This is a genomic window from Escherichia sp. WS1265, from assembly GCF_046487585.1.
GTDB classification, from domain to species: domain Bacteria; phylum Pseudomonadota; class Gammaproteobacteria; order Enterobacterales; family Enterobacteriaceae; genus Escherichia; species Escherichia coli.
The window spans coordinates 1-57,671 of record NZ_JBJQJE010000014.1; the positions used below are offsets into that span (position 1 = coordinate 1).

At 51.7% G+C, this 57,671-nt stretch carries 50 protein-coding genes and 3 pseudogenes (1 of these 53 running past the window's edge); 21 read left to right on the forward strand and 32 right to left on the reverse strand.

The genetic code is table 11. The features are described 5' to 3' along the window. Positions 1 to 78: 78 nt before the first annotated feature. The 4 genes and pseudogenes from tnpB to ypaB all read right to left on the reverse strand — a co-directional run bounded on the left by tnpB (position 79) and on the right by ypaB (position 5,005). Positions 79 to 426, reverse strand: coding sequence for an IS66 family insertion sequence element accessory protein TnpB (tnpB, locus tag ACJHX3_RS14725; RefSeq protein ID WP_001774233.1), 348 nt, complete (start codon positions 424 to 426; stop codon positions 79 to 81). Further along, positions 423 to 827, reverse strand: coding sequence for an IS66-like element accessory protein TnpA (gene tnpA / locus ACJHX3_RS14730; RefSeq protein ID WP_000839179.1), 405 nt, complete (start codon positions 825 to 827; stop codon positions 423 to 425). The genes tnpB and tnpA overlap by 4 nt, the downstream gene beginning before the upstream one ends. 82 nt (positions 828 to 909) lie before the next feature. Next, positions 910 to 4,437, reverse strand: a pseudogene (gene yfaL, locus ACJHX3_RS14735) (AIDA-I family autotransporter adhesin YfaL/EhaC); the annotation flags it as partial. Between the two features lie 424 nt (positions 4,438 to 4,861). After that, positions 4,862 to 5,005, reverse strand: a complete 144-nt coding sequence (gene ypaB, locus ACJHX3_RS14740; protein ID WP_001300064.1) for a protein YpaB — start codon at positions 5,003 to 5,005, stop codon at positions 4,862 to 4,864. A 127-nt stretch (positions 5,006 to 5,132) separates the two neighbouring features. Between ypaB and nrdA the strand changes: the two genes are divergently transcribed. From nrdA to yfaE, 3 genes are all read left to right on the forward strand, one after another. Next, the gene (gene nrdA / locus ACJHX3_RS14745) at positions 5,133 to 7,418 is read left to right on the forward strand and encodes a class 1a ribonucleoside-diphosphate reductase subunit alpha (RefSeq protein ID WP_001075170.1); all 2,286 of its coding nucleotides are present in this window, start codon (positions 5,133 to 5,135) and stop codon (positions 7,416 to 7,418) included. A 145-nt stretch (positions 7,419 to 7,563) separates the two neighbouring features. Further along, on the forward strand, positions 7,564 to 8,694 hold the full coding sequence (nrdB, locus tag ACJHX3_RS14750; protein WP_000332037.1) for a class Ia ribonucleoside-diphosphate reductase subunit beta: 1,131 nt from the start codon (positions 7,564 to 7,566) through the stop codon (positions 8,692 to 8,694). After that, the gene (yfaE, locus tag ACJHX3_RS14755; RefSeq protein ID WP_000101256.1) at positions 8,694 to 8,948 is read left to right on the forward strand and encodes a ferredoxin-like diferric-tyrosyl radical cofactor maintenance protein YfaE; all 255 of its coding nucleotides are present in this window, start codon (positions 8,694 to 8,696) and stop codon (positions 8,946 to 8,948) included. The genes nrdB and yfaE overlap by 1 nt, the downstream gene beginning before the upstream one ends. Before the next feature lie 53 nt (positions 8,949 to 9,001). Here yfaE and inaA read toward each other — a convergent pair whose 3' ends face one another. Both inaA and ACJHX3_RS14765 read right to left on the reverse strand, forming a co-directional pair. After that, positions 9,002 to 9,652 carry a lipopolysaccharide kinase InaA gene (inaA, locus tag ACJHX3_RS14760; RefSeq protein WP_000301032.1) on the reverse strand — a complete coding sequence of 217 codons (651 nt, stop codon included), beginning with the start codon at positions 9,650 to 9,652 and terminating at the stop codon, positions 9,002 to 9,004. An 80-nt stretch (positions 9,653 to 9,732) separates the two neighbouring features. Then, positions 9,733 to 10,923: an MFS transporter gene (locus ACJHX3_RS14765; RefSeq protein WP_000660218.1), complete on the reverse strand. Its 1,191-nt coding sequence runs from the start codon at positions 10,921 to 10,923 to the stop codon at positions 9,733 to 9,735. Positions 10,924 to 11,074: 151 nt separating this feature from the next. On the opposite strand from ACJHX3_RS14765, the gene ACJHX3_RS14770 reads away from it, so the two are divergent. Further along, a complete protein-coding gene (locus ACJHX3_RS14770) occupies positions 11,075 to 11,974 on the forward strand; it encodes a LysR family transcriptional regulator (protein ID WP_042097481.1) in 900 nt (299 codons plus the stop codon). 19 nt (positions 11,975 to 11,993) lie between these two features. Here the strand turns inward: ACJHX3_RS14770 and glpQ are convergent, their stop codons facing one another. Continuing rightward, the gene (glpQ, locus tag ACJHX3_RS14775) at positions 11,994 to 13,070 is read right to left on the reverse strand and encodes a glycerophosphodiester phosphodiesterase (RefSeq protein ID WP_001559485.1); all 1,077 of its coding nucleotides are present in this window, start codon (positions 13,068 to 13,070) and stop codon (positions 11,994 to 11,996) included. Between the two features lie 4 nt (positions 13,071 to 13,074). Then, a complete protein-coding gene (gene glpT / locus ACJHX3_RS14780; RefSeq protein WP_000948724.1) occupies positions 13,075 to 14,433 on the reverse strand; it encodes a glycerol-3-phosphate transporter in 1,359 nt (452 codons plus the stop codon). Between the two features lie 272 nt (positions 14,434 to 14,705). On the opposite strand from glpT, the gene glpA reads away from it, so the two are divergent. The 5 genes and pseudogenes from glpA to ACJHX3_RS14805 all read left to right on the forward strand — a co-directional run. Then, a complete protein-coding gene (glpA, locus tag ACJHX3_RS14785; RefSeq protein WP_000857257.1) occupies positions 14,706 to 16,334 on the forward strand; it encodes an anaerobic glycerol-3-phosphate dehydrogenase subunit A in 1,629 nt (542 codons plus the stop codon). Then, complete coding sequence (gene glpB / locus ACJHX3_RS14790) at positions 16,324 to 17,583, forward strand: glycerol-3-phosphate dehydrogenase subunit GlpB (RefSeq protein WP_042097483.1); 1,260 nt, start codon at positions 16,324 to 16,326, stop codon at positions 17,581 to 17,583. The genes glpA and glpB overlap by 11 nt, the downstream gene beginning before the upstream one ends. Further along, positions 17,580 to 18,770, forward strand: a complete 1,191-nt coding sequence (gene glpC / locus ACJHX3_RS14795; RefSeq protein ID WP_001000382.1) for an anaerobic glycerol-3-phosphate dehydrogenase subunit GlpC — start codon at positions 17,580 to 17,582, stop codon at positions 18,768 to 18,770. The genes glpB and glpC overlap by 4 nt, the downstream gene beginning before the upstream one ends. 193 nt (positions 18,771 to 18,963) lie before the next feature. Beyond that, a complete protein-coding gene (locus tag ACJHX3_RS14800; protein ID WP_094321886.1) occupies positions 18,964 to 19,923 on the forward strand; it encodes an ISNCY family transposase in 960 nt (319 codons plus the stop codon). After that, positions 19,924 to 20,109 (forward strand): annotated as a pseudogene (locus ACJHX3_RS14805) (hypothetical protein); the annotation flags it as partial. Positions 20,110 to 20,149: 40 nt separating this feature from the next. On the opposite strand, the gene yfaU reads toward ACJHX3_RS14805, so the two are convergent. The 6 genes from yfaU to ACJHX3_RS14835 all read right to left on the reverse strand — a co-directional run bounded on the left by yfaU (position 20,150) and on the right by ACJHX3_RS14835 (position 26,382). Then, the gene (gene yfaU / locus ACJHX3_RS14810; RefSeq protein ID WP_000992959.1) at positions 20,150 to 20,953 is read right to left on the reverse strand and encodes a 2-keto-3-deoxy-L-rhamnonate aldolase; all 804 of its coding nucleotides are present in this window, start codon (positions 20,951 to 20,953) and stop codon (positions 20,150 to 20,152) included. Between the two features lie 16 nt (positions 20,954 to 20,969). Then, the gene (locus tag ACJHX3_RS14815) at positions 20,970 to 22,259 is read right to left on the reverse strand and encodes an MFS transporter (RefSeq protein ID WP_024211741.1); all 1,290 of its coding nucleotides are present in this window, start codon (positions 22,257 to 22,259) and stop codon (positions 20,970 to 20,972) included. Between the two features lie 56 nt (positions 22,260 to 22,315). Beyond that, positions 22,316 to 23,521, reverse strand: coding sequence for an L-rhamnonate dehydratase (gene rhmD, locus ACJHX3_RS14820; RefSeq protein ID WP_094321893.1), 1,206 nt, complete (start codon positions 23,519 to 23,521; stop codon positions 22,316 to 22,318). 14 nt (positions 23,522 to 23,535) lie between these two features. Then, positions 23,536 to 24,318 carry an IclR family transcriptional regulator gene (locus tag ACJHX3_RS14825; protein ID WP_000894179.1) on the reverse strand — a complete coding sequence of 261 codons (783 nt, stop codon included), beginning with the start codon at positions 24,316 to 24,318 and terminating at the stop codon, positions 23,536 to 23,538. Positions 24,319 to 24,537: 219 nt separating this feature from the next. Next, positions 24,538 to 25,740: a nicotinamide mononucleotide deamidase-related protein YfaY gene (locus tag ACJHX3_RS14830; protein WP_001561725.1), complete on the reverse strand. Its 1,203-nt coding sequence runs from the start codon at positions 25,738 to 25,740 to the stop codon at positions 24,538 to 24,540. Between the two features lie 99 nt (positions 25,741 to 25,839). Next, positions 25,840 to 26,382: a YfaZ family outer membrane protein gene (locus ACJHX3_RS14835; protein ID WP_016244888.1), complete on the reverse strand. Its 543-nt coding sequence runs from the start codon at positions 26,380 to 26,382 to the stop codon at positions 25,840 to 25,842. Positions 26,383 to 26,660: 278 nt separating this feature from the next. Between ACJHX3_RS14835 and nudI the strand changes: the two are divergent. Further along, positions 26,661 to 27,086: pseudogene (gene nudI / locus ACJHX3_RS14840) on the forward strand (nucleoside triphosphatase NudI). A 38-nt stretch (positions 27,087 to 27,124) separates the two neighbouring features. On the opposite strand, the gene ais reads toward nudI, so the two are convergent. Continuing rightward, entirely contained in the window at positions 27,125 to 27,727 is a 603-nt protein-coding gene (ais, locus tag ACJHX3_RS14845; RefSeq protein WP_094308632.1) for a lipopolysaccharide core heptose(II)-phosphate phosphatase Ais, read from the reverse strand. Positions 27,728 to 28,034: 307 nt separating this feature from the next. Between ais and arnB the strand changes: the two genes are divergently transcribed. The 7 genes from arnB to arnF are packed head-to-tail and all read left to right on the forward strand — an operon-like array spanning position 28,035 to position 35,385. Further along, on the forward strand, positions 28,035 to 29,174 hold the full coding sequence (gene arnB, locus ACJHX3_RS14850) for a UDP-4-amino-4-deoxy-L-arabinose aminotransferase (protein ID WP_001469119.1): 1,140 nt from the start codon (positions 28,035 to 28,037) through the stop codon (positions 29,172 to 29,174). Between the two features lie 3 nt (positions 29,175 to 29,177). Further along, entirely contained in the window at positions 29,178 to 30,146 is a 969-nt protein-coding gene (gene arnC, locus ACJHX3_RS14855) for an undecaprenyl-phosphate 4-deoxy-4-formamido-L-arabinose transferase (RefSeq protein WP_000461657.1), read from the forward strand. Next, a complete protein-coding gene (gene arnA / locus ACJHX3_RS14860; protein WP_042097488.1) occupies positions 30,146 to 32,128 on the forward strand; it encodes a bifunctional UDP-4-amino-4-deoxy-L-arabinose formyltransferase/UDP-glucuronic acid oxidase ArnA in 1,983 nt (660 codons plus the stop codon). The genes arnC and arnA overlap by 1 nt, the downstream gene beginning before the upstream one ends. Beyond that, positions 32,125 to 33,015: a 4-deoxy-4-formamido-L-arabinose-phosphoundecaprenol deformylase gene (gene arnD, locus ACJHX3_RS14865; protein WP_001600224.1), complete on the forward strand. Its 891-nt coding sequence runs from the start codon at positions 32,125 to 32,127 to the stop codon at positions 33,013 to 33,015. The genes arnA and arnD overlap by 4 nt, the downstream gene beginning before the upstream one ends. Next, entirely contained in the window at positions 33,015 to 34,667 is a 1,653-nt protein-coding gene (gene arnT / locus ACJHX3_RS14870; protein ID WP_094308631.1) for a lipid IV(A) 4-amino-4-deoxy-L-arabinosyltransferase, read from the forward strand. The genes arnD and arnT overlap by 1 nt, the downstream gene beginning before the upstream one ends. After that, entirely contained in the window at positions 34,664 to 34,999 is a 336-nt protein-coding gene (gene arnE / locus ACJHX3_RS14875; protein WP_000638030.1) for a 4-amino-4-deoxy-L-arabinose-phosphoundecaprenol flippase subunit ArnE, read from the forward strand. The genes arnT and arnE overlap by 4 nt, the downstream gene beginning before the upstream one ends. Beyond that, positions 34,999 to 35,385 (forward strand): 4-amino-4-deoxy-L-arabinose-phosphoundecaprenol flippase subunit ArnF, encoded by a 387-nt coding sequence (arnF, locus tag ACJHX3_RS14880; protein ID WP_000523864.1) that lies wholly within the window; start codon positions 34,999 to 35,001, stop codon positions 35,383 to 35,385. The genes arnE and arnF overlap by 1 nt, the downstream gene beginning before the upstream one ends. On the opposite strand, the gene pmrD is transcribed toward arnF, so the two are convergent. From pmrD to ACJHX3_RS14925, 9 genes are all read right to left on the reverse strand, one after another. Then, entirely contained in the window at positions 35,379 to 35,645 is a 267-nt protein-coding gene (pmrD, locus tag ACJHX3_RS14885; RefSeq protein ID WP_042097491.1) for a signal transduction protein PmrD, read from the reverse strand. The genes arnF and pmrD overlap by 7 nt on opposite strands. Before the next feature lie 109 nt (positions 35,646 to 35,754). Further along, complete coding sequence (menE, locus tag ACJHX3_RS14890; protein WP_042097492.1) at positions 35,755 to 37,110, reverse strand: o-succinylbenzoate--CoA ligase; 1,356 nt, start codon at positions 37,108 to 37,110, stop codon at positions 35,755 to 35,757. Then, entirely contained in the window at positions 37,107 to 38,069 is a 963-nt protein-coding gene (menC, locus tag ACJHX3_RS14895; protein WP_001255636.1) for an o-succinylbenzoate synthase, read from the reverse strand. The genes menE and menC overlap by 4 nt, the downstream gene beginning before the upstream one ends. Next, entirely contained in the window at positions 38,069 to 38,926 is an 858-nt protein-coding gene (gene menB, locus ACJHX3_RS14900; RefSeq protein ID WP_000639996.1) for a 1,4-dihydroxy-2-naphthoyl-CoA synthase, read from the reverse strand. Before menB ends, menC begins: the two co-directional genes overlap by 1 nt. Before the next feature lie 14 nt (positions 38,927 to 38,940). After that, positions 38,941 to 39,699 carry a 2-succinyl-6-hydroxy-2,4-cyclohexadiene-1-carboxylate synthase gene (menH, locus tag ACJHX3_RS14905; RefSeq protein WP_042097751.1) on the reverse strand — a complete coding sequence of 253 codons (759 nt, stop codon included), beginning with the start codon at positions 39,697 to 39,699 and terminating at the stop codon, positions 38,941 to 38,943. Further along, positions 39,696 to 41,366 (reverse strand): 2-succinyl-5-enolpyruvyl-6-hydroxy-3-cyclohexene-1-carboxylic-acid synthase, encoded by a 1,671-nt coding sequence (gene menD, locus ACJHX3_RS14910; RefSeq protein WP_094308629.1) that lies wholly within the window; start codon positions 41,364 to 41,366, stop codon positions 39,696 to 39,698. Before menD ends, menH begins: the two co-directional genes overlap by 4 nt. An 88-nt stretch (positions 41,367 to 41,454) precedes the next feature. After that, positions 41,455 to 42,750: an isochorismate synthase MenF gene (menF, locus tag ACJHX3_RS14915; RefSeq protein WP_094308628.1), complete on the reverse strand. Its 1,296-nt coding sequence runs from the start codon at positions 42,748 to 42,750 to the stop codon at positions 41,455 to 41,457. Between the two features lie 78 nt (positions 42,751 to 42,828). After that, positions 42,829 to 43,134, reverse strand: a complete 306-nt coding sequence (gene elaB / locus ACJHX3_RS14920; RefSeq protein ID WP_000070621.1) for a stress response protein ElaB — start codon at positions 43,132 to 43,134, stop codon at positions 42,829 to 42,831. 54 nt (positions 43,135 to 43,188) lie between these two features. Continuing rightward, complete coding sequence (locus tag ACJHX3_RS14925; RefSeq protein ID WP_000574084.1) at positions 43,189 to 43,650, reverse strand: GNAT family N-acetyltransferase; 462 nt, start codon at positions 43,648 to 43,650, stop codon at positions 43,189 to 43,191. 64 nt (positions 43,651 to 43,714) lie between these two features. Here ACJHX3_RS14925 and rbn point away from each other — a divergent pair, with 64 nt between their 5' ends. The 4 genes from rbn (at position 43,715) to ACJHX3_RS14945 (ending at position 48,011) form a co-directional block, all read left to right on the forward strand. After that, entirely contained in the window at positions 43,715 to 44,632 is a 918-nt protein-coding gene (rbn, locus tag ACJHX3_RS14930) for a ribonuclease BN (RefSeq protein ID WP_001604679.1), read from the forward strand. Between the two features lie 187 nt (positions 44,633 to 44,819). Beyond that, the gene (locus tag ACJHX3_RS14935; protein ID WP_094321887.1) at positions 44,820 to 46,043 is read left to right on the forward strand and encodes an ElaD/SseL family deubiquitinase; all 1,224 of its coding nucleotides are present in this window, start codon (positions 44,820 to 44,822) and stop codon (positions 46,041 to 46,043) included. Positions 46,044 to 46,443: 400 nt separating this feature from the next. Continuing rightward, entirely contained in the window at positions 46,444 to 47,409 is a 966-nt protein-coding gene (locus ACJHX3_RS14940) for a M28 family metallopeptidase (protein WP_000188400.1), read from the forward strand. A gap of 98 nt (positions 47,410 to 47,507) precedes the next feature. Next, positions 47,508 to 48,011, forward strand: coding sequence for a YfbM family protein (locus tag ACJHX3_RS14945; RefSeq protein ID WP_000525377.1), 504 nt, complete (start codon positions 47,508 to 47,510; stop codon positions 48,009 to 48,011). A gap of 66 nt (positions 48,012 to 48,077) precedes the next feature. Here ACJHX3_RS14945 and nuoN read toward each other — a convergent pair whose 3' ends face one another. The 8 genes from nuoN to nuoG all read right to left on the reverse strand — a co-directional run. Further along, positions 48,078 to 49,535, reverse strand: coding sequence for an NADH-quinone oxidoreductase subunit NuoN (nuoN, locus tag ACJHX3_RS14950; RefSeq protein ID WP_000156701.1), 1,458 nt, complete (start codon positions 49,533 to 49,535; stop codon positions 48,078 to 48,080). Positions 49,536 to 49,541: 6 nt separating this feature from the next. Further along, on the reverse strand, positions 49,542 to 51,071 hold the full coding sequence (nuoM, locus tag ACJHX3_RS14955; RefSeq protein WP_000926441.1) for an NADH-quinone oxidoreductase subunit M: 1,530 nt from the start codon (positions 51,069 to 51,071) through the stop codon (positions 49,542 to 49,544). Between the two features lie 163 nt (positions 51,072 to 51,234). Further along, positions 51,235 to 53,076 carry an NADH-quinone oxidoreductase subunit L gene (gene nuoL / locus ACJHX3_RS14960; RefSeq protein WP_001056618.1) on the reverse strand — a complete coding sequence of 614 codons (1,842 nt, stop codon included), beginning with the start codon at positions 53,074 to 53,076 and terminating at the stop codon, positions 51,235 to 51,237. Next, positions 53,073 to 53,375, reverse strand: coding sequence for an NADH-quinone oxidoreductase subunit NuoK (gene nuoK, locus ACJHX3_RS14965; protein ID WP_000612644.1), 303 nt, complete (start codon positions 53,373 to 53,375; stop codon positions 53,073 to 53,075). Before nuoK ends, nuoL begins: the two co-directional genes overlap by 4 nt. Further along, positions 53,372 to 53,926, reverse strand: coding sequence for an NADH-quinone oxidoreductase subunit J (gene nuoJ / locus ACJHX3_RS14970; protein ID WP_000393511.1), 555 nt, complete (start codon positions 53,924 to 53,926; stop codon positions 53,372 to 53,374). Before nuoJ ends, nuoK begins: the two co-directional genes overlap by 4 nt. Before the next feature lie 11 nt (positions 53,927 to 53,937). After that, on the reverse strand, positions 53,938 to 54,480 hold the full coding sequence (nuoI, locus tag ACJHX3_RS14975) for an NADH-quinone oxidoreductase subunit NuoI (protein WP_000172749.1): 543 nt from the start codon (positions 54,478 to 54,480) through the stop codon (positions 53,938 to 53,940). Between the two features lie 14 nt (positions 54,481 to 54,494). Next, positions 54,495 to 55,472: an NADH-quinone oxidoreductase subunit NuoH gene (gene nuoH / locus ACJHX3_RS14980; protein ID WP_000118507.1), complete on the reverse strand. Its 978-nt coding sequence runs from the start codon at positions 55,470 to 55,472 to the stop codon at positions 54,495 to 54,497. Further along, positions 55,469 to 57,671 carry the 3' portion of an NADH-quinone oxidoreductase subunit NuoG gene (gene nuoG / locus ACJHX3_RS14985; RefSeq protein WP_042064099.1) on the reverse strand. Its footprint extends 524 nt past the window's final position, so 2,203 of the gene's 2,727 nt are visible here — the last part of the coding sequence; the start codon falls outside the window, past its right edge; the stop codon is at positions 55,469 to 55,471. The genes nuoH and nuoG overlap by 4 nt, the downstream gene beginning before the upstream one ends.

The window sequence follows — 57,671 nt, forward strand, 5'->3', positions numbered from 1 at the left end:
AAGATGTCGTCAGAAGAGATGTCGTTCATAAGCCCGTATTTTACCGGGCTTATTCTGTGACAACCAGGATAAAGAGATTTACAGCATGGTCAGGGAGGTCAGCAGCCGCTTGGGCTGTCGCCAGTCGATACCTTCCAGCAGCATCGCCAGCTGCGCCTGTGTAAGGAACACTTTGCCATCACGGGCTGACGGCCAGGCGAAGCGCCCACGCTCCAGCCGTTTGGTCAGCAGACACAGTCCATCGCCGGTAGACCAGAGGAGCTTTACCTGACTGCCATTACGCCCACGGAAGATAAAAACGTGACCTGACATCGGATCGTCTTTCAGCGTCGTCTGCACCTTTGCCGCCAGGCCGTTGAAGCCGTTTCTCATATCGGTGATGCCAGCGACCAGCCAGATCTTTGTCCCTGATGGTAATGGGATCAACGTTTGAGCTCCCGTATCAGCAGGTTCAGGATATTTTCGCTGATGGCACCATTCAGACGGAGTGATCCGTGTCGGAACGTCACTTCACAGCTGATATTGAGTGATTCAGGTGTCGCAGCAGCTACAGGTTGTGACCGGGGGGAGGTTGTAGGGACAACATCTTCGGCATCAAGTGTTATCGGGAGCAGCTCAGGCACGTTGTTTTCTGTTGTTGAAGGAGGACGTAGTTTTCCTTCGCGCCAGTACTGGCGCCACTTGAACAGCAAATTATCGTTGATCCCATGCTCACGAGCGAGTTGCGCTACGGAGATCTCTGGTCGATGCGAGAGTTCAACCATTTTGATTTTGAACTCAACGGGATAATTAGGGCTTTTTTTACGCACTGCGGTTAATGATTTCATGGATAGCGTCCACCATATTTGGTGTCCACTATTCTTTCAGGAATTTCAGGATCTGCCAGACGGTGCTGAGACGACGCTTACCATGAACAGCGGTACGCCATTCGCTGTGTAAACCCAGCCGCGTCTGAATATCATCGCCCTGCGATTGTGACACGCGCGCATGGTTAGCGGCTGTAAAATCATCCTGCTGCACGCCCTGATAAATCACCTGCGCCTGTGGTTCAATCACCACTCCATGCCCCGGTAACCACTGATACCCGGCTTCCAGCGAGGCGATAATCCCCGATGAGTGGTAATGATCCACGCCATCTTCATGTTCGGAAACATCATTGTTAAACCACGCGTATTGCAGCCAGCTATCCAGCCAGGCCCCCTGCTTCTGATTACCGTGCTGAAACCAGCTTGAGGTCAGACCAACGGCATAACCGTGGTTCTGGTTATCGGCGCGAGTTCCGGTCATATTCGAGCGGCTGTCGCCCTGGTTATCACTGTAGCCACCAACCGCCCCAAGCATCCACTCGCCATCCGTGCCCCAGCACCCGCTAAACAAGTCGCCGCTAAGCTGCACCGTAGAAGTGTCTTCATGCTGAGCCAGTTGCCCCGCTGCTGTGTAATGATAATCTCCGCCGATAACACGTAAATTCAGCGTCTGACCATCGCCACCAGCGTGATCGTGTCGCTCCATCACAAACGCCTGATTTGCCGCCCGCAGGTTATTAAAATATCCACCAACTTTGGCATTCAACACCGGCTGGTAGGCAGGCGTAGGGTCCGGGGCCGGGTCGGGTGTTGGATCAGGATCCGGCGTGGGATCAGGATCGGGAGTCGGGTCTGGATCAGGTGGCGATGGTGGCGTTACTTCTTGCGATCGCAGATACCAGTCGTTGTTATCTTCCACCAGCGTGTAGTCATATGCTCCCATATTGACGTAGCCGCTGCCTGCCAGACTGAATTGCGCATTGTTTTGAAACTGCGTTGGATTGGCTGCGAAATCAACCACTTTAATGCCTGTAGATGTCGGCTCACCAATACCCGTAATGGGATTAATTACCACGGTCGTGTTGCCAGCAGTATTACCGTTCAACACCAGTTGATCACTTGCCGAGTCATCGCCGTTTAATTCGCTATCGAGCAGTAGCGTACCACCGCCGGTATAATCACCGTTTACCGTCAGCGTGTCGCCAGCGACGCCATTTTGCAGGCTGACCGCACCGGACGTATTGGTCAGATTGCCATTAACTGTTACGTCGGAAAGATAAGTCAGGCTGTCAGTTTCAAGGTTGGTATTAAGCTCGCCTGTCAACGTCACGCCATCGGTGGCATTCACCAGCGTCCCATCGCCGTTAAACAGTGAGGCATTAAGGGCGACGGAAGTATCCTGCCCGGTCAGGCGCAAAACCGTACCATCGCTGATGTCGATAGTGCCGCTGGAAGTAGCATCAATTGACTGAATATCCTGATCCGCGCCAGTAACGAACGTTGACCCGTCACCGACCCACAGCGACGAAGCATAAGGAAGGATATCCGCAACATCGCCTTGCAGGGTGCCTTCTTCGACACGTACCGCTGACTGTGTTGTACCGCTGGCGGTCAGCTCCAGTGTACCCGCCCCCGTTTTAGTCAATGTGCTACCCTCATCCTGATGTTGCCCGCTGCTGTCAGACATCAGTGCGCCCCACTCGCTATCCATGCCTGTATCGATCATTACTTCACCATCGGCACGCATTTCAATATCCCGACCATGACCTGTCGTCTCTGAGCGGGTGTCAACGTCGGCGGTAATTTCCATCGCACTGCTTTGTTGATTATCGGTAAAGATCACCTGACGGTTTTCGTCAGTACTGCCAAGCTGCGAGTTGTCGCTCACCACCAGCGTACCGGAAGCGATTTGCGTGGTGCCCAGGTAACTATTATTGTTTGCCAGGCTAACCAGCCCGTCGCCCGCATCGATCACCACGTAGACGCCATCTTTCCCGTCGCCGCCGATATGCAAATTGTCGCCCCCTGCGAGATCCACCACATCCTGACTGCCGATAACCGTACCGCCGCTGCCGCTGACTGCAAGGCCATCGTTGTATGATGTGCCGCTCTGCCAGGTGGCGAAATCAGAGAGATCAAGCACGCCGCCGTTTAACACGATCGACTGCGGATCGTTCTGGAGAGCGGCAAGATCTACCGCGTCGCCTTCCAGTGAAAGCACCGCACCATCATCAACGACTATATCGCCGGTTAGCGCCATCGACTGTGCCCCTGCCAGCACGTAGCTGCCGTTTTGCGCAATGGTGAGCTGACCAGCACCTTCGATGGTGCCAGCAAAACTGCCCTGATTAACAGTAACGTTGCCACCAGCATCGATATTTAAAGTGCCATTCTGAAAGCCCGTCAATGCGTGCACAAAAGTTTGTTGGGTCGAGACAACGTTTAGCTCAGCCTGATTCTGATACTGATCAAGACTCCCTATCGTCAGACCGTAGCAGTCTTGCGGATCGTCCTGGCAATGAGTATCTCCGACATTCATCAGGGAGTTGCTGCGACCCAGGGTAACCTCACCGTTTTCTATCTGCATCTCGCCAGTAAAGTCATTGTTATCTGCATTAAGTACCAGATCGCCGGAACCTGTTTTGGTGATTACCCCGGTACCAGCAATAGAGTCAACAACTCCGTCATTCTCTGTATTGCCGATAACCAGCGTTTTTCCGTCGGCAATATCAAAGGTAACTTCACTTAAGCCGAGATACATAAAGCCGCCCGCCGCAGTGGAAGGACCATCCCCATAACCTGCCGCGCTATTGTTCTCATCGATTAACACGCCGCCGTTCTGGCTGTAGCTGTCATCAATCGAAATATCAATAAGATAGGGAGCCGTCACGCTATTGGTATAAATTGCCCCGCCATAACCTTCGGCAGTGTTATTTGTAAATGCGGTGTTATTTATTATTGTGAAACCTGACGGATGCGTGATATCGCTATTATTATCGGTGACATCGATTGCCCCTCCATCGCCATCACTGTAACTTGTTGATGTATATGCCTGGTTATTGTCAAAAATAACTTCATTTAAATAGACGTCATTGTTGATGGTATAAATTGCACCACCTTTGCCGTCATTAGCGATGTTATTGCGAAACACGGCGTTAGTGACACGTAAATCGACGACACCGGTATCGTTAGTACCAGAAGAATAGATTGCGCCACCATAGCCACCTGCAACGTTACCGGAAAAAATAACATTAGTAAGATTCAGCGTTGAGTTTTCTTTAGCAAATATTGCCCCGCCGTTATTATATTCTCCTGAGACAGTATCATTGGCAAACAGAGTCATTCCAGTTTCATTTTCTGGCGATAGAGAAAACTCCGCTCCTTGTTGCAAAAATACGGCCCCACCGCTGGCGTTATTGGTCATATCCGAAAAAACCAGCCATTGCCCATCGGCGATGCTCCAGTCCTGCGTAATGCCTGAAAGGCTTTGCCTGCTGGCGTGACAACTCGCTTTGATATCATATCCCTGACATGAATCAATGACCGCCGCGACACCGTTAGCAGAGAAAAGAGATGCAATCATTGACGGGAGTAAAGATAAATACTCCTTGCGTAGAAAAATAATCCGCATATTAATCTGACCATCATTTTCTATAAGACGGCATATTTAATCGCATTATACGATATGGGTTATTTTTCTTTTGTAAATTGTTCAACCCGGTGCAATGGCTATTTTGTTATTATTTCATGAATAATATCAGTGCGTCATAATTCAAGTTAATCACCTTAAGGGATATCAGTTATGTTTAAACTGAATTAAAGTAATGAATAATTTTCTTATAATATAAGGTAAATTAACAAAATGGCTTCGCATTTAACAACAACCGAAGAGAAAACAACCATTTCGATATCAACAATCGCTTACATTCGCTTATATATTGACCAGAACTGATACATCAGATTATGTGATGACTCGTGCTTAGATCAATTTTTGCAATCATTAGCCAAAAGATTAATAAACCATCTATATCAATTTATCTAACCTATTCTTCCGTTCAAGAAATCGCCGAACAGTTATTTTTAACAAATTTTTCTCTTCCCATTGACTTTCCCGGACACCTTGTCTGACCTAAGGTGCGCGAAAGCCACTTTTTCCTTCCTGAGTTATCCACAAAGTTATGCACTTGCAAGAGGGCCATTTTCACACTATCTTGCAGTGAATCCCAAACATACCCCCTATATATAGTGTTCTAAGCAGCTTCCCTCACTACAGGTAGTCTGCATGAAACTATTGCGGAAAGAATTCCAAAAACAGGTACGACATACATGAATCAGAATCTGCTGGTGACAAAGCGCGACGGTAGCACAGAGCGCATCAATCTCGACAAAATCCATCGCGTTCTGGATTGGGCGGCAGAAGGACTGCATAACGTTTCGATTTCCCAGGTCGAACTGCGCTCCCACATTCAGTTTTATGACGGTATCAAGACCTCTGACATCCACGAAACCATTATCAAGGCTGCCGCAGACCTGATCTCCCGTGATGCGCCGGATTATCAGTATCTCGCCGCGCGCCTGGCAATCTTCCACCTGCGTAAAAAAGCCTACGGCCAGTTTGAGCCGCCTGCGCTGTATGACCACGTGGTGAAAATGGTCGAGATGGGCAAATACGATAATCATCTGCTGGAAGACTACACGGAAGAAGAGTTCAAGCAGATGGACACGTTTATCGATCACGACCGTGATATGACCTTCTCTTATGCTGCCGTTAAGCAGCTGGAAGGCAAATATCTGGTGCAGAACCGTGTGACCGGCGAAATCTACGAAAGCGCCCAGTTCCTTTATATTCTGGTTGCCGCGTGCCTGTTCTCGAACTACCCGCGTGAAACGCGCCTGCAATACGTGAAGCGTTTTTACGACGCGGTTTCCACATTTAAAATTTCGCTGCCGACGCCAATCATGTCCGGCGTGCGTACCCCGACTCGTCAGTTCAGCTCCTGCGTACTGATCGAGTGCGGCGACAGCCTGGATTCCATTAACGCCACCTCCAGCGCGATTGTTAAATACGTTTCCCAGCGTGCCGGGATCGGCATCAATGCCGGGCGTATTCGTGCGCTGGGTAGCCCGATTCGCGGTGGCGAAGCGTTCCATACCGGTTGTATTCCGTTCTATAAGCATTTCCAGACAGCGGTGAAATCCTGCTCTCAGGGCGGTGTGCGTGGCGGTGCGGCTACGCTGTTCTACCCGATGTGGCATCTGGAAGTGGAAAGCCTGTTGGTTTTGAAAAACAACCGTGGGGTTGAAGGCAACCGCGTGCGTCATATGGACTACGGGGTACAAATCAACAAACTGATGTATACCCGTCTGCTGAAAGGTGAAGATATCACTCTGTTCAGCCCGTCCGACGTACCGGGGCTGTACGACGCGTTCTTCGCCGATCAGGAAGAGTTTGAACGCCTGTACACCAAATATGAGAAAGACGACAGCATCCGCAAGCAGCGTGTGAAAGCCGTTGAGCTGTTCTCGCTGATGATGCAGGAACGTGCGTCTACCGGTCGTATCTATATTCAGAACGTTGACCACTGCAATACCCATAGCCCGTTTGATCCGGCCATCGCGCCAGTGCGCCAGTCTAACCTGTGCCTGGAAATCGCCCTGCCGACCAAACCGCTGAATGATGTCAACGACGAGAACGGTGAAATCGCGCTGTGTACGCTGTCTGCTTTCAACCTGGGCGCAATTAATAGCCTGGATGAACTGGAAGAGCTGGCGATTCTGGCGGTACGCGCACTCGACGCGCTGCTGGACTATCAGGATTACCCGATCCCGGCCGCCAAACGTGGAGCGATGGGTCGTCGTACGCTGGGTATTGGTGTGATCAACTTCGCTTACTACCTGGCGAAGCACGGTAAACGCTACTCCGACGGCAGCGCCAACAACCTGACGCATAAAACCTTCGAAGCTATTCAGTATTACCTGCTGAAAGCCTCTAATGAGCTGGCGAAAGAGCAAGGCGCGTGCCCGTGGTTTAACGAAACCACTTACGCGAAAGGGATCCTGCCGATCGATACCTATAAGAAAGATCTGGATGCCATCGCTAATGAGCCGCTGCATTACGACTGGGAAGCACTGCGTGAGTCAATCAAAACGCACGGCCTGCGTAACTCCACGCTTTCTGCTCTGATGCCGTCCGAGACCTCTTCGCAGATCTCTAACGCCACTAACGGTATTGAACCGCCGCGTGGTTACGTCAGCATCAAAGCGTCGAAAGACGGTATTCTGCGCCAGGTGGTGCCGGACTACGAGCATCTGCACGACGCCTATGAACTGCTGTGGGAAATGCCGGGTAACGATGGCTACCTGCAACTGGTGGGTATCATGCAGAAATTTATCGATCAGTCGATCTCTGCTAACACCAACTACGATCCGTCACGCTTCCCGTCAGGAAAAGTGCCGATGCAGCAACTGCTGAAAGACCTGCTCACCGCCTACAAATTCGGGGTCAAAACGCTGTATTATCAGAACACCCGTGACGGTGCTGAAGACGCACAAGACGATCTGGTACCGTCAATCCAGGACGATGGCTGCGAAAGCGGCGCATGTAAGATCTGATATTGAGATGCCGGATGCGGCGTGAACGCCTTATCCGGCATACGGCTCGGTTTGTAGGCCTGATAAGACGCGCCAGCGTCGCATCAGGCACAGGATGCGGCGTAAAATGCCTTATCCGGCATTAAACTCCCAACAGGACACATTCATGGCATATACCACCTTTTCACAGACGAAAAATGATCAGCTCAAAGAACCGATGTTCTTTGGTCAGCCGGTCAACGTGGCTCGCTACGATCAGCAAAAATATGACATCTTCGAAAAGCTGATCGAAAAGCAGCTCTCTTTCTTCTGGCGTCCGGAAGAAGTTGACGTTTCTCGTGACCGTATCGATTACCAGGCACTGCCTGAACACGAAAAACACATCTTTATCAGCAACCTGAAATATCAGACGTTGCTGGACTCCATTCAGGGTCGCAGCCCGAACGTGGCACTGCTGCCGCTGATCTCGATCCCTGAACTGGAAACCTGGGTCGAAACCTGGGCATTCTCAGAAACCATTCACTCTCGTTCTTATACCCATATCATTCGTAATATCGTTAACGATCCGTCCGTTGTGTTTGATGATATCGTCACCAACGAGCAGATCCAGAAACGTGCGGAAGGGATCTCCAGTTATTACGATGAGCTGATCGAAATGACCAGCTACTGGCATCTGCTGGGCGAAGGTACCCACACCGTTAACGGTAAAACCGTAACCGTTAGCCTGCGCGAGCTGAAGAAAAAACTGTATCTCTGCCTGATGAGCGTTAACGCGCTGGAAGCGATCCGCTTCTACGTCAGCTTTGCTTGTTCCTTTGCCTTTGCAGAACGTGAGCTGATGGAAGGTAACGCCAAAATTATTCGCCTGATTGCCCGCGACGAAGCCCTGCACCTGACCGGTACTCAGCATATGCTGAATCTGCTGCGCAGCGGCGCGGATGATCCGGAGATGGCGGAAATTGCCGAAGAATGTAAGCAGGAATGCTATGACCTGTTTGTCCAGGCGGCACAGCAAGAGAAAGACTGGGCGGATTATCTGTTCCGTGACGGTTCGATGATTGGTCTGAATAAAGACATTCTCTGCCAGTACGTTGAATACATCACCAATATCCGCATGCAGGCAGTCGGTTTGGATCTGCCGTTCCAGACTCGCTCCAACCCGATCCCGTGGATCAATACCTGGCTGGTGTCTGATAACGTGCAGGTTGCTCCGCAGGAAGTGGAAGTCAGTTCTTATCTGGTCGGGCAGATTGACTCGGAAGTGGACACCGACGATTTGAGTAACTTCCAGCTCTGATGGCTCGCATTACCCTGCGCATCACTGGCACACAACTGCTGTGCCAGGATGAACACCCTTCCCTTCTGGCGGCGCTGGAATCCCACAATGTGGCGGTTGAGTACCAGTGCCGCGAAGGTTACTGCGGTTCCTGTCGCACGCGCCTTGTTGCAGGCCAGGTGGACTGGATTGCCGAACCGTTAGCCTTTATTCAGCCGGGGGAAATTTTGCCCTGTTGTTGCCGGGCAAAAGGCGATATTGAAATCGAGTTGTGATCGGGTACTAGCGCCAGATACGACGCTTACGCGTATTATCTGGCCTACAACGATTACATGGCGTAGTAATACGCTTTCACCTGCTCCCAGTCCGCTTTAGGGATCGGCTCCAGATATTTTTCCAGCTGGCGGAAGTCATGATTAATCGCTTTATCGCGACGCAAGCGGCGACGACTTTTCTCCAGATCAAGAAAACCAGCTTCTGCCTTACCTTCTGTTTTCACATAGATATGGCGAACATAGCAACAGCCATGCTGACGATTAACGCTATGCATTTTCTTAAACGCCAGCGCCACTGCTTTCAACATGGCTTGCCGTACTTCGTCAGAATAGGGCGTTACTGCATGCCGGGCATACCAGTCAGCAATGCTGATGAACCCCGCCATATCTTCAGTCACCAGCAAGGCGCGCCATTCCCCCTCAATTTTCACCGCTTCACCAAAAACAATCTTCGGCACGATGACACCAGCCCGTTCCAGTTCTTTAATTACCGCAACCTCACGGACAATCGTTGGTCGGCCGAACGGATAACGTACGGAATGAAACAGATGATGCGTCATGCGCTTTACATATAGCTTTTTGCCGTTGCGCTCGACGCATTGCACCCCGCTCATACCATTACGGCGATAGTTAGGCTCTTCAACCCAGTCGCCCTCTGTTGCCCACCAGTGATTAAATTCGTCGTGCTTTGCTGAAACTGCCATACCCTATCGCCTGTCATTTTTTATTTACGACAATGACTATAGGTGGTTACCTGCGAAAAATCTTAATGAAACGTGTCGTATTAATGAATTTCTTTTGCCACTACTAGCGCGACACCGCTTTTACCCTTCATTTGCAGCGCATAGACTCCACCAGCCACTACCACTAATAGTGCACCCAGCAGATAAATCATTCGGTAGCCAGTATGTGCAACCATCATCCCCATCACACAGGCTCCTAGCGCCAGGCCTGCATCCATCGCATTGAAGAAGAGGGAGTTTGCGACACCGATTTTATGCGGTTCCACTGAACTGATAATCTGCGTCTGAAAAACTGGCGTCACGGAACCATACCCGATACCAATCAATGCGCCAGAAACAACCATCATTATGCTTCCCTGGGTGTAGCCGAGAACCACCAGTCCTACCGTAAAGAACACAAGGCAAGGGTAAACCACATATTTCGGTCCTTTTTTGTCGCAGACATTGCCGGTAAAGGTACGGCAAATCATCAGGAAGATAGCGTAGCAAAGCAGGAAATTACTGGCTGCCGACATCAGGTTAAGTTCGCGTGCATAAAGCGCCAGAAAAGCAGAAACCCCGGCATACGAAAAGGTCATAAAAAAGGTGACCATCGCAAATGGCAACGCCGCGCGATCGAACATGGCGGCGAAGCCCATTTTCGGCGTTGAACCATCAGCATGGCTGATAACCGGCGGCACTGTCATAATCAGCGACAGAATAATCCCCACCGCTGCCACGCCGGTGCATAACCAGAAAGCCATATTAAAGGCCTCCCAGCGCGCCATATTCAGGCCAATCCACGGCCCGACCACCATTGCCAGCCCCATTGCCAGAGAGAAAAAACTGATGCCCTCCCCACGTCGGGAGGCCGGGATCAGCCGCGCGGAAATCGTTCCTTTTACCGTAGTGATAACCCCGAAGGTAATACCATGAAGCACCCGAATAAAAAGCAGTGATTCAATTGAGTGGCAAAAAGGATACAGCGCAGTGACCACCAAAAAGGCCAGAGAAGAGAGCCCCAGAATAGTTTTATTCGAATATTTACCTACCCATTGCCCGGCAAAGGGGCGAATAACAATGGCGGCAATTAAAAATAAAGTCACCAACAAACCTGCTTTATCAGGAGAGGCATGCAAGCGGTCTGAGATATAAATTGGCAACAATGTTAGTAAAACATAAAAGACGAAGAAAATAATAAAGCTGATGATGGTTATTGCCCAAAAATCCTTCGTCCATAACTTCTCTTTCATACCCTACCGCCTGTCAGGATGACGCACGCAGACAACACTCCCGTTACTGCGGTTGCGTCAAATTGTGATGTACTTTGCAGAACAGAAGTATAAATGGCGGCATGCTATTAGAGAAATTAATCGTTTTAATATTATTGATTAGCAAACTCTAATGACTCTTACCCAAATAAATTCTTTACTCGCCGTGCTGGATTACGGTGGCTTTACTGAAGCCAGCAAGCGATTGTTCATGACGCAGTCGGCGGTAAGTCAGGCAATTGCTGCCCTCGAACAAGAACTTGGCGTGAATATACTGTTACGCGATCGCCGTAAAGCTATACAACTGACCTCTGCAGGTCACCGCATTATGCATCATCTGCGCGCCATTAATCGGGAAGTTAACGCAGTAAAAGAGATAGCCGAGCAGGAAAAGCAGAACCCTCAAAGAACGCTGAGACTTGGTTGTTTCCCCAGCGTCTGCGCCTGTATCTTACCGGCTGTGATTCGCTACTTTGAAATTCATCATCCGAATATAAAAATTATTCCTTTTGAGGAAAATAGCACAGCGATTATTGATTCCCTTCAGAATGAATCCATTGATGCCGGTTTTGTTCATTTTCCGGTGAGCGGAATGTACTCCGTGCCCATTTATCAGGATAAATTCACCGTAGTGTTACCGCCCAACCATGCTCTGGCAAAAAACAGCACTATTACAGTGGAAGAGTTAATGGGTGAACCATTAATTATTAGTAAAGGACGCTATGAATTAAGCATTATGGCACTATTTAAAGAAAAGAATATTACCCCACAGATAAAATATGAATTTAATCACCCGGATACAGCGATCAGTTTTATTCGACAGGGATTAGGCATCGCCTTATTACCAGAGTTAACGCTGAAAACCATTGCAGATGAATTGTGTTCCGTTCCTCTCGAACCAACCTTCTATCGACAGATTTCGTTGCTGGCTAAAGAAAAGCCGGTAGAAGGCACCCCAATGTTTTTACTACAAATGTGCACAGAACAATTAGTGGAGAGTGGAAAATTTGATATGAGACAGGATGGCGCATGAACGCCATCCTGCAGTAGCATTACTCTTTATTTAGGAATTTTACTGCCTTATCAGGGAAATCAGTAAACAGCCCATTTACACCCGCTTTGTTATACAGAGCATCATATAACTGATTCACATCAGTAGTGTATTCAGGCAGCTTATCTGACCGCACGGTGTAAGGATGTACTACCAGTTTATTCTGCTGAGCATCTTGCACCATGCCAGTGAGTTTGATATTACCTGGCTGCGATGTCTCCTCAATCAACATATGATAATCCGGACCAATACCATCAGCATATTCCGCCACCTGTTTCATGGCCCCCGGCTTAAACATCCAGTCGTAGTTGTAATTAACCCAGCTTCCGTCCGGTTGTTTCTGCTGAGTTTCGTTCCAGTCGGTATAGGCAATCAGCTGTACCAGATTGAGGTCCATGCCCATTTTAGGTTCCAGCTCATTCTTAATACGCTTCAGTTCATCGGCATCAAAACATTGCAAATAAACTTTGTCGTCCTTATCGGTGTAACCATATTTCTTCAGCACTTCCAGCGTTTTTGCCGCAATATCCTTCCCTTCCTGATGATGGAACCATGGCGCTTTAATTTCTGGATAGATACCGATATTTTTCCCGGTAGAGTGATTTAACCCCTGAACAAATTCAATCTCTTCTTCGAAAGTGTGTACCCGGAAGTCAGATTTACCCATCGGGAAACGCCCCGGATAAGTCTGTACTTTCTTACCGTTTTCAATATCGAAACCTTCGGTAAATTTCAGTGACTTAATTTCATCGAGCGTGAAATCTATCGCGTAGTAACGACCGTCTTTGCGCGCCCGATCCGGGAAACGATCGGCAACATCAGTAACACGATCGAGATAATGGTCATGCAGGACAACCAGATGGTCGTCTTTGGTCATCACCAAATCTTGTTCCAGATAATCCGCTCCCTGCGCATACGCCATCGCTTTTGCTGGCAGCGTATGCTCCGGCAAATATCCACTGGCACCGCGATGGGCGATGACTATTTTTTCGTTGCTATCCGCCGCCATTGCACTGCTTCCCATGATCATTCCACTCATCATGATCGCCATGCTAAGGTTTTTTAGCGTCAATTTCATGCCATTAGCCTCCGTTGCGTTTTTGCAGTAATTCCTGATGGCGACGTTTTTCGCCAATCATCACAACAATCAACAAGATAACCGCGAGAATGCTGCCGCCAATCATTACCATAAAGCCGCCATCCCAGCCGAAGAAGTCCACGGTGTAGCCAACAATCGCGCTCGCCGCCACCGAACCGCCCAGGTAACCAAACAGCCCGGTAAAGCCCGCTGCCGTACCTGCCGCTTTTTTCGGTGCCAGTTCCAGCGCATGCAGACCGATCAGCATCACAGGGCCGTAGATCAGGAAGCCGATAACAATCATACAAATCATATCTACGGTTGGGTTACCTGCCGGGTTCATCCAGTAAACGATAGTCGCGATGGTCACCAGTGTCATAAAGAAAACGCCGGTGGCCCCACGGTTGCCACGGAAGACTTTATCCGACATCCAGCCGCACAGCAGGGTGCCCGGAATGCCCGCATACTCATAGAAGAAGTAGGCCCAGGAGGATTTATCCAGCGCGAAGTGTTTCACCTCTTTCAGATAAGTCGGTGACCAGTCGAGGATGCCGTAACGCAGCAGATAAACGAACACGTTGGCGATGGCGATATACCACAGCAGTTTGTTCGGCAGCACGTACTGCATGAAGATTTGCTTCGCCGTCAGCTCCTGTTCCGCTTTTTCGTTATAGTCGTCCGGATAATCATTTTTGTACTCTTCGATCGGCGGCAGGCCACAAGATTGCGGGGTATCGCGCATCATCGCAAAGGCGAACAGTGCCACCAGAATGGCGCAGAAAGCGGGCATATAGAGCGCCGCGTGCCAGTCATTGAACCAGGCCATCCCCAGCAGGAACAGCAGCGGCGGAATACCACCACCGACGTTGTGTGCACAGTTCCACACTGACACAATGCCGCCACGTTCTTTCTGCGACCACCAGTGCACCATAGTACGACCACACGGCGGCCACCCCATCCCCTGGAACCAACCGCAGAGGAACAACAGTACAAACATCACCGCGATGCTCGACGTCGCCCACGGCACAAAGCCCATAAACAACATCACTGCCGCCGCCAGAATCAAACCTGCGGGCAGGAAAACGCGCGGATTCGAGCGATCCGACACCGAGCCCATGATGAATTTCGAAAATCCATAAGCAATCGAGATCCCCGAAAGGGCAAAACCTAAATCACCGCGTGAGAAGCCCTGCTCGACCAGATAAGGCATAGCGAGTGCAAAGTTCTTACGAACCAAATAGTAAGCAGCATAACCAAAGAATATCCCCAGGAAAATTTGCCAGCGCAATCGACGATAAGTCGGATCGATCTCCGCGGCAGGTAAGCGCGCTTTGTGTGGCGCTGGTTTAAAAATACTCAACATTGATAGCCTCCGTGGCCCGTGGTCTTATTTATGATTAACAGCCTGATTCAGTGGGAGAACCTGCCGTTTCTTGAGTTGCCGCGATGTTAAGAAAACATTCATAAATTAAATGTGAATTACCGCACACATTATTAAATGCGATGGGTTAAATGTTCATAATGACGCATGAAATCACGTTTCACTTTCGAATTATGAGCGAATATGCGCGAAATCAAACAATTCATGTTTTTACTATGGCTAAATGGTAAAAAACGAACTTCAGAGGGATAACAATGAAAACTCGCGACTCGCAATCAAGTGACGTGATTATCATTGGCGGCGGCGCAACGGGAGCCGGGATTGCCCGCGACTGTGCCCTGCGCGGGCTGCGCGTGATTTTGGTTGAGCGCCACGACATCGCAACCGGTGCCACCGGGCGTAACCACGGCCTGCTGCACAGCGGTGCGCGCTATGCGGTAACCGATGCGGAATCGGCCCGCGAATGTATTAGTGAAAACCAGATCCTGAAACGCATTGCACGTCACTGCGTTGAACCGACCAACGGCCTGTTTATCACCCTGCCGGAAGATGACCTCTCCTTCCAGGCCACTTTTATCCGCGCCTGCGAAGAAGCAGGGATCAGCGCAGAAGCTATAGACCCGCAGCAAGCGCGCATTATCGAACCTGCCGTTAACCCGGCACTGATTGGCGCGGTGAAAGTTCCGGATGGCACCGTTGATCCATTTCGTCTGACCGCAGCAAACATGCTGGATGCCAAAGAACACGGTGCCGTTATCCTTACCGCTCATGAAGTCACGGGGCTGATTCGTGAAGGTGCGACGGTGTGCGGCGTTCGTGTACGTAACCATCTCACCGGCGAAACTCAGGCCCTTCATGCGCCTGTCGTGGTTAATGCCGCTGGGATCTGGGGGCAACACATTGCCGAATATGCCGATCTCCGCATTCGCATGTTCCCGGCGAAAGGATCGCTGCTGATCATGGATCACCGCATTAATCAGCATGTGATCAACCGCTGCCGCAAACCTTCCGACGCCGATATTCTGGTGCCTGGCGATACCATTTCGCTGATTGGCACCACCTCTTTACGTATTGATTACAACGAGATTGACGATAATCGAGTGACGGCAGAAGAAGTGGATATTCTGCTGCGTGAAGGGGAAAAACTGGCCCCCGTGATGGCGAAAACGCGCATTTTGCGGGCCTACTCTGGCGTGCGTCCACTGGTTGCCAGCGATGACGACCCGAGCGGACGTAACGTCAGCCGTGGCATCGTGCTGCTCGACCATGCTGAACGCGATGGTCTGGACGGATTTATCACCATCACCGGTGGCAAACTGATGACCTATCGGCTGATGGCGGAATGGGCTACCGACGCGGTATGTCGCAAGCTGGGCAATACGCGCCCCTGTACGACCGCCGATCTGGCACTTCCTGGTTCACAGGAACCCGCTGAAGTCACCTTGCGTAAAGTCATCTCCCTGCCTGCCCCGCTGCGCGGTTCTGCGGTTTATCGTCATGGCGATCGCACGCCTGCCTGGCTGAGCGAAGGCCGTCTGCACCGTAGCCTGGTATGTGAGTGCGAAGCGGTAACTGCGGGTGAAGTGCAGTACGCGGTAGAAAATTTAAACGTTAATAGCCTGCTGGATTTACGCCGTCGTACCCGTGTGGGGATGGGCACCTGCCAGGGCGAACTCTGCGCCTGCCGCGCTGCCGGACTGCTGCAACGGTTTAACGTCACGACGTCCGCGCAATCTATCGAGCAACTTTCCACCTTCCTTAACGAACGCTGGAAAGGCGTGCAACCCATCGCCTGGGGAGATGCACTGCGCGAAAGCGAATTTACCCGCTGGGTTTATCAGGGACTGTGTGGTCTGGAGAAGGAGCAGAAAGATGCGCTTTGATACTGTCATTATGGGCGGCGGCCTCGCCGGATTACTCTGTGGCCTGCAACTGCAAAAACACGGCCTGCGCTGTGCCATTGTCACGCGTGGTCAAAGCGCGCTGCATTTCTCATCTGGATCGCTGGATTTGCTGAGCCATCTGCCGGATGGTCAACCGGTGACAGACATTCACAGTGGACTGGAATCTTTGCGTCAGCAGGCCCCTGCCCATCCTTACTCTCTTCTCGGGCCACAACGCGTACTCGATCTCGCTTGCCAAGCGCAGGCATTAATCGCTGAAAGCGGTGCGCAATTGCAGGGCAGCGTAGAACTGGCTCACCAGCGGATTACGCCGCTCGGCACTCTGCGCTCTACCTGGCTAAGTTCGCCAGAAGTCCCCGTCTGGCCACTGCCCGCGAAGAAAATATGTGTAGTGGGAATTAGCGGCCTGATGGATTTTCAGGCTCACCTTGCGGCAGCTTCGTTGCGTGAACTCGGCCTTGCCGTTGAAACCGCAGAAATAGAGCTGCCGGAACTGGATGTCCTGCGCAATAACGCCACCGAGTTCCGCGCGGTGAATATCGCCCGTTTCCTTGATAATGAAGAAAACTGGCCGCTGTTACTTGATGCGCTTATTCCTGTCGCCAATACCTGCGAAATGATCCTGATGCCCGCCTGCTTCGGCCTGGCCGATGACAAACTGTGGCATTGGTTGAATGAAAAACTACCTTGTTCATTGATGCTTTTGCCAACGCTGCCGCCTTCCGTGCTGGGCATTCGTCTGCAAAACCAGTTACAGCGCCAGTTTGTGCGCCAGGGTGGCGTGTGGATGCCAGGCGATGAAGTGAAAAAAGTGACCTGTAAAAATGGCGTAGTGAATGAAATCTGGACCCGCAATCACGCCGATATCCCGCTGCGCCCACAATTTGCGGTGCTTGCGAGCGGCAGTTTCTTTAGCGGCGGACTGGTAGCGGAACGTAACGGCATTCGCGAGCCGATTCTCGGCCTTGATGTGCTACAAACCGCCACACGGGGTGAATGGTATAAGGGCGATTTTTTTGCGCCGCAACCGTGGCAGCAGTTCGGTGTAACCACTGATGAGACGCTACGCCCGTCGCAGGCAGGGCAAACCATTGAGAACCTGTTTGCCATCGGTTCGGTGCTGGGCGGATTTGATCCCATCGCCCAGGGATGCGGCGGCGGTGTTTGTGCCGTCAGTGCTTTACATGCCGCTCAACAGATTGCCCAACGCGCAGGAGGCCAACTATGAACGACACCAGCTTCGAAAACTGCATTAAGTGCACCGTCTGCACCACCGCCTGCCCGGTGAGCCGGGTGAATCCCGGCTATCCAGGGCCAAAACAAGCCGGGCCGGATGGCGAGCGTCTGCGTCTGAAAGATGGCGCACTGTATGACGAAGCGCTGAAATATTGCATCAACTGCAAACGTTGCGAAGTCGCCTGCCCGTCCGATGTGAAGATTGGCGATATTATCCAGCGCGCGCGGGCGAAATATGACACCACGCGCCCGTCGCTGCGTAATTTTGTGTTGAGTCATACCGACCTGATGGGTAGCGTTTCCACGCCGTTCGCACCAATCGTCAACACCGCTACCTCGCTGAAACCGGTGCGTCAGCTGCTTGATGCGGCGTTAAAAATCGATCATCGCCGCACGCTACCGAAATACTCCTTCGGCACGTTCCGTCGCTGGTATCGCAGCGTGGCGGCTCAGCAGGCGCAGTATAAAGACCAGGTCGCTTTCTTTCACGGCTGCTTCGTTAACTACAACCATCCGCAGTTAGGTAAAGATTTAATTAAAGTGCTCAACGCAATGGGTACCGGTGTACAACTACTCAGCAAAGAAAAATGCTGCGGCGTACCGCTAATCGCCAACGGCTTTACCGATAAAGCACGCAAACAGGCAATTACGAATGTAGAGTCGATCCGCGAAGCTGTGGGAGTAAAAGGCATTCCGGTGATTGCCACCTCCTCAACCTGTACATTTGCCCTGCGCGACGAATACCCGGAAGTGCTGAATGTCGACAACAAAGGCTTGCGCGATCATATCGAACTGGCGACCCGCTGGCTGTGGCGCAAGCTGGACGAAGGCAAAACGTTACCGCTGAGACCGCTGCCGCTGAAAGTGGTTTATCATACTCCTTGCCATATGGAAAAAATGGGCTGGACGCTCTACACCCTGGAGCTGTTGCGTAAAATCCCGGGGCTTGAGTTAACGGTGCTGGATTCCCAGTGCTGCGGTATTGCGGGTACTTACGGTTTCAAAAAAGAGAACTACCCCACCTCACAAGCCATCGGCGCACCACTGTTCCGCCAGATAGAAGAGAGCGGCGCGGATCTGGTGGTCACTGACTGCGAAACCTGCAAATGGCAGATTGAGATGTCCACAAGTCTTCGCTGCGAACATCCGATTACGCTACTGGCCCAGGCGCTGGCTTAACCAACCTTTTGATGCCCGGTAAGCGGATTGCTTATCGGGCATTTTTACGGGCGCGATTCCACGCTCAATGTATGCGTTGCAACGCAGTGAAAATTCCTCTGAAAACGTCTCGCAAAGGCTGAAACTGGCAGATGTCAAAGGCCTGGGATAACCGTAATGTCGCGTCATCATAAATATCAGGTGACGGACAACCATGACCGAATCAACAACCTCCTCCCCGCATGATGCGGTGTTTAAAACCTTTATGTTCACACCCGAAACCGCACGGGATTTTCTGGAAATACATCTACCAGAGCCGCTGCGCAAGCTTTGCAACCTGCAAACCTTACGCCTGGAACCCACCAGTTTTATTGAAAAAAGTTTACGCGCTTACTACTCGGATGTTTTGTGGTCCGTGGAAACCAGCGACGGTGACGGTTATATCTACTGCGTGATTGAACATCAAAGCTCTGCAGAAAAGAATATGGCTTTTCGGCTAATGCGCTATGCCACTGCCGCCATGCAGCGTCACCTGGACAAAGGCTATGACAGAGTCCCGCTGGTGATGCCGTTGCTGTTTTATCATGGCGAAACCTCGCCTTACCCGTACTCACTCAACTGGCTGGATGAGTTTGACGATCCGCAACTTGCCCGGCAGTTGTACACCGAAGCTTTTCCGTTGGTGGATATCACCATCGTACCTGACGATGAGATCATGCAACATCGGCGTATAGCTCTGCTGGAACTGATTCAAAAGCATATTCGCGACCGCGATTTAATCGGTATGGTCGACAGGATCACCACGCTTTTGGTTAGAGGCTTCACTAATGACAGCCAGCTACAAACGCTGTTTAATTATCTGCTGCAATGCGGCGATACCTCCCGTTTCACCCGTTTTATTGAGGAGATTGCCGAACGTTCACCACTACAAAAGGAGAGATTAATGACTATTGCTGAACGGCTGCGGCAGGAAGGACATCAAATTGGCTGGCAGGAGGGTAAGATTGAAGGTTGGCAGGAGGGGAAGTTGGAGGGTTTGCAGAAAGGCAAAGTAGAAGGTATGCATGAACAAGCCATTAAAATTGCCTTGCGCATGCTGGAACAGGGCTTTGAACGTGAGATTGTGCTGGCGACAACCCAACTCACTGATGCTGATATTCCGAACTGTTATTAAAAGGAGAGATTAATGACTATTGCTGAACGGCTACGGCAGGAAGGACACCAAATTGGCTGGCAGGAAGGTATGCATGAACAAGCCATTAAAATTGCCTTGCGCATGCTGGAACAGGGCATTGATCGTGACCTGGTGCTCGCTGCCACCCAGCTAAGCGAAGCCGATCTGGCAGCGAATAACCACTAATTAACACAGGCCCACAGCCGATCCCCATGGGCCTTTGATATCAATAACTACCTTTTATGCGTGGCCCATTTTTGCCTGATTTAAACATCGCCAGTCGTTGATCCAGGGCATCGCTGTAGAGCATCGTGTCAACGCCAACAGCGACAAAGTTCGCTCCCCACGCCAGGCATTGCTGCGCCATATCAGGAGCCACAGCCAGAAAACCAGCCGCTTTACCCGCAGCACGGATCCGCCGAATACTGGTTTCAATAATTCGCTGCACTTCCGGGTGCCCGGCGTTATCCGGGTAGCCCAACGAGGCAGAAAGATCCGCAGGTCCAATAAACACGCCGTCAATCCCTTCGACGTCGAGGATTTCGTCCAGGTTATCCAGTGCTGTTTTACTTTCCACCTGCACCAACAGACAAAGCGAATCGTTGACTTGCGCCATGTAATTCTCAATGCGTCCCCAGCGCGCAGCCCGTGCCACACTGGCCCCGACACCACGCTCACCGTAGGGAGGATAGCGCGTGGCAGACACCACCTGACGTGCCTGATCGGCAGTATCGACCATCGGGATCAGTAGAGTTTGCGCGCCAATATCCAGGACTTGTTTAATCAGCGGTTTACTACCTTCCACCGGACGGATCACGGGTTGGCTGGCATAGGGCGCTACCGCCTGTAGCTGGTGATAAAGATCCTGAATGGTGTTTGGCGCGTGCTCCCCGTCAATCAGCAACCAATCATAACCGGAAGTGGCGGCAATTTCTGCCATATAAGAAGTAGTCGAGCTTAACCACAGACCAATTTGCACTTCGCCCTTGCGTAAACGTTCTTTAAAGGGATTGCTTAATAATGCGTTCATGGTGTTCCTTAACCTATTAATGATGTGCCACGTCGGTCTGCGCAACAGTGCGATTTACACGCAGAGTGAAAATAATCAGCGAACCGATGACCGCCACCGCTGCCAGCGTCAGTAATCCCGCCGCATCGCTGGCAAACAACGTTTCTGCTTTCACGCGCAGGATCGGGGCAATAAACCCACCCACTGCACCAAACAGGTTTACAAAACCAATCCCCGCCGCCAGCGCCGTACCGGAAAGCAGTTGTGTCGGCATCGTCCAGAACACCGGCTGCACGGCAATAAACCCGATGGCTGCAACACACAGCGCTACGATCGCCAGTACTGGAGAAAGCAGCCCGGACAGACCAATACCAATGCCCGCCGCCAGTAATGTCAGCGCTGCGACATTACGCCGTTCGCCGGTTTTATCGGAATAGCGCGGAATAAGCCAGGTCCCAAACAAGGCCGCAACCCACGGAATGGCGGTGACCACCGACGCCGTAAAACCCACTTTTGTCCCCAGCAATGCAGCAACCTGGGTCGGCAGGAAGAAAATTAATCCGTAAACCGCCACCTGAATGGTCAGGTAGATAATCGCCAGTTGCCAGACTCGGCCATTACGCAGCGCATCGCTCAATCGAGAAGTCACTTTCTGTTGTTCTTCACTTGCCAGTTGATTGATAAGCAATGTTTTTTCTTGTTTACTCAGAAAACGTGCCTGCTCCGGTGTGTCATCAAGCCAAAAGAATGTGAATACCCCAGCGCCGACTGCCAGCAATCCTTCAATCACAAACATCCAGAACCAGCCGGGATGCCCCATAAATCCATGCATCTCCAGCAGCGCGCCGGAAAGCGGTGATCCCAGTGTTAACGCCAGCGGTGCGCCCATATAGAACAACCCCATAATGCTGGCGCGATTACGCTGCGGAAACCATTGCGAGGTGAGATAAATCATACCAGGGAAAAACCCGGCCTCCGCAGCACCAAGCAGAGTGCGAACGATCAGAAATTTCGCTTCAGTATCGGCCCATGCCATGGCTGCCGAAAGAAATCCCCACAGCAGTGTTGTCGTACCAATCCAGGTTCTAGCCCCCAGTTTTCGCATCAAAAGATTCGCCGGAACCCCCAGAAACGCGTATACCACAAAGAAAATGCCTGCTCCCAGCGCATAAGCTTCATTACTCAGCCCGGTATCAATCTGGTAGGTCTGTTTGGCAAAACCAATATTCGAACGGTCGAGAAACGCCAGCACATAAAGCGCCAACATAAACGGAATTAAACGCGCGCGGTTTTTCTTCACCACGGCGTCAAGCAAAGCGGTGCTCATAAAAAGCTCCTTAGAATATGTGGGCGTTACCGTTGTCACAGCAACGCCCGGAGTGATTAGTGGTTGTAGGGGCGTTTCAAATTGCAGTCACGATTGAGTTCGACGCCGAAACCGGGTTTATCAAGCACTGATTTATGAATACGACCATTCACCGGCACTGGCTCATTAAGCAGAATCGGATCAAATTGCGGACGCATCGTTGAACAATCCGGGCTGGTCATCAGGAATTCGCTGAATGGCGTATTGGTGAAGCTGATCACCGCATGGTGAGAGTAAACAGACGAACCGTGTGGCACCACCAGTTGCCCTCTGGATTTGGCGATTGCGGCAATTTCCACCAGCGTGGTTAAGCCACCGCACCAGCCAACATCCGGCTGCATAATGTCGATACCGGTTTCTGAAAGCGTACGGAAAGATTGCAGTGTGCCGTGATGCTCACCGCTGGTGACCATCATTCCGACTGGCGCGTTGCGTTTCAGTTCGCGATAACCTTCATACTGCTGTGGCGGCAGGCACTCTTCGATCCATTTCAGGTTATAGGGCGCGCAATCGTGGGCCAGTTTGGTGGCATAGTTCACGTCCTGACTCATCCAGCAGTCGAGCATTAACCAGAAATCCTCACCGCATTTTTCACGCATATCCGCGACCATAGCGGCATCTTTGCGGATCCCCGCATCGCCATCATGTGGCCCCCAGTGCGTCGGCATTTTGCCACCGATAAAGCCCATCTCTTTTGCCAGATCCGGACGCGCACCTGTGGCGTAGAACTGAATCTCATCACGAACTGCGCCGCCTAAAAGTTTATAAACCGGAAGCCCGACCACTTTGCCGAACAGATCCCACAGAGCCAGATCGACACAGGAAATCGTGTTCATCACCAGGCCACCAGAGCCGGAGTAATACAGGGTGGCATTGAGCATTTGATCGTGGATCAGTTTGATATCACTGACACATTTACCCTCAATGAAACGGTTAAGATGTTTTTCGACAATAAAACAGCCCATTTCACCGGCTGTCGAAACGGCGAATCCGGTCTGGCCGTTTTCTGCTTCGACTTCAACAATCAACGTGCCAAGAACGTTAATGCCAAATGACTGGCGTGACTGCTCGTAATCGCGGTATTTACTCATCGGGGTGGCAATATGATCATCAATCCAGTGATTTGCCCCCTGGTCGTGATAATCACCGCCGCCAGCGCCTTTTTCTGCTGTCGCACCGCCAGTAAACCAGGCGCGAACCTGTTTGATTTTTGGTAGGGTCATAATGTTCTCCATTGTTATGAGGCCTGTAAGTCAAAGGGACTTTTCCATCCCAACAGACGTGAAATATCCCTGGCGCAGGCAATGGCCTTGCCCGCCAGATAATCACGGTATTCTTCATTGATTTGTAAGCGGGTACCGACCACCGAAATCGCAGCGGTAAGCTCGTTATTGGCGTTAAACACCGGCGCAGCGACACAACGGACATCGGCATAATCTTCGCCGTTGTCATAACTCCAGCCCTGACGGCGAATACGCGCCAGTTCTTCGTGAAGTTGCTGTGGATGAGTAATCGTTGTGGGTGTCGCCTGCTCCCAGACCAGCCCTTCGATAATACTTTGCTGTACAGCTGCAGGTTGCCAGGCAAGCAGGCATTTACCTATTCCGGAGCGATAAAGCGAAAGGCTTTTTCCTTCATGGGAACGCACGCTGATAGTGGCTGATGACTCCACTTTCAAAATGTAATAAGCGCTGCCGTTATCAATAATCCCCAGGTGACATAACAGCCCGGTGGTATCCATCAGTTGCGTCAAACGCGGTCGAGCCAGTTCCCGGAGATCCATCTTGCTTAACGCATGACCGGAAAGCTCCACCAGCTTGGTCCACAAACAAAAATTTTCCTGGTGATCAAGGCTAAGAAAACGCTGACGCCTGAGTTCATTAAGCAGCAAATAGGCCGTGCTTTTAGGGATCCCCAATGTGTCAATGATCGTCGCAGCACTACAGGGGCCAATGCGGGCAATCAAATTGAGAATATCAATAGCCCGTGTCAGGGCGGGAACTTTGCTTGATTCCAACATACTGGACTCCAGTCTTAGATACTGGAATCAGTCTCGTTGCTCAGGGGGAGTAAAATTGTGAAGCGCATCAAATCCCACTCCTCGTCCAGCGGACTGGAGAAATTACGCACAAATTTGTGAATCAGCGCACGGATTTTTTCTTATTGAGTACAACAGGTTGGACAAATTTTGCCGGAGGGGGAATGTGCCGGTGCAGTAAACCGGCACAGAGTGGCGGAATCAGACAGATAAAGTCATGGACTCAACAACCTCAATCCAGCCATGCTCACTGGCGATGTCCTGACCGTTTAACCAACGGCGCAGCATATTCAGTGCCATCATTGCGCACACTTCCTGACGGATAGCCAGGCTGTAGCGTGTAGTGCTGAAACGTACACGCAGAGCGAAAGTGCCATCTGGCGTGGCTAGCGCAAAGTTGAGATGCTCGTTCTCGAAACCCGAAACAGCCAGTGCCAGCCCGGCAAAATGGTTGGCCCGCCGTTCTGTAATCCAGTGCGCAGTTTGCGCCAGGGTTTCCTCCTGTGAAGGAACCACTTCACACGCCAGCAATGGAGCACCTGCGCGAGAAAGTTGCAAAGCCAATAAACCACCTGTGAATTGCTCGCTCAACGTCAGGCTGAACTGGCGGGTTTGCAATTCGCGGCTGATCTGCGAGGGCAGTCCTTCGGTACCTTCGAAAATCACGCTCTGTCCGGCAACACGTTTAACGTCCAGCCACAGTTTTTCCATCGCCTGTTTCTCGCTTGCCGGTCCGGTGAGTTTCAGTTCGATAATCGGCATAGAAGAGCGATAGCCCATTGTTACGCCCGGCGGCAGTTGCAGGGTGTCCAGGCTTTGTGCCAGATCGCTTTCCGAACGACCAAATGTAGTCAAACGCAGACAAACCGGCGGCTGCGGTAAAGAAAAACGCTCGCGCAGGCGCGGCAGGATTTCGTGCTCGACCATCACTTTAAATTCTGACGGTACGCCGGGGGTAAAGAACATCAGGCAACGATTAAGCTGCACGGCAAAACCACAGGCGGTGCCTACCGGGTTATTGATAAATTCAGCACTGGCAGGCAGCTCCGCTTGTTTACGGTTGCTCGGTGCCATTACTCGTCCACGTTCGTGGAAATAGCGTTCCATCTCTTTGAGCCAGGCCTCATGCAGCACCAGGCCTTCACCTTTTGCTGTCGCAGCGGCGAGTGCGCTTAAATCATCACTGGTCGGCCCCAGCCCGCCGTTAACGATCAGCACATCGGCGTGCTGACTCCGTTCGCGAAGAATGGTCACTAAGTCATCAAGGTTATCCCCCACCGTATTGCGGCGAGTTAAAGGCAACCCCTGATGAAAGAAAAAATCGGCCAGCCAGGCAGCGTTAGTGTCAACGATTTGCCCGTGTAACACTTCATCCCCGGTGGATAACATTTCCACTTTTAACATGGTTATCTCCTGCTTTTGTTATCGAATCACTATAACGCAAAGGGAGATAAGGCGTAGTAAGAAACTGAATGGCGCGGCAGAATGCCGCGCCGGAAGGGATCAGAAACTGGCGTTAACCCCAACATACGGGCCGTCAGCCACGGCGTTGTCGCGGTTACCGTCTTTACCCGACAGATTCAGGTAGCGATAACCCGCCTCAATACTGACTGGACGCATAATGGTGTAACGCGCGCCAACATTCGCTTCCTCATAACTTTGAATACCGCTGGAGAGCGAATCCGGAGAGTAGTAATACTCGCCAAACAAACGGAAGCTGTTGCCAATTTTCCACTGCAAACCACCTCCTACCGCTGCGGCATAACCTTCATCGCCGTAATTCGGGTTGGTGTAAACGCCTTTTCCGCCAACGGTCGCCATTAACGGCCCGAGAGGCAGATTCAACCCCAGCCCCACGCCCGCGACGTCACCGTCGTCGTCGTTATGTGTCCAGTTACCGCTTAACGCCAGGCCCGTCGATTCAGTCCCAAAACCGACACCAATATTGGTGTATTCTTTACCCGCCTGGCCGCTGATGCTCATTGCATTGACCGATGCAGAAACCAACAGCATTCCGGCCAGACCTGCTAGCGCAATTTTTTTCATTTTCCCCTCTCCCACAAGCAATAAATCAAAATTCCCAAAGCTGCGGGATTGTACTGCCTGGCACAGAGGATTCAATGAGCGAAAAAAGGGATCTAGTCACTTATTGTAACTAAATACTTCTTAAATAATTAAACGCCGAAAAAATAAACACACTTTATCGATACACACAAAAATAATAATAAGTGCAGTTATCATCGCAAAAGAGATTACTGTCACTTTCACATATTTCTGAGTTACCGTATTCTCATGGTTTCTTTTAATTTATAAGGAATACCCCTGTGCGACAACGGACTATTGTATGCCCTTTGATTCAAAATGATGGTGCTTATTTGCTGTGTAAAATGGCCGACGATCGCGGCGTTTTCCCCGGTCAATGGGCGCTTTCGGGTGGCGGCGTAGAGCCTGGCGAACGAATTGAAGAGGCACTACGCCGCGAAATTCGCGAAGAACTGGGAGAACAGCTGCTTTTGACATAAATCACGCCATGGACCTTCAGCGATGATATTCGCACCAAGACGTATGCAGATGGTCGCAAGGAAGAGATTTATATGATTTACCTGATTTTTGACTGCGTTTCTGCCAACCGAGAAGTGAAAATAAACGAAGAGTTTCAGGACTACGCGTGGGTAAAACCTGAAGATCTGGCGCACTATGATTTGAATGTCGCCACCCGAAAAACGTTACGTTTGAAAGGTCTTCTGTAATAATGATGACAGCCATTACTGGCTGTCAGATTGAAAATTTAGTGGTTAACGAATTCCCCATCCAGATAAACTTTGCCTTTTTCCACATGCATGACTAAACCATCCAGATAATCAGGTTTAAATGTCGCATCACGCTTATCTTTAGCAATATATGTCAGGCAATGATTATGGGTGAAAATAACGATATTTTTATCAGGCGCTTTGCTTTGTAAGTCCTTAATTGCACTATAAATCTCATTACCGCACTGAAGAAGTCGTTTATCTACCGTCAGCTTTTTACCCGCTGAAAACCAGGTCGCCGACTGAATGGTCCGGACGGTATTACTGGAATAAAGATCGAAATCAGGGATATCAGCACTAAAAGCGTTGCCCAGTTCACGGGCATCCTGGGTACCTTTGACCGTAATACCTGTTTTATCTGACAAGCATTGATTGGTTGAACGATCGCAACGTTCAGCATGGCGAAACAAAACGACAACCGGATGCTGCTGTGCCAGTCTGGCCAGCGTTTTATTGTCGATACGTGGCAAACCATTGCTACTCCAGGCGGCATGAGTACCCAGTCCGGCAATTGCAGCGAGCGCCATTAAAATGATGAAATATTTTTTTGACTTCAACGAAGAGCGGCAAAAAGCTAACACGTAAACTCCACCTATAGACAAGCGCAACCAGACAATTACCGTGAAATTGAGCGACATTTCTGGCGATAATTAGCAGTTGGTGTAATATTAAAAATCCTGCGATGCCGGCAAAATGCCTCAAAATTTTGCCAAATGCAAAGCCTAAATAAGAAAAAATATAAAAATTTCAATATTTACGTCTAATATTAGTTTCTTAAGGTTAAGTTAATATTCTATCCTTAAAATTTTGCTCCAAATGGCAAAATATACACAACACTCTTTATAGCAAATATAAGTGGACAGGTATTCAATGGCGGAAGGAAAAGCAATGTCAGAATTTTTGCCTTTTTCGCGACCAGCAATGGGCGTGGAGGAACTCGCTGCAGTTAAAGAGGTTCTCGAATCCGGTTGGATCACAACCGGTCCGAAGAATCAGGCGCTTGAACAAGCCTTTTGCCAGTTGACGGGAAATCAGCATGCCATCGCGGTCAGTTCAGCCACCGCCGGAATGCATATCACGCTAATGGCGTTGGAAATTGGCAAGGGCGATGAAGTGATTACGCCTTCCCTGACCTGGGTTTCAACCCTCAATATGATCTCCTTGTTGGGTGCAACGCCGGTAATGGTGGATGTCGACCGCGATACGCTGATGGTCACGCCTGAAACGATCGAAGCAGCCATTACGCCACGCACTAAAGCCATCATTCCGGTGCATTATGCCGGTGCGCCAGCAGATATTGACGCCATTCGCGCCATTGGCGAACGTTACGGCATCGCAGTTATCGAAGATGCTGCCCATGCCGTCGGTACGTATTACAAAGGCCGACATATTGGCGCAAAAGGTACCGCTATTTTTTCGTTTCACGCCATCAAAAATATTACCTGTGCGGAAGGTGGCCTGATTGTTACTGATAATGAAAACCTTGCCCGCCAGCTACGGATGCTAAAATTTCACGGTCTGGGTGTCGATGCCTATGACAGACAAACCTGGGGCCGTGCACCGCAAGCTGAAGTCTTAACGCCGGGCTATAAGTACAATCTGACCGATATTAACGCCGCGATTGCCCTGACACAGTTAGCAAAATTAGAGCACCTCAACACCCGTCGGCGCGAAATTGCCCAGCAATATCAGCAAGCACTGGCAGCTCTCCCCTTTCAGCCATTAAGCCTTCCCGCCTGGCCGCACGTTCACGCCTGGCATCTGTTTATTATTCGTGTCGATGAACAACGTTGTGGTATCAGTCGCGATGCGTTGATGGAAGCGTTAAAAGAAAGAGGCATTGGTACCGGGTTACATTTCCGCGCCGCTCACACACAAAAATATTATCGCGAGCGTTTTCCCACGCTGTCGTTACCGAATACCGAATGGAATAGCGAACGCATCTGTTCGTTGCCGCTGTTCCCGGATATGACTACCGCCGATGCCGACCGCGTCATCACAGCCCTTCAGCAACTCGCAGGACAATAAGCCATGTTTGAAATCCACCCTGTTAAGAAAGTCTCGGTGGTTATTCCCGTTTATAACGAGCAGGAAAGCTTACCGGAATTAATCAGGCGCACCACCACAGCCTGTGAATCACTGGGGAAAGAGTATGAGATCCTGCTGATTGATGACGGCAGTAGCGATAATTCCGCGCATATGCTGGTCGAAGCCTCACAAGCGGAGAATAGCCATATTGTGTCTATTTTGCTTAACCGCAATTACGGGCAACATTCAGCGATTATGGCGGGATTCAGTCATGTTACCGGCGACTTAATTATTACCCTCGATGCCGATCTCCAGAATCCGCCAGAGGAAATCCCCCGTCTGGTGGCAAAAGCCGATGAAGGTTACGACGTGGTAGGGACTGTACGCCAGAACCGCCAGGACAGCTGGTTTCGTAAAACGGCATCGAAGATGATTAACCGGCTTATTCAGCGCACCACCGGCAAAGCGATGGGTGACTACGGTTGTATGCTGCGCGCCTATCGCCGTCATATTGTCGATGCGATGTTGCACTGCCATGAACGCAGCACCTTTATCCCGATTCTGGCGAATATCTTCGCCCGCCGTGCCATTGAAATTCCAGTGCATCATGCCGAGCGTGAGTTTGGTGAATCCAAATACAGTTTTATGCGCCTGATTAATTTGATGTACGACCTGGTGACCTGCCTTACCACAACGCCGCTACGTATGCTGAGTCTGCTCGGCAGCATTATTGCGATTGGAGGTTTTAGCATTGCGGTGCTGCTGGTGATTTTACGCCTGACCTTCGGACCACAATGGGCGGCAGAAGGCGTCTTTATGCTATTTGCCGTGCTGTTTACTTTTATTGGCGCTCAGTTTATCGGCATGGGATTACTCGGTGAATATATCGGCAGGATCTACACCGATGTCCGCGCCCGCCCCCGCTATTTTGTTCAGCAAGTTATCCGTCCATCCAGCAAGGAAAATGAATAATGAAAACCGTCGTTTTTGCCTACCACGATATGGGATGCCTCGGTATTGAAGCCCTGCTGGCTGCCGGTTACGAAATTAGCGCTATTTTTACCCATACTGATAATCCCGGTGAAAAAGCCTTTTATGGTTCGGTAGCTCGTCTGGCGGCGGAAAGGGGCATTCCGGTTTATGCGCCGGATAACGTTAATCATCCGCTGTGGGTGGAACGCATTGCCCAACTATCACCAGATGTGATTTTCTCTTTTTATTATCGCCATCTTATTTGCGACGAGATTTTGCAGCTCGCTCCCGCAGGTGCATTTAATCTGCATGGTTCGCTGTTACCAAAATATCGTGGTCGCGCGCCGCTGAACTGGGTGCTGGTGAACGGTGAAACGGAAACTGGCGTTACATTGCACCGAATGGTGAAACGTGCCGATGCCGGGGCCATTGTGGCGCAACTGCGCATTGCCATTGCGCCAGACGATATCGCTATTACGCTGCATCATAAATTGTGCCATGCCGCGCGCCAGCTACTGGAGCAGACATTACCCGCCATTAAATACGGTAATATTCTGGAAATCGCCCAGCGCGAAAACGAAGCCACCTGTTTTGGTCGCAGAACACCGGAAGACAGTTTCCTCGAATGGCATAAACCGGCATCCGTGCTGCACAACATGGTGCGTGCCGTTGCCGATCCGTGGCCGGGTGCCTTCAGCTATGTTGGTAATCAGAAATTTACCGTCTGGTCGTCACGCGTGCATTCTCATGCGCCCGCAGCACAACCGGGGAGCGTGATTTCTGTTGCGCCACTGCTGATTGCCTGTGGCGATGGCGCACTGGAAATCGTCACCGGACAGGCGGGCGACGGCATTACTATGCAGGGCTCGCAATTAGCGCAGACGCTGGGCCTGGTGCAAGGTTCACGCTTGAATAGCCAGCCTGCCTGCACCGCCCGACGCCGTACCCGGGTACTCATCCTCGGGGTGAATGGCTTTATTGGCAACCATCTGACAGAACGCCTGCTGCGCGAAGATCATTATGAAGTTTACGGTCTGGATATTGGCAGCGATGCGATAAGCCGTTTTCTGAATCATCCGCATTTTCACTTTGTCGAAGGCGATATCAGTATTCATTCCGAATGGATTGAGTATCACATCAAAAAATGTGATGTCGTCTTGCCGCTGGTGGCGATAGCCACGCCGATTGAATATACCCGCAACCCACTGCGCGTATTTGAACTCGATTTTGAAGAGAATCTACGCATTATCCGCTACTGCGTGAAGTACCGTAAGCGAATCATCTTCCCGTCGACTTCAGAAGTTTATGGGATGTGTAGCGATAAATACTTCGATGAGGACCATTCTAATTTAATCGTCGGCCCGGTGAATAAACCACGCTGGATTTATTCGGTGTCTAAACAATTACTTGATCGGGTGATCTGGGCCTATGGCGAAAAAGAGGGTTTACAGTTCACCCTCTTCCGCCCGTTTAACTGGATGGGGCCACGACTGGATAACCTTAATGCAGCGCGAATTGGCAGCTCCCGCGCTATTACGCAACTCATTCTCAATCTGGTAGAAGGTTCACCAATTAAGCTAATTGATGGCGGAAAACAAAAACGCTGCTTTACTGATATCCGGGATGGTATCGAGGCGTTGTACCGCATTATCGAAAATGCGGGAAATCGCTGCGACGGCGAAATTATCAACATTGGCAATCCTGAGAACGAAGCGAGCATTGAGGAACTGGGCGAGATGCTGCTGGCGAGCTTCGAAAAACATCCGCTGCGCCATCACTTCCCACCGTTTGCGGGCTTTCGCGTTGTCGAAAGTAGCAGCTACTACGGCAAAGGATATCAGGACGTAGAGCATCGTAAACCAAGCATCCGCAATGCCCGCCGCTGCCTGGACTGGGAGCCGAAAATTGATATGCAGGAAACCATCGACGAAACGCTGGATTTCTTCTTGCGCACCGTCGAGCTTACGGATAAACCATCATGACCAAAGTAGGCTTACGCATTGATGTCGATACCTTTCGTGGCACCCGTGAAGGCGTGCCGCGTCTGCTGGAAATCTTGAGTAAGCATAATATTCAGGCCAGCATTTTTTTCAGCGTCGGGCCGGACAATATGGGCCGCCATCTCTGGCGACTGGTGAAGCCACAGTTTTTGTGGAAGATGCTGCGCTCAAACGCAGCATCGCTTTATGGCTGGGATATTTTATTGGCAGGTACGGCCTGGCCAGGTAAAGAGATTGGTCATGCCAATGCCGATATCATTCGTGAAGCGGCTAAACACCACGAAGTCGGCCTGCACGCCTGGGATCACCATGCCTGGCAAGCCCATAGCAGTAACTGGGATCGGCAAACAATGGTCGACGATATCGCACGCGGCCTTCGCACCCTGGAAGAAATTATCGGCCAACCGGTAACCTGCTCCGCAGCCGCTGGCTGGCGTGCCGACCAGCAGGTGATCGAAGCAAAAGAAGCGTTCCATTTGCGCTACAACAGCGATTGTCGTGGGGCCATGCCGTTTCGTCCACTGCTCGAATCAGGAAACCCTGGCACTGCGCAAATTCCGGTGACCTTACCCACCTGGGATGAAGTGATTGGTCGGGATGTGAAAGCAGAAGATTTTAACGGTTGGTTACTCAACCGCATCCTGCGAGATAAAGGCACGCCGGTTTATACCATTCATGCAGAAGTTGAAGGCTGCGCTTATCAGCATAATTTTGTGGATCTCCTGAAACGCGCAGCCCAGGAAGGCGTGACATTTTGCCCTTTAAGCGAACTGTTATCAGGGACGTTGCCGCTCGGGCAAGTTGTTCGCGGAAATATTGCCGGACGTGAAGGCTGGCTGGGTTGCCAACAAATTGTGGGTAGTCGTTGATGAAATCGGTACGTTACCTTATCGGCCTCTTCGCGTTTATTGCCTGCTATTACCTGTTACCGATCAGCACGCGTCTGCTCTGGCAACCAGATGAAACGCGTTATGCGGAAATCAGTCGGGAAATGCTGGCATCCGGCGACTGGATTGTGCCCCATCTGTTAGGGCTACGTTATTTTGAAAAACCCATTGCCGGATACTGGATTAACAGCATTGGGCAATGGTTATTTGGCGCGAATAACTTTGGTGTGCGGGCAGGCGTTATCTTTGCGACCCTGTTAACTGCCGCGCTGGTGACCTGGTTTACTCTGCGCTTATGGCGCGATAAACGTCTGGCATTACTCGCCGCAGTGATTTACCTCTCATTGTTCATTGTCTATGCCATCGGCACTTATGCCGTACTCGATCCGTTTATTGCCTTCTGGCTGGTGGCGGGAATGTGCAGCTTCTGGCTGGCAATGCAGGCACAGACGTGGAAAGGCAAAAGCGCGGGATTTTTACTGCTGGGAATCACTTGCGGCATGGGGGTGATGACCAAAGGTTTTCTCGCCCTTGCCGTGCCGGTATTAAGCGTGCTTCCATGGGTTGCAACGCAAAAACGCTGGAAAGATCTCTTTATTTACGGCTGGCTGGCGGTTATCAGTTGCGTACTGACGGTTCTCCCCTGGGGACTGGCGATAGCGCAGCGGGAGCCTGACTTCTGGCACTATTTTTTCTGGGTTGAGCATATTCAACGCTTTGCAATGGATGATGCTCAGCATAGAGCTCCGTTCTGGTACTACTTGCCGGTCATCATTGCCGGTAGCCTGCCGTGGCTGGGATTACTCCCCGGAGCACTGTACGCAGGCTGGAAAAACCGCAAGCATTCCGCAACCGTCTATTTGTTGAGCTGGGCGATAATGCCGCTGCTGTTTTTCTCCGTCGCTAAAGGCAAATTGCCCACCTATATTCTTTCCTGCTTTGCACCTCTGGCAATGCTGATGGCGCATTACGCTTTGCTGGCAGCAAAAAATAATCCTCTGGCGTTGCGGATTAATGGCTGGATTAACATCGCTTTTGGCGTCACTGGCATTATTGCCACATTTGTGGTCTCCCCCTGGGGACCAATGAACACGCCGGTGTGGCAAACCTTCGAGAGCTATAAAGTCTTTTGTGCCTGGTCGATTTTTTCGCTATGGGCATTTTTCGGCTGGTACACATTAACAAACGTCGAAAAGACCTGGTCTTTTGCCGCGCTTTGCCCGCTGGGGCTGGCGTTGCTGGTAGGATTTTCAATTCCTGACAGAGTCATGGAAGGAAAACATCCGCAATTTTTTGTCGAGATGACACAAGAATCACTGCAGCCAAGCCGCTATATTCTTACTGACAGCGTGGGCGTTGCCGCAGGTCTGGCATGGAGCCTGCAACGCGATGACATCATCATGTATCGCCAGACAGGTGAGTTGAAATACGGCCTTAATTATCCGGATGCGAAAGGGAGGTTTGTCAGCGGTGATGAGTTCGCAAACTGGCTTAATCAACATCGTCAGGAGGGGATTATTACACTCGTGCTTTCGGTTGACCGCGATGAAGATATCAACAGCCTCGCCATTCCACCCGCAGATGCCATCGATCGTCAGGAGCGTCTGGTGCTGATTCAGTATCGTCCCAAATGATCTGGCTAACATTAGTCTTTGCCAGCTTGCTTAGCGTTGCCGGGCAGTTGTGTCAGAAACAAGCAACCTGCTTTGTGGCGATAAACAAACGGCGCAAACATATCGTGCTGTGGCTGGGACTGGCGCTGGCTTGTCTTGGTCTTGCCATGGTGCTCTGGCTGCTGGTCTTGCAGAACGTACCGGTAGGCATTGCCTACCCGATGTTAAGTCTGAATTTTGTCTGGGTGACGCTGGCTGCAGTAAAACTGTGGCACGAGCCGGTATCGCTGCGTCACTGGTGTGGGGTAGCGTTCATTATTGGCGGCATTGTGATCCTCGGGAGTACGGTGTAATGGGCCTGATGTGGGGATTATTCAGCGTCATTATCGCCTCAGCTGCGCAGTTAAGCCTGGGTTTTGCGGCGAGTCATCTGCCGCCGATGACGCACTTATGGGATTTTATCGCGGCGCTGTTAGCTTTTGGGCTGGATGCCCGGATACTGTTACTCGGGCTGCTGGGTTATCTGCTTTCCGTTTTTTGTTGGTATAAAACGCTACATAAACTTGCGCTAAGCAAAGCCTATGCCTTGCTCAGTATGAGTTATGTGCTGGTATGGATTGCTTCAATGGTACTTCCCGGCTGGGAAGGGACTTTTTCGCTGAAAGCACTACTGGGAGTAGCCTGTATTATGAGCGGGTTGATGCTGATTTTCCTGCCCACGACAAAACAACGTTACTGAGTTTTCTCTGCCACTTTACACTGCCGTTCCCACTCATCGGGGCTATAACTGCTTGCCGAGAGGACTTTCACCGTATGCAGCTTTTCACGATTAATACAATAAAGCGCATTCTGCAAAGGCGAGAGTAAATCCCCCACTTTCACGGCGAAGTCACTCTTCACTTCGGCGATCATTTTTATCGTGCCACCAGCATCACAAAGCTTAAGTACATGTCTGTTATCTTGTTTATCACAGCATGACTTTTTAACCAGCCATTCCATTGCACCACCCTGCTTGATAAGAATTTTCACATTAATTTACAGATTAACAGATAAACCTATTATCAACGGCAATGGAATGGCAAAATTGCGAAGTGAAACTAATGATTTCTTAATCCTGGCGATGCACCCACTCTTTTAGCGCCTGACGTGAAATCTTAATGCCGCCGTTTTTCAGTTCAGGCGGCAGCGTTAACCAACGCACCGGTTGCTGAAAACGGGCCAGCTTATCTTTCACCCATTCACTAAGATCAACGGTTTGCTGGTCATACTCCACCACCGCTACCGGCCGATGACCAAACTCCTTGTCGGCAACGGGGACGATAAACACCTGCAAAACCGCAGGATGTGCAGCAATAACGCGCTCGACTTCTTCCGGCTGAATACCCTCACCGCCACTGAAGAACAGATTATCTAAACGTCCGACAATGGTCAGCTTGCCATTATGCAGTTCACCGCGGTCGCGCGTAGCGTACCAGCCTTCGTCATTAACCAGTGCCACCAGTTGCCCGTTACGCCAGTAACCTTCAGCCATACTGGCAGCCCGCAGCCACACTTCATCATTAACGATTTTCACTTCCCGACCCGGCAGCGGCGAACCAACGTCTGCCAGACCGTCGGCTTCTTTCGCACACACCGTGGAGGCAAACTCGGTCAGACCATAGCCGCAAAAGCAACGAATCCCCTGCTCACGCGCCTGTTCCGTCAACTCGACCGGGATAGCCGCGCCGCCAAGTAGCACCGCTTTCAGGGAAACGGAACTGCGGTTAACCAGCAAACGCCAGAGTTGTGTTGGCACCAGTGAAGCGTGCGTACAGCCTGCCAGCATTTGCTCCAATGGCTGTTTATCACGCACCGTCATCCGCGCACCAGTGTATAACCAGCGCCACATAATTCCCTGACCGGAGACGTGAAACAGCGGTAAAGAGAGCAACCAGTCATCGTGCTCGCCAAACGGTATCAGCGATAACACACCTTGCGCACTGGCAAGATGGGCCTGATAAGTATGAACAGCGGCTTTCGGCAAACCGGTAGAGCCGGAGGTCAACGTCATTGAGCACAGACGCGTCGGCTGCCACGCAGCGGCATGTGCGCCTTCAACCAGCTGAATGTGCAGCGAAGTTAATGCCGGAAACGTGTTTTCCCCATCCGGCACCAGCGCAAATTGCAGCGTCAGATTGGGCAGCAATTCCTCAAGTAACGGTTGCGGCAGCTGTGGATTCACGGGCAGCACCCGCGCTCCGCATTGCAGTAACGCCAGCCAGGCCAGCAGCGTTTGCGGCGAATTCCACGCCCGCAACATCACGCCGCTGCCCTCAACAACGCCCTGCACCGCAAAGCCGGAGGCTAATTCATCGACGCGAGCACAAAGCTCGCGCCAGTTGAGTTGCTCGTCATTGAGACGTAAGGCGATGGCTTCTCCCCGCACTTGCCGCCAGTGACGCCACGGCCAGTCAGAGAAGATCATAGCAGCCGCTCCAGTGCATTAATGTCCACTAACGGCAGTGGGCTACCCGGCCAGCGACGAACCTGCTGCGCCTGCATCAGATCCAGCGTGTCCAGCCCTGGAATAGTCTCTGGTGTTAACCAGGCGGCAATCCGCGCCAGTTGCGTTAAGCCTAAGCTCGACTCAATAGATGAACTGATCACCGCCGTCAGCCCCAGCGCATGCGCCGCCTGCACCTGCTCGCGTACTTTCTCCAGGCTGCCCGTGAGCGTGGGTTTGATAACTACCGCGCGCACGCCCTCTTCAGCCACAAAGGCAAAATCCGGCTCGCGCAGGCTTTCATCCCAGGCAATGGCAATGCCGGTTTCACGGGCAAACGCACGGGAATCATCGCGGGTTTTGCACGGCTCTTCGAGAAACGCGATGCGGTCGCGATAATCCGGGTTAACGTATTTGGCAAACTGCTGGCCTTTCAGCGGCGTCCAGGCGCGGTTCGCGTCAAGACGCAAATGCAGATCCGGAATTGCCTCCAGCAACAGATTGACCACCATGCCGTCGCGCACGGCTTCGTACAATCCCACTTTGACCTTCGCCACTTTCTCGCCAGGCATATCGGCAAGTTTGAGGATCAGATCGTCAGGATCGCCATTACACAGCGGCGCAGCACGATAATTGGCTGCCTGCGGGAGCGTGTCTGCCAGCTCCGCCAATGCACAGCTTACGCCAAAGGCGACGGAAGGCATTTGCGGTAGCTCGCTATCACCTGCCAGCCAGTTATTTACCCAGGCAAGCAGCACGCTTTGTGCCTCTTCCCAGGTTTCCTGGCTGAAGCCCGGTAGTGGGGAGATCTCCCCCCACCCTTCGCGCTCGCCCTCACGCAGGCAAACATACAGCCCGTCGCGGGTTTTTAACCGCCTGTCGCGCAGAACCACCCCCGCGTCCATGGGGATCTGCCAGCGGTATACCTGCGCGCTACGCATTACGGATTCCGTTTGAATTTGCTGAAATCAGGCTGACGTTTCTGGTTGAAAGCGTTGCGACCTTCCTGACCTTCTTCCGTCATGTAGAACAGCATGGTGGCGTTGCCCGCCAGCTCCTGCAGACCCGCCTGACCGTCACAGTCGGCGTTCAGCGCAGCTTTCAGGCAGCGCAGCGCCATCGGGCTGTTTTGCAGCATTTCGCGGCACCAGCGGACGGTTTCTTTTTCCAGATCCGCCAGCGGTACCACGGTGTTTACAAGGCCCATATCCAGCGCCTGTTTTGCGTCGTACTGACGGCACAGGAACCAGATTTCACGCGCTTTTTTCTGCCCGACGATGCGAGCCATGTAGGAAGCGCCCCAGCCGCCGTCGAAGGAACCGACTTTCGGGCCAGTCTGACCGAAGATGGCATTATCTGCCGCGATAGTCAGGTCGCACATCATGTGCAGAACGTGACCGCCGCCGATGGAGTAGCCAGCCACCATCGCGACAACCGGTTTCGGACAGGTACGAATCTGACGCTGGAAGTCCAGCACGTTCAGGTGATGTACGCCGGAATCATCTTTATAGCCGCCGTAATCACCACGCACTTTCTGGTCACCGCCGGAGCAGAACGCTTTATCGCCTGCGCCAGTCAGAATGATCACGCCGATGTTGTCGTCATAACGCGCATCTGCCAGTGCCTGGATCATCTCTTTTACCGTCAGAGGACGGAAGGCATTGCGCACCTGCGGACGATTAATGGTGATTTTTGCGATACCGTCGGTGGATTTTTCATAACGAATGTCCTCGAAACCTTCGGAGCAGTCGTGCCATTCAACCGGTGCGTAAAGCATTGCTTCATCAGGATAAATCATATTGTGTCCTTTAGTCAGAAACGCAAGATCTGCGCCAGACTTGCGATTACGCCAGCGGGATTTTCCCGATGCGCGTTATGTCCGGCGCGAGGAATGACATGGCAGTCGGCAGCCAGTTCCGTCGCCAGAGCGCGGAATTTGCTGTCACGTTCACCACATAAATAATAAAACGCAAATGTGCGGGCGCTAAGGTTAGCACGTAAATCGGGCTGGACGGCGAGAGAAGTCGCCTCCAGCATGGCGGCAAGGGTTGCGCCATTATTGTTGCTGCGCAGCGCCACCAGCTCCCGGCGTTGATCGCCATTGAGCGAGGCAAAAACAGGCTGTTGATACCAGTCGGCAAATACCGCCGTTAACGGTTCTGTGCGAAAACGCTGCGCCCATTGGCGATCGGAACGCTGACGTTCCGTGCGTTGTTCAGCATTTTGCAACCCAGGATGCCCGCCTTCGACAACAACCCCACAAAGCCCCGCCAGCCCCTGGCAAGCCGCCATCATCGCCACCCGTCCGCCAAGCGAGTACCCCACCAGCCAGAAGTTAAGGATGTTGTAACTAACAAGAATTTTACGCAGTAAGTCGGTGACATCATCAAATCCATCGACGCTAATTGCCGCCGAACCACCGTGACCCGGGAGATCAACATACAACCGTGAGTAGTCGGCAAACGTCTCGCCCACTTCTTGCCATTCGTGGCAATCGCCGGAAAAACCGTGCAAAAACACCAGCCAGGGTAAACCTGGTTTGCCGTATTTTGCCTGTGCGTGCAGGATCATAAATGGCTTACCTGCGCCAGCAGTTGCTGGAGGGTTTGCGCACCATCGGTGTCGTTAACCACCATTTCAATTACCGTGGTGGTCGGCGTGCGCCAGGCGTCAGCAAGCGCCGTTTCAAGTTCCTGCCAGTTTTGCGGACGATGATATTTCAGCTCGAACATCGCGGCGGCGTGCTCAAAATGGACGTTTTGCGGCATCAGATAGAAACGCTCGCGCTCGTTTTTCGGCGTTGGCAACAGCGAGAAAATTTGCCCGCCGTTGTTGTTCACCACAATTAATACCAGCGGCGCGGAAACCTGACGTAATAACGCCAGCGCGTTGAGATCGTAAAGTGCTGAGAGATCGCCCACAATCGCCAGCGTCGGTTTGCCACTGGCCCGCTGAACGCCAGCGGCAGTTGAGAGCAGCCCGTCGATACCGCTGGCACCTCGGTTGCTGTACACCGGGTAACCTGCCGGAAGTTGCGAAAGCGCATCAATCAGACGTACTACCAGGCTGTTACCGACAAACAATTGCCCCTGTTCAGGCAGATAGTCGCTGATGCGATGCGCCAGTTGGGCTTCGCCAAACGCATCGCGACGGGCAATAACCGCCTGCATTGCCTGTTCCGCCAGGCGCGGGATTTCAACGCACCAGGGCTGGCGTTTTTCTGCCGGATGTTGCTCCAGCCAGTCGGCAATATTGGCAATTAAGCGACGTCCGCGATGGTGTGCCGGATCAAGTCGCCCTTCGATGTCATCAACAATCCAGTACTCTTCCGGTTCACAGCTTGCCTGCCATTGCAGGAGCCGTTTGCCCGTCAGGCTGCTTCCCAGTTGCACCACAATTTGTGCCTGTTGCAGTTCGCTGGTCGCTTTGGCATTGCCTAACCAGAGATCGGCACACGGCAGCGGCTGTCCGGTTTGCGACAGCACGTCGCCAATCAGCGGCCAGCCAAGAGTTTGCGCCCACAGTGCAACTTTTTTGCCCTCTTCCGCACTCATGCGCCCGGCAACCACCACGCCGCGCTTTTGCCGCCAGAAGAACCAGTCGCGCTGTTTTTCACTTTCCAGACGAGGCGCTTCACGCAGCCACGGCTTATCGTCCTGCCACCAGTCGCCCAGCCGCTGTTGCCAGCTAAGCCCGGTGTCGTCCATTTCGCCATACAGCGGTTCAGCAAACGGGCAGTTGATATGGACTCCGCCCGCATGAAGCTTACCGAGAGCATGGTCGATGGTAGAAACCAGCCAACGTGCAGGAATATCCTGGGTCGGGCGCGGCAGTGAAATACTGTTCGTGGGGTGAGAGGCGAACATTCCCGGCTGACGAATCGCCTGATTCGCGCCGCAGTCAATTAGCTCCGGCGGGCGATCGGCGGTTAACAGGATCAGTTTTTCTCCGGTTAACCCAGCTTCAATCAGTGCCGGGTAGAGATTTGCTACCGCCGTGCCGGAGGTCACAATCACCGCCACCGGCTGCTTACTGACTTTCGCCAGCCCCAGCGCCAGGTGCCCCAGTCCACGCTCATCGAAATGGGTGTGGTGAATGAATGCGGAATTCTCCGCCGCCGCTAACGTTAACGGTGTAGAACGCGAGCCAGGGGCGATACAGATGTGTCTGACGCCGTGACGCGTTAATGCTTCCAGAATGACCGCCGCCCAGCGTCGGTTAAATGCGCTTACTGACATGAGTTTGTCCGGTATCAATATTGCGGCTAAGTATAAGGAGCTACAAAAATAGATTATTGATATGAATCGGTAATGATGCGACTCATTACTATTCCATTTGTAATAAAGTACGCAGCCCTGCCGCTTTGTTGTCGATTTCCTGCCACTCTTGCTCGGGGTCGGAACCACGGACAATGCCCGCGCCAGCATATAATCGCACGACATTGCCACTGATTTTTGCTGAGCGCAGGGAAACGCAGAATTCGCTTTGTTGTAAAGAGAGATAGCCCGCAGAACCGGCGTACCATTCTCGGGTGAACGGTTCGTGATGGGCGATAAACTGTCGCGCCAGATCGCGCGGTAAGCCAGCAACTGCTGCCGTTGGCTGCAACTGATGTAAACAGATCACATCATCCGCTTTGTTGAGTGAAGTCCAGATACAGCGGCGAAGATGCTGCACTTTACGCAGACGCAGTACCTGCGGCGGTAAAACATCCAGCGTTTGGGTATCGGCCTGTAATCGTTGGCAGATATCTTCCACCACCAACATGTTCTCGCGCTGGTTTTTATCATCCGCCATCAGCCACTCACCCAACCGCTGCGCCTGCTTATCATCAGGATGATTTGCTACCGTTCCCGCCAGCGCTTCAGTACGCAGCGCTTTGTCACGCCGCCGCCATAACCGTTCCGGTGAAGAGCCAAGAAAAGCATTTTCGCCATCAAAGGCCATATAAAAATGATAGCAGTTCAGATTAAGCCGACGACTGGCAGCCATCATCGCTGCCGCATTGACCGGACTTGCGAAATGCAGGTCAGTTGCCCGAGCAAGCACCACTTTGTCGAGCTCACCTTCGGCGATGGTTTTCGTTGCCAGTTCGATTAATTGCGTCCAGCCCGTTTTGTCCGGCCAGTGTTGTTCTCGGGTGGTGGTTAAATGTAACCCAGGCAAGGGTTTAATACTCACCAGTGTGGCGATAAATTCTTTTGCCTTAATCGCATCATGCTGAAGGGAGCTTTCGCTGAATAGCGTCAGCCGCAGCGTGGCTTTACCGCCACAGCGTCGCCATTCGAGGCGTGGTAAAAGTAAATTACCCTGCGACGGGTCAAACGCATTCAGCCCCCAGATGCGTAAGTCGGCGTGTTCCGGGTGCCGACGAAGAAACCGTTGTGCCTGGTCCAACGACGTAAAACGGGTAATCGCGCCCAGGACGGCAGCTTCTTCATCACCATTACGTTGTTGCCAGTAGAATTGCGGGTACGTTTGCTGACTGGCCAGCCAGCTCAAGGCATCAAAAGCGTCTTTGAGAGGGAAAGGAATATCGATAACCCGAATGCCGGGTGTCGCCGGAATCTCTTGCGACAAATGGCGCAGTAGATTTTCCAGCGCCGTAGTAAGTGATTGCACGCGGACCTCTCCCTGTTAAAAGCCTCACATTATACGGGGTACTACAAAAAAAATGCAGTACCCCGGTGTAGGGAGGTTTTAACGGCGTGCCAGCAACAGTCCTAGTACCAGCCCAACGGCCGCGCCCACACCAATTCCTTGCCAGGGTTTTTCGTGGACGTAGTCATCAGCACGATAAACAGCCTGCTTCGCCCGATAGTAATAACTGTCTGAAGCCTGGCTAACCCGTTTTTTCACATCATCCAGCGCTTTTTCTGCACGCGCTTTCAGCTCAACATATTTCTGATCGGCGGGATCGCCAGAGGAGCGGAGCACCTCTTCCAGTGTTTCACTAAGCAGCGTCAGGTCATCATCGATACGTGTATCACCAAACTGATTAGACATTCTCGTTCTCCATTTGCGTAAAACCTGTCACTAACTATAGACAAGGGTTATTGATTACGCCTGAATTACCTCGCGTGCCATCCCAATGTGTGGGATACCATCTTCTTCATAGACCTCCGTCACAGGGATAAAGCCAAAACTCTGGTAGAAGTTTTGCAGATGCGCCTGCGCCCCGAGGTAAACAGGTTTATCAGGCCAGTGACGCGTACATGTTTCGAGTGTTTTATTCATCAGCTGCTGCCCCACTTTTTCGCCACGCAACGCTTCACTAACAATCACCCGACCAATAACGACCGGCTCAAGATCATCATCACTTTTCAGAATCCTCGCATACGCCACCAGTTCATCATTTTTCCAACCGAGAATATGGCGATTATCCCCCGTCAAATCATCACCATCGATATCCTGATAAGGGCAATTCTGCTCAACAACAAACACCGCGCAACGCAGTTGTAATAAGGCATAAAGCTGGGAAACCGATAATTCAGAGTGATGCAGATCTTGCCATTCAATCATAATGCTCTCCTTTTAGATGTATGCCTTATACTAGCCGGAATATTTTTTGAAACGTGATGAACTCATGGAATTAATTTTTTTAGGTACTTCAGCCGGTGTGCCAACCCGTACGCGCAATGTCACGGCAATATTGCTTAACCTGCAACATCCGACCCAGAGCGGTCTTTGGTTGTTTGACTGCGGTGAAGGCACCCAGCATCAGCTACTGCATACCGCCTTTAACCCTGGAAAACTGGACAAGATTTTTATCAGTCACCTTCATGGCGATCATCTCTTTGGTTTACCCGGCTTGCTGTGCAGTCGTTCTATGTCTGGTATTGTCCAACCCTTAACGATTTATGGTCCGCAAGGTATCCGTGAATTTGTGGAGACCGCGCTGCGGATTAGCGGCTCATGGACCGATTATCCGCTGGAAATTGTCGAAATTGGCGCTGGCGAAATTTTCGATGATGGCCTGCGCAAAGTAACCGCTTATCCGCTGGAACACCCACTGGAATGTTATGGCTATCGTATTGAAGAACATGATAAACCGGGTGCATTAAATGCCCAGGCATTAAAAGCTGCTGGCGTACCGCCTGGCCCACTGTTTCAGGCATTAAAAGCGGGCAAAACAATCATGCTGGAAGATGGAAGGCAGATTAACGGCGCAGATTACTTAGCCGCTCCAGTGCCAGGTAAAGCGCTCGCTATTTTCGGCGATACCGGCCCCTGCGATGCCGCACTTGACCTGGCTAAAGGCGTCGATGTCATGGTGCACGAAGCGACGTTGGATATAACCATGGAAGCCAAAGCCAATAGTCGCGGCCACAGCTCTACACGCCAGGCTGCGACACTGGCCCGTGAGGCTGGAGTCGGTAAGCTAATCATTACCCACGTCAGCTCGCGCTATGATGACAAAGGTTGTCAGCACCTGTTACGTGAATGCAGGTCAATTTTCCCGGCGACTGAACTGGCGAATGATTTCACCGTGTTTAACGTTTAACTCTGCTTATTATTAAAAACAGGGCGAAACTTGCCCTGTTATCGCAACCCGCGCCACATATATCCACCCACACGGGCATATTGAGCGATTTTTGATATTTATTCATCTCCTCACGCACTATATTCAGAGCAATAAGTTGCCTCTTTTCATCTTCATTCAGCACAACCTTTGCAACTAAAAGGAGCCTATGATGGTTACAGTTGTCAGCAATTATTGTCAATTATCTCAAACCCAACTCTGTCAGACATTTGCAGAAAAATTTACTGTGACCGAGGAATTACTGCAGTCTTTAAAAAAAACAGCGTTATCCGGAGATGAAGAAAGCATTGAGTTACTGCATAATATTGCGTTAGGTTATGATGAATTTGGAAAAAAAGCTGAAGATATTCTTTACCATATTGTTAGAACCCCAACAAATGAACCCCTATCGATTATCCGACTTATCAAAAATGCCTGTTTAAAATTATATAATTTGGCACATACCGCAACCAACTCCCCCCTTAAACCAGCTGGTCCGGATAATTCAGATAATCTCCTGTTCGAAAAGCTATTCTCCCCGTCAAAATTAATGACAATTATCGGTGATGAAATTCCTCTTATATCAGAAAAACAGTCGCTTTCAAAGGTGCTTTTAAATGATAAGAATAATGAACTGAGTGATGGTACAAACTTCTGGGATAAAAATCGTCAATTAACCACGGATGAAATAGATTGCTATCTTCAGAAGATCGCCGCTAATGCAAAAAATACTCAAGTCAATTATCCTACTAGTCTCTACCTCCCCGATTCCAACAGCACTTACCTGGAAATCGCTCTCAATGATAATATTAAGAGCGATCCATCATGGCCGAAAGCAGTCCAGTTATTCCCCATAAATACTGGCGGACACTGGATATTAGTTTCGCTCCAAAAAATAGTTAATGAAAAAAACAACACACAACAAATAAAATGCGTCATATTCAACTCATTACGTGCACTAGGCCATGATAAAGAAAATTCACTTAAGCGTGTCATTAATAGTTTCAATTCTAAATTCATTGGGGAAATGCCGAATAATGATAATATAACAGATCATTTAACTGAACCAGAGATAATATTTTTACATGCCGATCTTCAGCAATACTTAAGCCAAAGTTGCGGTGCATTTATGTGCATGGCAGCCCAGGAAGTGATTGAACAAAGGGAAAGCAATTCTGACAGCTCCCCCTATACGTTATTAAAAAACTATGCTAACAGATTTAAAAAATATTCAGCAGAAGAGCAGTACGAAATTGATTTCCAACATCGACTGATAAACAGAAATTGTTATTTAGATAAATATGGCGATGCACTAATCAATGCTTCTTATACACAATTAGAAAAAACACACTCACAACCCAAAAATAGAGCATCAGGAAAAAGAGTAAGTTAACATTATTGTTAATCAATTCGACCAATCAGCAAATATGCTGACTGGTCGAACATAGTTTGCTAAAAAGTCATCACTGACTGATGCCAGTCACACCATCCACCAGTTCAATCTACGGGTATTTCCAGCGTATCGCGGCACGCGATTTCTGGTCTGTTGATGTAGTGGATTGTAGTTGCTGACTTTTCTTACCCTCAGATTTCTGCCCCCTGTCAATTCAATCTGCCAATAAATAACATAATTATATTTTTTTCTCATATGAATTCCTTTTTAAAATAGCGAACCCACTGTAAAAAAATACTTTTTGTATATCTCTACCAACCGTAATAAAATAAACACTCACAACTCATTATAAATAATTATAAAATAACGCCTTTTATTGATAATTTACATATGAAAAAAAATGACACCTCTTTATTTTATATCATTACTACTATCGCTTCCTTTTATTATTTTTTACCAACCTTGGGTCAATGCATTGCCGCCAACGCCCCGACACGCAAGTCCTGAGCAATTAGAAAAAACAGTTCGTTATCTTACACAAACTGTACATCCACGTAGTGCCGACAATATTGATAATCTGAATAGGTCCGCAGAGTATATAAAAGAGGTCTTTGTCAGTAGCGGTGCCAGAGTTACCTCGCAGGATGTCCCCATTGCGGGTGGCCCCTACAAAAACATTGTTGCTGATTATGGTCCTGCCGATGGACCGCTGATTATTATTGGTGCGCACTATGACTCTGCCAGCAGTTATGAAAACGATCAATTGACCTATACGCCGGGCGCGGATGATAACGCCAGCGGTGTGGCAGGATTACTCGAACTGGCACGTTTGTTACATCAGCAAGTACCGAAAACTGGCGTGCAGCTGGTCGCCTATGCGTCGGAAGAGCCGCCCTTCTTTCGTAGCGATGAAATGGGGAGCGCGGTACATGCAGCTTCGCTTGAGCGTCCAGTGAGATTAATGATAGCGCTGGAGATGATTGGCTATTACGACTCTGCGCCTGGTAGTCAGAATTACCCTTACCCGGCAATGTCCTGGCTTTATCCCGATCGGGGAGACTTTATTGCCGTGGTCGGCAGAATGCAGGATATCAACGCCGTTCGTCAGCTAAAAGCGGCATTGTTGTCATCCCGGGATTTATCTGTTTATTCTATGAATGCCCCAGGGTTTATTCCCGGTATTGATTTCTCTGATCACCTTAATTATTGGCAACACGATATTCCCGCCGTAATGATTACCGACACCGCTTTTTATCGTAATAAACAATACCACTTGCCCGGTGATACCGCAGACAGATTGAATTATCAGAAAATGGCTCAGGTCGTGGATGGCGTTATCACCTTGTTATACAACAGTAAACAATAAAATTTCTCGAGGAGGATCCAGAAAAAGCAACATGCGCATTTTATTTTCCCTCGTCTGTTTTAAGATGCGAAACATGAAATTCAACGGAGGAAAAATAAATGGGAATGATTGGCTATTTTGCAGAAATTGACTCAGAAAAGATTAACCAACTTCTTGAGTCTACTCAAAAACCTTTGATGGATAATATACATGACACGCTTTCAGGATTACGCCGACTGGATATTGATAAACGCTGGGATTTTTTACACTTTGGGCTGACAGGCACCTCTGCTTTTGATCCCGCGAAGAATGATCCGCTGAGTCGTGCCGTGCTTGGTGAACACAGCCTCGAAGATGGCATAGATGGCTTCCTGGGATTGACCTGGAATCAGGAGTTAGCCGCGACAATCGATCGCCTGGAATCACTGGATCGAAGTGAGCTGCGTAAACAGTTTTCCATTAAACGACTCAATGAAATGGAGATTTATCCGGGAGTGACCTTTTCAGAAGAGTTAGAGGGGCAGCTCTTTGCTTCGATCATGCTTGATATGGAAAAGCTGATTAGTGCGTATCGACGTATGCTGCGACAAGGGAATCATGCGCTGACGGTTATTGTTGGGTGATGGGGTCAGGGCACCAAAAAAAACCGCCGAACATGTCGGCGGCTTTCTGACTTACGAACTGACAGCTTACATCAGCGGCATTGCTAACCGCACAATGCTAATCAGCGGTTGTGGCCATACACCCAGCACCAGTACCAACAGTGCAGAGATCAGCACCACGATACCGCCCGCGCTGTACTGCCAGTTTGATGGTGCATCGCGACCCGGTTGTTCCGGGGCGTGAAGATACAAGCTCACAGCCACGCGCAGGTAGTAGTAGAGGCCGATTGCCGAACCGACAACCACGGCACCCACCAGCCACCACAAGTGTGCCTGGACACCGACCGCCAGCACGTAGAACTTACCAATAAAGCCCAGCGTCATCGGAATACCGGCCAGAGACAGCATCATCACCGTCATCACCGCCGCGAGGATCGGACGATGCCAGAACAGTCCGCGGTAAGAGAACAGGGAATCAGCATCCGGGCCACGATACGGGCTGGACATCAGGCTGACCACGCCGAACGCGCCGAGGCTGCTGAACAGATAACCGGCCAGGTAAACCCCTACCGCTTCCATCGACATCTCGCCGGTTTGCAGCGCAATCAGCGCCACCAGCAGATAGCCGAGGTGAGAGATAGATGAGTAACCAAGCAGACGTTTGATATTGGTCTGGCTCAGCGCCATCAGGTTACCGAAGATGATAGAGGCAAAGGCGATAATCGCCAGCACCACGCGAATCGCTTCACTGTCACCCACCGGAGCGTAAAGGAACAGACGCATCACCACGCCGAAGATAGCGATTTTGCTCGCCGTCGCCAGGAAAGTGGAAACCGGCGCAGGCGCGCCCTGGTATACGTCTGGCGTCCACAGGTGGAACGGCACCAGAGAGAGTTTGAAGCCAAGGCCAACAATCATCAGGCCGAAACCTGCCAGCAACAGCGGCTCGTTGAGCATACCGTCGCCGAGGTTTTTACCCAGCGCGACAAACGACAGGTCGCCAGACTGCGCATACACCAGCGCCATACCGAACAGCAGGAAAGAAGACGCTGCGGCAGAAAGGATAGTGTATTTGATACTGGCTTCCAGCGAACGTTTCTGGCGGAAAGCGTAACCGACCAGGCCAAACAGCGGCAAAGAGATCAGTTCAATACCGAGGAACAGAGACGCCAGATGGTTGGCATTCGCCAGCAGGATCCCGCCCAGCGCGGCAATTAACACCAACAGGTAGAACTCGTCCTTGTTGTCGTTATAGCCTTCAAGCCACGGGTAGGCGAAAGTACAGGTGGCGAGGCTCGCCAACAATACCAGCCCGGTGTAAAGCATGGCGAAACCATCAACGCGCATCAGCGGCGTAACGTCCATAGCGCCCGCCTGGCCGACAAACCAGAGCGAAACCAGCGCCGCGTTAAGCCCAATAACCGAGAGCGTAGCGTTGAGGAAATGATTGCGTCGCCACGCAATGGAGAGCATCACAACCACCACCGTCAAGCCGACGATCAGCAACGGTAGCAGTGCGATCAGGTTTTGTGGAGTTATTGTCATGGCGATTTACGGCCTTGTAGTAGTAACGGAATTAACAAACCACTGCTGGATATTGCCAATCGCGGAGTGCGAGGTATCCAGAATCGGCTGCGGATAGAAGCCCAGCAGTACCAGCAGCACCACCAGCAACAGGATCATAAACAGCTCACGCAGCGACATCCCTGGCAGTTCCTGGCTGGCAATCTGGCTTTTCGCTTTACCGAAGTAAGCGCGATGCAACATCGCCAGCGAATAAACAGATGCAAAGACCAGCCCAAAGGTAGAGATAACGGTAATCACCGGGACAACCTGGAAGCTGCCGAACAGAATCATAAATTCGCCGACGAAGTTACCGGTGCCTGGCATCCCAAGCGTTGCCACCGCAAAGAACAGCGACAGTGCTGGCAGCCATTTCATCTTGCTCCACAGACCGCCCATCATGCGCATGTCGCGGGTATGGATACGTTCATAAAGCTGACCGCAGAGAATAAACAGACCCGCCGCCGACAAGCCGTGCGCAATCATCTGGATTACCGCGCCCTGGTAGGCCAACTGGCTGCCGGTATAGATAGCAATCAGCACGAAGCCCATGTGGGAAACCGAGGTGTAGGCGATCAGACGTTTGATATCGGTCTGGGCGAAGGCCATCCACGCACCGTAGAAGATGCCGATAACACCCAGCCACATAGCGATTGGCGCGAACTCTGCCGACGCGTTCGGGAATAGCGGCAGGGAGAAACGCAGCAAACCGTAAGCGGCAGTTTTCAGCAAGATCCCCGCGAGGTCAACGGAACCGGCGGTCGGAGCCTGTGAGTGCGCATCCGGCAGCCAGCCATGCAGCGGAACCACCGGCATTTTCACCGCAAACGCGATGAAGAAGCCCAGCATCAACAGATATTCCACACCACTGGACATTGGCGTATTCAACAGCTCTTCATAGTTGAAGGTCCAGACGCCGGTCGCATTGTAGTGAACAAAAACCAGCGCCAGGATGGCGATCAACATCACCAGACCACTCGCCTGGGTGTAAATGAAGAACTTGGTTGCCGCCGTGATACGCGTTTTACCGTCAGAGGCTTTATGCCCCCACAGTGCGATCAGGAAGTACATCGGCACCAGCATCATTTCCCAGAAGAAGAAGAACAGGAACATGTCGATGGCAAGGAACACGCCGATAACGCCGCCCAGGATCCACATCAGGTTGAGGTGGAAGAAGCCCTGATATTTTTCGATCTCTTTCCACGAACAGAGTACCGCCAGCACACCGAGCAGACCGGTCAGCACGACCATCAGCAGCGATAGCCCGTCAATGGCGAGATGGATAGAGATACCAAAACGCGGGATCCACGGCATGTCGAATTCAGACTGCCACTGCGGAATTCCGGCGGATTGCGTCAGTGAATAACCGCCCTGCAACCACAGTTGCAGCGACAGCGCCAGCGTCAATCCCATGGTGATCAGCGCGATCCAGCGCGGCACCTTGACGCCAAAGCGTTCGGTCTGCCAGCACAGGAAGCCGCCGATAAAGGGAATTAATATTAGCCAGGGTAGTAACATGGCGATCTTTATTCCTTGTAAAAGTCCCGTCAGGACCGGATTTTCAACGAATTCTCACGACAGAAAATTCTCTTCGGACTGGGGGTAGTGTCGGATGCACCGCGAATGCGGCTTATCCGACCTACGTTCTTATATGCCCAGGGGCAATCCCACAATCCTTAACTCAACGCAGTACCATCAACAGTGCCAGCACCACGACCGCACCGATGCTCATGGATGCCACATACCAGCGCAGATAACCGTTCTCGCTTAACAGCAGACCTTTACCTGCAAAGCGGGAAAGGACAGCCGGGATGTTCATCATTGAGTTCAGCGGATCGCGTTTCAGCAACCAGGCAATACCCAGGAACGGCTTGACGAACACTTTGTCGTACAGCCAGTCAAAGCCCCAGGCGTTGTACCACCAGGTGCCCAGCAGACGGCCCGGCGCACTGTTGGCGATGGAGGTCACCAGAGTACGTTTACCCAGCCACAGCCAGGCTGCCAGCAGAATGCCGACCACCGCGACCACGCCAGAGGTAATTTCCAGGGTCAACATGCTGCCGTGCGCCAGCTCCGTCGTTTGCGGAAGCACGCCCTGCAGCGGCGGTACAATCAGTGCGCCAACGAAGGTGGAAAGGATCAGCAGCACAATCAGCGGCAGGCTGTGAGTTACCCCTTTCACGGCGTGAGCGTGAATTTGTTCTTTTCCGTGGAAGACGATGAAAATCATACGGAAGGTGTAGAGCGAGGTCATAAACGCACCGACCAGACCAGCCACCATCAGATTGATATGACCATTCGCCATCGCACCCGCGAGGATCTCATCCTTACTGAAGAAGCCCGCAGTGACCAGCGGCAGTGCCGACAGTGCTGCGCCGCCCACCAGGAAGCAGAGATAAACCAGCGGAATAGATTTACGCAGACCGCCCATCTTGAAGATGTTCTGTTCGTGATGGCAGGCCAGAATGACGGAACCGGATGCCAGGAACAGCAGCGCTTTAAAGAACGCGTGAGTCATCAAGTGGAAAATCGCCGCATCCCATGCCTGCACGCCAAGCGCGAGGAACATGTAGCCAATCTGGCTCATGGTAGAGTAAGCGAGAACACGTTTGATATCGGTCTGTACCAGCGCGGCAAAACCGGCCAGCAGCAGCGTAACCGCCCCGACAATGCCCACCAGATGCAGAACTTCCGGCGTCATCAGGAACAGGCCGTGGGTACGGGCGATCAGGTAGACACCCGCGGTTACCATTGTTGCAGCGTGGATCAGCGCGGAGACAGGCGTCGGGCCCGCCATCGCGTCGGCAAGCCATGTCTGCAACGGCAACTGAGCAGATTTACCGACCGCACCGCCCAGCAGCATCAGCGTCGCCCACATCAGCATGTTATTGCCGTCAGCAAAGTGCGCTGGTGCCAGTTCCACCATTTCGCGGAAGTTCAGGGTGCCCAGTTCGTTGTAAAGAATGAACAGCGCGAAAGCGAGGAAGACGTCACCCACACGGGTCACGACGAACGCTTTCATTGCCGCTGCGCCATTCTTCGGATCGGTGTAATAGAAACCGATCAGCAGATAGGAGCACAGGCCCACGCCTTCCCAGCCGAGGTACATCAACAGCAGGTTATCGGCAAGCACCAGAACTACCATGCTGGCAATGAACAGGTTGGTGTAAGCAAAGAAGCGAGAGTAGCCCTCTTCACCGCGCATATACCAGGAGGCGTACATGTGAATAAGGAAACCCACACCAGTGACCACCGAGAGCATGGTCAGCGACAGGCCGTCCAGCACCAGGTTAAAACCGATGTTAAAGTCGCCTACCGACATCCACGTCCACAGCGGCTGGCTGTATGCCTGCTCACCGTTAGCGAAGAAGTCAACGCCGATAAAGGCAGTTACCAGCGCCGCCAGGCCCACAGAGCCAACGCCCACGATCGCCGAGACGTTTTCAGACCAGCGCCCACGGGAGAACGCCAGCAGGACGAAGCCAATCAATGGCAAAATAATGGTTAAGGCAAGCATGTTCATCCGCGCATCTCACTTACTGAATCGATGTTCAGGTTCTGGCGACGACGGTGAAGTTGCAGCAGCAGCGCAAGGCCGATACTTGCTTCTGCCGCCGCGAGGCTGATGGCGAGAATGTACATTACCTGACCGTCGGTCTGGCCCCAGTAGCTTCCGGCGACCACAAAGGCCAGCGCGGAGGCGTTAATCATGATTTCCAGACCAATCAGCATAAACAGCAGATTGCGACGGATAACCAGACCGGTTAAGCCAAGAACGAATAAGATTGCCGCGAGGATCAGTCCATGTTGTAAGGGGATCATGCGTGCTCCTCCGTTTTTCTTTTCGCGCTGTCGTCTTTACGATTGCTCAGCACTTCACCCGCTCGCTCTTCACGACCAACGTGGAAGGCCACAACCAGACCCGCGAGCAGCAGCATAGAAGCCAGTTCCACCGCCAGTACGTAAGGCCCGAACAGCGTAATACCCACTGCTTTAGCACTGATTGGCGTACCGTCGATACCCTGATCGTTAACACCGAGAATGGCGTAAACAATCACCACCAGCATGATGGCCGACAAAATTGCCGGACCAATCCACACCTGCGGTTTCAGCCACTGGCGTTCCTGTTCAATTTCTGAACCGCCCAGGTTGAGCATCATCACCACGAACACGAACAGCACCATAATGGCACCCGCGTAGACGATAATTTCCAGCGCACCGGCGAAGTAAGCGCCCAGTGAGAAGAACACCCCAGAGATCGCCAGCAGCGAAATAATCAGGTACAGCAGTGCGTGTACCGGATTGGTATGGGTGATCACTCGCAAGGTCGCAAGTATGGCTATCAGGCCACAGATATAAAAAGCGAACTCCATTGCCCCTCTCCTTACGGTAACAGGCTCTTGACGTCGATAGGCTTGGCTTCGTTCTCTGCTTCGCCCTTATCTTTGCCGTCGATTGCCATACCTGCCATCCGGTAGAAGTTATATTCCGGGTATTTGCCCGGACCGGAGATCAGCAGATCCTCTTTCTCGTAAACCAGATCCTGGCGCTTGTATTCCCCCATTTCGAAATCCGGGGTTAACTGAATCGCCGTGGTCGGACAGGCTTCTTCGCACAGACCACAGAAAATGCAGCGTGAGAAGTTGATGCGGAAAAATTCCGGATACCAGCGACCGTCTTTGGTTTCTGCTTTTTGCAGCGAGATACAGCCGACCGGGCAGGCTACCGCGCAGAGGTTACAGGCTACGCAACGCTCTTCGCCGTCCGGATCGCGGGTCAGAACGATACGACCACGATAACGGGGCGGCAGATAGACCGGCTCTTCCGGGTACATTCGCGTTTCGCGTTTGGCGAACGCGTGCAGGCCGATCATCCAGATACTACGAACCTGGGTGCCGAAACCTACTAACAATTCTTTTAAGGTCATGGTCTTATTGCCCCTTATTGCGCCTGCCAGAGAATGACAGCCGCCGTTACCAACAAGTTGATCAGCGTCAGCGGCAGGCAGATTTTCCAGCCGAAGGACATTACCTGGTCATAACGCGGACGCGGTAACGACGCACGAATCAAAATGAACATCATCATAAAGAACGCGGTTTTCAGCGCGAACCAGATGAATGGCGGTAACAACGGGCCTTGCCAGCCACCGAAGAACAGCGTCACCATCAGTGCAGAGATGGTCACAATCCCGATGTATTCGCCCACGAAGAACAGACCGAACTTCATGCCGGAATATTCAATGTGGTAACCATCCGCCAGTTCCTGCTCGGCTTCCGGCTGGTCAAACGGGTGACGGTGACACACCGCCACGCCCGCGATGGCAAAGGTAATAAAACCAAAGAATTGCGGGATGACGTTCCACACATGCGCCTGGCTGTTGACGATGTCGGTCATGTTGAATGAACCGGCCTGCGCCACCACGCCCATCAGGGAAAGCCCGAGGAACACTTCGTAGCTCAGGGTCTGCGCAGAAGCACGCATCGCACCCAGCAGCGAGTATTTGTTGTTACTTGACCAGCCCGCAAACAGCACCGCGTAGACCGCCAGACCGGCCATCATCAGGAAGAACAAAATCCCGATGTTCAGGTCGGCAACCACCCAACCTGGGCTGACTGGCACAATCGCAAAGGCCAGCAGCAGCGAGGTAAAGGCAATCATCGGTGCCAGGGTAAAGATGACGCGATCCGAGAATTTCGGGATCCAGTCTTCTTTAAAGAACATCTTGATCATGTCCGCGACCAGCTGGAGCGAACCGCCCCAGCCAACACGGTTAGGTCCGTAACGGTTCTGGAACAGACCCAGCAGGCGACGTTCGCCAAAGCTCATGAATGCCCCACAGGTGACAACCACCAGCAGGATCACCACCGCTTTGAGGATGGTCAGCAGGATCTCAATCAGTTCCGGTGATATCCAACTCATTGTTGTGCCTCCTTGAGATCCTCAAGATGCGCGCCCGCCAGCACCGGAGCAATGCCGGACATACCCATCGGCAAGCCCACCTGCCCTGCCGCCAGTCCTTCGGCGATTTCAACCGGCAGCGTGACCGTGTTGCCATCGTAACTAAAGGAGACGCGTGTACCCGCGTTCACACCCAACTTCGCGGCATCCGCTGGGTTGAGTTTGATGTACGGCTGCGGCATACGGCTCTGGAAGACCGGAGCACGCTGTGACAATTCATCGCTGCCAAACAGGTGGTAATACGGCGCAATACGCCATTTCCCGTCCTGCGGCTGGAAGCGTGCCGGTACGCTGGTGAAGTAATCCAGACCATTTTCGCTGGTTTCAAACAGACGCACGCCCGGATCGCCAAAGCGCAGTTTGCCGCCCACTTCGTCCTGGAATTTGTTCCACGCCTGAGGGGAGTTCCAGCCCGGTGCCCAGGCAAACGGCACTTGCGAACGGTGCGCGGTCGGCTGGTTGTTACCTTCCATCGAGAAGGTGAACATGGTGTCAATATCCTGCGGCTGACGCGGCTCATGAACGCTGATGTTGGCGCGCATGGCGGTACGACCGCTGTAACGGTGCGGCTCACGGGCCAGTTTCTGCCCACGAATACGGAATGTCGCATCCGGCGCAGCATCTTTGATACCTGCCAGTTCCGGAATTTTCGCCACAACAGCGTCAATTACATGGTCAAGCTGCGTCCAGTCCACTTCACGGCTCAGCAGAGTGCTGTGCAGCGAGTGTAACCAGCGCCAGCTTTCCAGCATGACAGTTTTGCTGTCGTAATAGGCCGGATCGTAAACCTGGAAGAAACGTTGGGCGCGGCCTTCGTTGTTGATCACCGTACCGTCGCTTTCAGCAAAGCTGGCAGCAGAAAGCACCAGATGGGCGTTTTCCATAATCGCTGTGCGTTGATGGTCAACCACCATCACCAGCGGCGCTTTAGCCAGCGCAGCATTCACGCGGGTAGCAGAAGCGTGACGATGCAGATCGTTTTCCAGCACCACCACCGCGTCGGCGCGTCCGGTTTCCAGTTCAGTTAACGCTTCTTCAAGCGAACCGCCACCCATAATGCCCAGCCCCATGCTGTTTACAGAGCGGGCAATCATGGTGATACCGACGTCAGCGCCGCGACCTTTCAGGGCTTTTGCGACGTTAGCCGCCGCCTGAATAACTTCGGTGCTACCGGCGTTCGTCCCGGAGATAATCAACGGTTTCTTCGCACCCGCCAGAGCCTGCACGATGACGTCGATTTTGCTTTGCAGCTCAGGTTCGATACCGTCAACCGCTGGTGCGGAGTTGTCCAGCGCATGGGCGATGGCAAAACCTAAACGCGCCTGATCTTCAACCGGTGCGCGGTAAGTCCACGCCGCGATATCATCCAGACGGGTGTCATCAACGTTGGTAACAAACAGCGGATGCTTAGCACGTTGACCGATGTTGAGGATTGCCGCAATCTGCCAGTCAGCCACTTTCTGTGCTGCCGCCATTTCGCGTGCTTTACCTTTCACCGCCTGACGAACTGCCAGCGCGACGCGTGCGCCGGTCTGGGTAACGTCTTCGCCCAGCACCAGTACCGCATCGTAAGATTCGATTTCGCGCAGTGCCGGCGTATAAATGCCGCCTTCACGCAGTACTTTCAGCGCCAGTTGCAGACGTTCCTGCTCACCATGTGCGATACCGGTGTAGAAGTTTTCTTCGCCCACCAGCTCACGCAGCGCAAAGTTGCTTTCCACGCTGGCACGCGGAGAACCAATACCGATCACTTTCTTCGACTGACGCAGAATATCTGCCGCGCCCTGCATTGCCTGTTCGGCATTGAGGGTAATGAAATCATCGCCACGACGCTGTACTGGCTGACGCGGACGATCTTTCAGGTTGACGTAACCGTAACCGAAACGACCACGGTCGCAGAGGAAGTAGTGGTTTACTGTACCGTTGTAACGGTTTTCGATTCGACGCAGTTCGCCATAACGCTCGCCGGGGCTGATGTTACAGCCGATGGAACATTGCTGGCAGATGCTCGGCGCAAACTGCATATCCCATTTACGGTTGTAACGCTCGGAGTGCGTTTTGTCGGTGAATACGCCGGTCGGGCAAATTTCGACCAGGTTACCGGAAAATTCGCTTTCCAGCGTGCCGTCTTCCGGGCGACCGAAGTAGACGTTGTCGTGC

Excerpts from the sequence above, each read along its gene's own strand:
- tnpA (WP_000839179.1), bottom strand. The coding sequence starts at position 827 with ATGAAATCATTAACCGCAGTGCGTAAAAAAAGCCCTAATTATCCCGTT.
- ypaB (WP_001300064.1), bottom strand. The coding sequence starts at position 5,005 with ATGGCCCTCTTGCAAGTGCATAACTTTGTGGATAACTCAGGAAGGAAA.
- nrdA (WP_001075170.1), top strand. The coding sequence starts at position 5,133 with ATGAATCAGAATCTGCTGGTGACAAAGCGCGACGGTAGCACAGAGCGC.
- nrdB (WP_000332037.1), top strand. The coding sequence starts at position 7,564 with ATGGCATATACCACCTTTTCACAGACGAAAAATGATCAGCTCAAAGAA.
- yfaE (WP_000101256.1), top strand. The coding sequence starts at position 8,694 with ATGGCTCGCATTACCCTGCGCATCACTGGCACACAACTGCTGTGCCAG.
- inaA (WP_000301032.1), bottom strand. The coding sequence starts at position 9,652 with ATGGCAGTTTCAGCAAAGCACGACGAATTTAATCACTGGTGGGCAACA.
- ACJHX3_RS14765 (WP_000660218.1), bottom strand. The coding sequence starts at position 10,923 with ATGAAAGAGAAGTTATGGACGAAGGATTTTTGGGCAATAACCATCATC.
- ACJHX3_RS14770 (WP_042097481.1), top strand. The coding sequence starts at position 11,075 with ATGACTCTTACCCAAATAAATTCTTTACTCGCCGTGCTGGATTACGGT.
- glpQ (WP_001559485.1), bottom strand. The coding sequence starts at position 13,070 with ATGAAATTGACGCTAAAAAACCTTAGCATGGCGATCATGATGAGTGGA.
- glpT (WP_000948724.1), bottom strand. The coding sequence starts at position 14,433 with ATGTTGAGTATTTTTAAACCAGCGCCACACAAAGCGCGCTTACCTGCC.
- glpA (WP_000857257.1), top strand. The coding sequence starts at position 14,706 with ATGAAAACTCGCGACTCGCAATCAAGTGACGTGATTATCATTGGCGGC.
- glpB (WP_042097483.1), top strand. The coding sequence starts at position 16,324 with ATGCGCTTTGATACTGTCATTATGGGCGGCGGCCTCGCCGGATTACTC.
- glpC (WP_001000382.1), top strand. The coding sequence starts at position 17,580 with ATGAACGACACCAGCTTCGAAAACTGCATTAAGTGCACCGTCTGCACC.
- ACJHX3_RS14800 (WP_094321886.1), top strand. The coding sequence starts at position 18,964 with ATGACCGAATCAACAACCTCCTCCCCGCATGATGCGGTGTTTAAAACC.
- yfaU (WP_000992959.1), bottom strand. The coding sequence starts at position 20,953 with ATGAACGCATTATTAAGCAATCCCTTTAAAGAACGTTTACGCAAGGGC.
- ACJHX3_RS14815 (WP_024211741.1), bottom strand. The coding sequence starts at position 22,259 with ATGAGCACCGCTTTGCTTGACGCCGTGGTGAAGAAAAACCGCGCGCGT.
- rhmD (WP_094321893.1), bottom strand. The coding sequence starts at position 23,521 with ATGACCCTACCAAAAATCAAACAGGTTCGCGCCTGGTTTACTGGCGGT.
- ACJHX3_RS14825 (WP_000894179.1), bottom strand. The coding sequence starts at position 24,318 with ATGTTGGAATCAAGCAAAGTTCCCGCCCTGACACGGGCTATTGATATT.
- ACJHX3_RS14830 (WP_001561725.1), bottom strand. The coding sequence starts at position 25,740 with ATGTTAAAAGTGGAAATGTTATCCACCGGGGATGAAGTGTTACACGGG.
- ACJHX3_RS14835 (WP_016244888.1), bottom strand. The coding sequence starts at position 26,382 with ATGAAAAAAATTGCGCTAGCAGGTCTGGCCGGAATGCTGTTGGTTTCT.
- arnB (WP_001469119.1), top strand. The coding sequence starts at position 28,035 with ATGTCAGAATTTTTGCCTTTTTCGCGACCAGCAATGGGCGTGGAGGAA.
- arnC (WP_000461657.1), top strand. The coding sequence starts at position 29,178 with ATGTTTGAAATCCACCCTGTTAAGAAAGTCTCGGTGGTTATTCCCGTT.
- arnA (WP_042097488.1), top strand. The coding sequence starts at position 30,146 with ATGAAAACCGTCGTTTTTGCCTACCACGATATGGGATGCCTCGGTATT.
- arnD (WP_001600224.1), top strand. The coding sequence starts at position 32,125 with ATGACCAAAGTAGGCTTACGCATTGATGTCGATACCTTTCGTGGCACC.
- arnT (WP_094308631.1), top strand. The coding sequence starts at position 33,015 with ATGAAATCGGTACGTTACCTTATCGGCCTCTTCGCGTTTATTGCCTGC.
- arnE (WP_000638030.1), top strand. The coding sequence starts at position 34,664 with ATGATCTGGCTAACATTAGTCTTTGCCAGCTTGCTTAGCGTTGCCGGG.
- arnF (WP_000523864.1), top strand. The coding sequence starts at position 34,999 with ATGGGCCTGATGTGGGGATTATTCAGCGTCATTATCGCCTCAGCTGCG.
- pmrD (WP_042097491.1), bottom strand. The coding sequence starts at position 35,645 with ATGGAATGGCTGGTTAAAAAGTCATGCTGTGATAAACAAGATAACAGA.
- menE (WP_042097492.1), bottom strand. The coding sequence starts at position 37,110 with ATGATCTTCTCTGACTGGCCGTGGCGTCACTGGCGGCAAGTGCGGGGA.
- menC (WP_001255636.1), bottom strand. The coding sequence starts at position 38,069 with ATGCGTAGCGCGCAGGTATACCGCTGGCAGATCCCCATGGACGCGGGG.
- menB (WP_000639996.1), bottom strand. The coding sequence starts at position 38,926 with ATGATTTATCCTGATGAAGCAATGCTTTACGCACCGGTTGAATGGCAC.
- menH (WP_042097751.1), bottom strand. The coding sequence starts at position 39,699 with ATGATCCTGCACGCACAGGCAAAATACGGCAAACCAGGTTTACCCTGG.
- menD (WP_094308629.1), bottom strand. The coding sequence starts at position 41,366 with ATGTCAGTAAGCGCATTTAACCGACGCTGGGCGGCGGTCATTCTGGAA.
- elaB (WP_000070621.1), bottom strand. The coding sequence starts at position 43,134 with ATGTCTAATCAGTTTGGTGATACACGTATCGATGATGACCTGACGCTG.
- ACJHX3_RS14925 (WP_000574084.1), bottom strand. The coding sequence starts at position 43,650 with ATGATTGAATGGCAAGATCTGCATCACTCTGAATTATCGGTTTCCCAG.
- rbn (WP_001604679.1), top strand. The coding sequence starts at position 43,715 with ATGGAATTAATTTTTTTAGGTACTTCAGCCGGTGTGCCAACCCGTACG.
- ACJHX3_RS14935 (WP_094321887.1), top strand. The coding sequence starts at position 44,820 with ATGATGGTTACAGTTGTCAGCAATTATTGTCAATTATCTCAAACCCAA.
- ACJHX3_RS14940 (WP_000188400.1), top strand. The coding sequence starts at position 46,444 with ATGACACCTCTTTATTTTATATCATTACTACTATCGCTTCCTTTTATT.
- ACJHX3_RS14945 (WP_000525377.1), top strand. The coding sequence starts at position 47,508 with ATGGGAATGATTGGCTATTTTGCAGAAATTGACTCAGAAAAGATTAAC.
- nuoN (WP_000156701.1), bottom strand. The coding sequence starts at position 49,535 with ATGACAATAACTCCACAAAACCTGATCGCACTGCTACCGTTGCTGATC.
- nuoM (WP_000926441.1), bottom strand. The coding sequence starts at position 51,071 with ATGTTACTACCCTGGCTAATATTAATTCCCTTTATCGGCGGCTTCCTG.
- nuoL (WP_001056618.1), bottom strand. The coding sequence starts at position 53,076 with ATGAACATGCTTGCCTTAACCATTATTTTGCCATTGATTGGCTTCGTC.
- nuoK (WP_000612644.1), bottom strand. The coding sequence starts at position 53,375 with ATGATCCCCTTACAACATGGACTGATCCTCGCGGCAATCTTATTCGTT.
- nuoJ (WP_000393511.1), bottom strand. The coding sequence starts at position 53,926 with ATGGAGTTCGCTTTTTATATCTGTGGCCTGATAGCCATACTTGCGACC.
- nuoI (WP_000172749.1), bottom strand. The coding sequence starts at position 54,480 with ATGACCTTAAAAGAATTGTTAGTAGGTTTCGGCACCCAGGTTCGTAGT.
- nuoH (WP_000118507.1), bottom strand. The coding sequence starts at position 55,472 with ATGAGTTGGATATCACCGGAACTGATTGAGATCCTGCTGACCATCCTC.